At 52.3% G+C, this 57671-nt stretch carries 52 protein-coding genes, 1 tRNA gene and 1 pseudogene (2 of these 54 cut by a window edge); 27 read left to right on the plus strand and 27 right to left on the minus strand.

The window, feature by feature from the left end; genetic code table 11:
• The 10 genes from ACAW75_RS02140 to ACAW75_RS02185 form a co-directional block, all read left to right on the plus strand.
• A protein-coding gene (locus ACAW75_RS02140; RefSeq protein ID WP_370727017.1) for a phytanoyl-CoA dioxygenase family protein crosses the window boundary here: on the plus strand, window positions 1-536 show its 3' portion. The gene continues 508 nt to the left of window position 1, outside the view; the window shows 536 of its 1044 coding nt (coding positions 509-1044); its start codon lies beyond the left edge, outside the window; the stop codon is at window positions 534-536.
• A gap of 20 nt (window positions 537-556) precedes the next feature.
• A complete protein-coding gene (gene nuoF, locus ACAW75_RS02145) occupies window positions 557-1897 on the plus strand; it encodes an NADH-quinone oxidoreductase subunit NuoF (RefSeq protein WP_370727018.1) in 1341 nt (446 codons plus the stop codon).
• 245 nt (window positions 1898-2142) lie between these two features.
• Window positions 2143-3783: a hypothetical protein gene (locus ACAW75_RS02150; protein ID WP_370727019.1), complete on the plus strand. Its 1641-nt coding sequence runs from the start codon at window positions 2143-2145 to the stop codon at window positions 3781-3783.
• Window position 3784: 1 nt separating this feature from the next.
• A complete protein-coding gene (locus ACAW75_RS02155; RefSeq protein WP_370727020.1) occupies window positions 3785-4525 on the plus strand; it encodes a glycosyltransferase in 741 nt (246 codons plus the stop codon).
• 8 nt (window positions 4526-4533) lie between these two features.
• A complete protein-coding gene (locus ACAW75_RS02160) occupies window positions 4534-5538 on the plus strand; it encodes an STELLO glycosyltransferase family protein (RefSeq protein ID WP_370727021.1) in 1005 nt (334 codons plus the stop codon).
• 111 nt (window positions 5539-5649) lie between these two features.
• Entirely contained in the window at window positions 5650-6726 is a 1077-nt protein-coding gene (locus tag ACAW75_RS02165) for an NADH-quinone oxidoreductase subunit G (RefSeq protein ID WP_370727022.1), read from the plus strand.
• 105 nt (window positions 6727-6831) lie between these two features.
• The gene (gene nuoH / locus ACAW75_RS02170; protein WP_370727023.1) at window positions 6832-7995 is read left to right on the plus strand and encodes an NADH-quinone oxidoreductase subunit NuoH; all 1164 of its coding nucleotides are present in this window, start codon (window positions 6832-6834) and stop codon (window positions 7993-7995) included.
• Between the two features lie 96 nt (window positions 7996-8091).
• Complete coding sequence (locus ACAW75_RS02175; RefSeq protein ID WP_370727024.1) at window positions 8092-8652, plus strand: NuoI/complex I 23 kDa subunit family protein; 561 nt, start codon at window positions 8092-8094, stop codon at window positions 8650-8652.
• 19 nt (window positions 8653-8671) lie between these two features.
• The gene (locus ACAW75_RS02180) at window positions 8672-9229 is read left to right on the plus strand and encodes an NADH-quinone oxidoreductase subunit J family protein (protein WP_370727025.1); all 558 of its coding nucleotides are present in this window, start codon (window positions 8672-8674) and stop codon (window positions 9227-9229) included.
• A gap of 195 nt (window positions 9230-9424) precedes the next feature.
• Window positions 9425-10603, plus strand: coding sequence for an acetyl-CoA C-acyltransferase (locus ACAW75_RS02185; protein ID WP_370727026.1), 1179 nt, complete (start codon window positions 9425-9427; stop codon window positions 10601-10603).
• 59 nt (window positions 10604-10662) lie between these two features.
• Here the strand turns inward: ACAW75_RS02185 and ACAW75_RS02190 are convergent, their stop codons facing one another.
• The 6 genes from ACAW75_RS02190 to bshC form a co-directional block, all read right to left on the minus strand.
• A complete protein-coding gene (locus ACAW75_RS02190; protein ID WP_370727027.1) occupies window positions 10663-11676 on the minus strand; it encodes an aspartate-semialdehyde dehydrogenase in 1014 nt (337 codons plus the stop codon).
• Between the two features lie 139 nt (window positions 11677-11815).
• Window positions 11816-12460, minus strand: a complete 645-nt coding sequence (locus ACAW75_RS02195) for a porin family protein (protein WP_370727028.1) — start codon at window positions 12458-12460, stop codon at window positions 11816-11818.
• 114 nt (window positions 12461-12574) lie between these two features.
• Window positions 12575-13318, minus strand: coding sequence for a porin family protein (locus ACAW75_RS02200; RefSeq protein WP_370727029.1), 744 nt, complete (start codon window positions 13316-13318; stop codon window positions 12575-12577).
• Window positions 13319-13488: 170 nt separating this feature from the next.
• A complete protein-coding gene (locus tag ACAW75_RS02205) occupies window positions 13489-13701 on the minus strand; it encodes a hypothetical protein (protein ID WP_370727030.1) in 213 nt (70 codons plus the stop codon).
• On the minus strand, window positions 13683-14273 hold the full coding sequence (locus tag ACAW75_RS02210) for a 5-formyltetrahydrofolate cyclo-ligase (RefSeq protein ID WP_370727031.1): 591 nt from the start codon (window positions 14271-14273) through the stop codon (window positions 13683-13685). The genes ACAW75_RS02205 and ACAW75_RS02210 overlap by 19 nt, the downstream gene beginning before the upstream one ends.
• 178 nt (window positions 14274-14451) lie before the next feature.
• Complete coding sequence (gene bshC, locus ACAW75_RS02215) at window positions 14452-16020, minus strand: bacillithiol biosynthesis cysteine-adding enzyme BshC (protein ID WP_370727032.1); 1569 nt, start codon at window positions 16018-16020, stop codon at window positions 14452-14454.
• Window positions 16021-16260: 240 nt separating this feature from the next.
• Between bshC and gatB the strand changes: the two genes are divergently transcribed.
• The 3 genes from gatB to proC all read left to right on the plus strand — a co-directional run bounded on the left by gatB (window position 16261) and on the right by proC (window position 19912).
• Window positions 16261-17742 carry an Asp-tRNA(Asn)/Glu-tRNA(Gln) amidotransferase subunit GatB gene (gene gatB, locus ACAW75_RS02220; RefSeq protein ID WP_370727033.1) on the plus strand — a complete coding sequence of 494 codons (1482 nt, stop codon included), beginning with the start codon at window positions 16261-16263 and terminating at the stop codon, window positions 17740-17742.
• 62 nt (window positions 17743-17804) lie between these two features.
• Window positions 17805-18938 carry a redoxin domain-containing protein gene (locus tag ACAW75_RS02225; RefSeq protein ID WP_370727034.1) on the plus strand — a complete coding sequence of 378 codons (1134 nt, stop codon included), beginning with the start codon at window positions 17805-17807 and terminating at the stop codon, window positions 18936-18938.
• A gap of 170 nt (window positions 18939-19108) precedes the next feature.
• Entirely contained in the window at window positions 19109-19912 is an 804-nt protein-coding gene (gene proC, locus ACAW75_RS02230; RefSeq protein ID WP_370727035.1) for a pyrroline-5-carboxylate reductase, read from the plus strand.
• Window positions 19913-20137: 225 nt separating this feature from the next.
• On the opposite strand, the gene ACAW75_RS02235 is transcribed toward proC, so the two are convergent.
• Genes ACAW75_RS02235 through ACAW75_RS02245 form a run of 3 tightly spaced genes read right to left on the minus strand, consistent with a single transcriptional unit; the run spans window position 20138 to window position 23297 of the window.
• Entirely contained in the window at window positions 20138-20941 is an 804-nt protein-coding gene (locus ACAW75_RS02235) for a hypothetical protein (RefSeq protein WP_370727036.1), read from the minus strand.
• Window positions 20942-20995: 54 nt separating this feature from the next.
• Window positions 20996-22327: an adenylosuccinate lyase gene (purB, locus tag ACAW75_RS02240; protein WP_370727037.1), complete on the minus strand. Its 1332-nt coding sequence runs from the start codon at window positions 22325-22327 to the stop codon at window positions 20996-20998.
• A 43-nt stretch (window positions 22328-22370) separates the two neighbouring features.
• Window positions 22371-23297 (minus strand): DUF1207 domain-containing protein, encoded by a 927-nt coding sequence (locus ACAW75_RS02245; protein ID WP_370727038.1) that lies wholly within the window; start codon window positions 23295-23297, stop codon window positions 22371-22373.
• 126 nt (window positions 23298-23423) lie between these two features.
• On the opposite strand from ACAW75_RS02245, the gene ACAW75_RS02250 reads away from it, so the two are divergent.
• Complete coding sequence (locus ACAW75_RS02250; RefSeq protein ID WP_370727039.1) at window positions 23424-25568, plus strand: prolyl oligopeptidase family serine peptidase; 2145 nt, start codon at window positions 23424-23426, stop codon at window positions 25566-25568.
• Between the two features lie 82 nt (window positions 25569-25650).
• Here ACAW75_RS02250 and ACAW75_RS02255 read toward each other — a convergent pair whose 3' ends face one another.
• From ACAW75_RS02255 to ACAW75_RS02290, 9 genes and pseudogenes are all read right to left on the minus strand, one after another.
• Window positions 25651-26160: a hypothetical protein gene (locus ACAW75_RS02255; protein ID WP_370727040.1), complete on the minus strand. Its 510-nt coding sequence runs from the start codon at window positions 26158-26160 to the stop codon at window positions 25651-25653.
• A gap of 80 nt (window positions 26161-26240) precedes the next feature.
• A complete protein-coding gene (locus ACAW75_RS02260) occupies window positions 26241-26873 on the minus strand; it encodes a DedA family protein (RefSeq protein WP_370727041.1) in 633 nt (210 codons plus the stop codon).
• A 100-nt stretch (window positions 26874-26973) separates the two neighbouring features.
• Complete coding sequence (locus ACAW75_RS02265; RefSeq protein WP_441656232.1) at window positions 26974-28272, minus strand: ABC-F family ATP-binding cassette domain-containing protein; 1299 nt, start codon at window positions 28270-28272, stop codon at window positions 26974-26976.
• Between the two features lie 78 nt (window positions 28273-28350).
• Window positions 28351-28836, minus strand: a pseudogene (locus tag ACAW75_RS26100) (ATP-binding cassette domain-containing protein); the annotation flags it as partial.
• A gap of 212 nt (window positions 28837-29048) precedes the next feature.
• A tRNA-Gln gene (locus ACAW75_RS02270) sits at window positions 29049-29119 on the minus strand.
• Between the two features lie 70 nt (window positions 29120-29189).
• A complete protein-coding gene (gene gatC / locus ACAW75_RS02275; RefSeq protein ID WP_370727043.1) occupies window positions 29190-29480 on the minus strand; it encodes an Asp-tRNA(Asn)/Glu-tRNA(Gln) amidotransferase subunit GatC in 291 nt (96 codons plus the stop codon).
• A 32-nt stretch (window positions 29481-29512) separates the two neighbouring features.
• Window positions 29513-30277 carry a lysophospholipid acyltransferase family protein gene (locus ACAW75_RS02280; protein ID WP_370727044.1) on the minus strand — a complete coding sequence of 255 codons (765 nt, stop codon included), beginning with the start codon at window positions 30275-30277 and terminating at the stop codon, window positions 29513-29515.
• Window positions 30278-30431: 154 nt separating this feature from the next.
• Complete coding sequence (gene purH, locus ACAW75_RS02285) at window positions 30432-31928, minus strand: bifunctional phosphoribosylaminoimidazolecarboxamide formyltransferase/IMP cyclohydrolase (RefSeq protein WP_370727045.1); 1497 nt, start codon at window positions 31926-31928, stop codon at window positions 30432-30434.
• Window positions 31929-32065: 137 nt separating this feature from the next.
• A complete protein-coding gene (locus ACAW75_RS02290) occupies window positions 32066-32722 on the minus strand; it encodes a hypothetical protein (protein ID WP_370727046.1) in 657 nt (218 codons plus the stop codon).
• A gap of 163 nt (window positions 32723-32885) precedes the next feature.
• Here ACAW75_RS02290 and ACAW75_RS02295 point away from each other — a divergent pair, with 163 nt between their 5' ends.
• Window positions 32886-34412 (plus strand): polysaccharide biosynthesis C-terminal domain-containing protein, encoded by a 1527-nt coding sequence (locus tag ACAW75_RS02295; RefSeq protein ID WP_370727047.1) that lies wholly within the window; start codon window positions 32886-32888, stop codon window positions 34410-34412.
• A 178-nt stretch (window positions 34413-34590) separates the two neighbouring features.
• Here the strand turns inward: ACAW75_RS02295 and ACAW75_RS02300 are convergent, their stop codons facing one another.
• A complete protein-coding gene (locus ACAW75_RS02300) occupies window positions 34591-34983 on the minus strand; it encodes an Hsp20/alpha crystallin family protein (RefSeq protein ID WP_370727048.1) in 393 nt (130 codons plus the stop codon).
• A gap of 263 nt (window positions 34984-35246) precedes the next feature.
• Here ACAW75_RS02300 and hemC point away from each other — a divergent pair, with 263 nt between their 5' ends.
• The 6 genes from hemC (at window position 35247) to fabD (ending at window position 42128) form a co-directional block, all read left to right on the plus strand.
• The gene (gene hemC / locus ACAW75_RS02305) at window positions 35247-36170 is read left to right on the plus strand and encodes a hydroxymethylbilane synthase (protein ID WP_370727049.1); all 924 of its coding nucleotides are present in this window, start codon (window positions 35247-35249) and stop codon (window positions 36168-36170) included.
• A 110-nt stretch (window positions 36171-36280) separates the two neighbouring features.
• Entirely contained in the window at window positions 36281-36718 is a 438-nt protein-coding gene (locus tag ACAW75_RS02310) for a GNAT family N-acetyltransferase (protein ID WP_370727050.1), read from the plus strand.
• Between the two features lie 187 nt (window positions 36719-36905).
• Window positions 36906-38171, plus strand: a complete 1266-nt coding sequence (locus tag ACAW75_RS02315; protein WP_370727051.1) for an ABC transporter permease — start codon at window positions 36906-36908, stop codon at window positions 38169-38171.
• A gap of 108 nt (window positions 38172-38279) precedes the next feature.
• Window positions 38280-39782, plus strand: coding sequence for a UDP-N-acetylmuramoyl-L-alanyl-D-glutamate--2,6-diaminopimelate ligase (locus tag ACAW75_RS02320; RefSeq protein WP_370727052.1), 1503 nt, complete (start codon window positions 38280-38282; stop codon window positions 39780-39782).
• Between the two features lie 142 nt (window positions 39783-39924).
• Window positions 39925-41136 (plus strand): phospho-N-acetylmuramoyl-pentapeptide-transferase, encoded by a 1212-nt coding sequence (gene mraY, locus ACAW75_RS02325; RefSeq protein ID WP_370727053.1) that lies wholly within the window; start codon window positions 39925-39927, stop codon window positions 41134-41136.
• Between the two features lie 107 nt (window positions 41137-41243).
• Complete coding sequence (fabD, locus tag ACAW75_RS02330) at window positions 41244-42128, plus strand: ACP S-malonyltransferase (RefSeq protein ID WP_370727054.1); 885 nt, start codon at window positions 41244-41246, stop codon at window positions 42126-42128.
• Window positions 42129-42453: 325 nt separating this feature from the next.
• Here the strand turns inward: fabD and ACAW75_RS02335 are convergent, their stop codons facing one another.
• From ACAW75_RS02335 to ruvX, 3 genes are all read right to left on the minus strand, one after another.
• Window positions 42454-43239 carry an amidohydrolase gene (locus tag ACAW75_RS02335; RefSeq protein ID WP_370727055.1) on the minus strand — a complete coding sequence of 262 codons (786 nt, stop codon included), beginning with the start codon at window positions 43237-43239 and terminating at the stop codon, window positions 42454-42456.
• A gap of 111 nt (window positions 43240-43350) precedes the next feature.
• Window positions 43351-43923, minus strand: a complete 573-nt coding sequence (gene def, locus ACAW75_RS02340; protein WP_370727056.1) for a peptide deformylase — start codon at window positions 43921-43923, stop codon at window positions 43351-43353.
• A gap of 105 nt (window positions 43924-44028) precedes the next feature.
• A complete protein-coding gene (gene ruvX / locus ACAW75_RS02345) occupies window positions 44029-44442 on the minus strand; it encodes a Holliday junction resolvase RuvX (RefSeq protein ID WP_207329950.1) in 414 nt (137 codons plus the stop codon).
• 305 nt (window positions 44443-44747) lie between these two features.
• Between ruvX and ACAW75_RS02350 the strand changes: the two genes are divergently transcribed.
• Genes ACAW75_RS02350 through ACAW75_RS02365 form a run of 4 tightly spaced genes read left to right on the plus strand, consistent with a single transcriptional unit; the run spans window position 44748 to window position 49507 of the window.
• Window positions 44748-45092, plus strand: a complete 345-nt coding sequence (locus tag ACAW75_RS02350) for a helix-turn-helix domain-containing protein (RefSeq protein WP_370727057.1) — start codon at window positions 44748-44750, stop codon at window positions 45090-45092.
• A 20-nt stretch (window positions 45093-45112) separates the two neighbouring features.
• Window positions 45113-46111 (plus strand): DNA cytosine methyltransferase, encoded by a 999-nt coding sequence (locus ACAW75_RS02355; protein ID WP_370727058.1) that lies wholly within the window; start codon window positions 45113-45115, stop codon window positions 46109-46111.
• A gap of 8 nt (window positions 46112-46119) precedes the next feature.
• Entirely contained in the window at window positions 46120-47859 is a 1740-nt protein-coding gene (locus tag ACAW75_RS02360; RefSeq protein WP_370727059.1) for an McrB family protein, read from the plus strand.
• The gene (locus ACAW75_RS02365) at window positions 47843-49507 is read left to right on the plus strand and encodes an LlaJI family restriction endonuclease (RefSeq protein WP_370727060.1); all 1665 of its coding nucleotides are present in this window, start codon (window positions 47843-47845) and stop codon (window positions 49505-49507) included. The genes ACAW75_RS02360 and ACAW75_RS02365 overlap by 17 nt, the downstream gene beginning before the upstream one ends.
• A gap of 10 nt (window positions 49508-49517) precedes the next feature.
• Here ACAW75_RS02365 and ACAW75_RS02370 read toward each other — a convergent pair whose 3' ends face one another.
• Window positions 49518-49763, minus strand: a complete 246-nt coding sequence (locus ACAW75_RS02370) for a type II toxin-antitoxin system HicB family antitoxin (protein ID WP_370727061.1) — start codon at window positions 49761-49763, stop codon at window positions 49518-49520.
• Window positions 49764-49796: 33 nt separating this feature from the next.
• Complete coding sequence (locus tag ACAW75_RS02375) at window positions 49797-52097, minus strand: ATP-dependent helicase (RefSeq protein WP_370727062.1); 2301 nt, start codon at window positions 52095-52097, stop codon at window positions 49797-49799.
• A 233-nt stretch (window positions 52098-52330) separates the two neighbouring features.
• On the opposite strand from ACAW75_RS02375, the gene ACAW75_RS02380 reads away from it, so the two are divergent.
• Window positions 52331-52576, plus strand: a complete 246-nt coding sequence (locus tag ACAW75_RS02380) for a hypothetical protein (RefSeq protein WP_370727063.1) — start codon at window positions 52331-52333, stop codon at window positions 52574-52576.
• A 258-nt stretch (window positions 52577-52834) separates the two neighbouring features.
• On the opposite strand, the gene ACAW75_RS02385 is transcribed toward ACAW75_RS02380, so the two are convergent.
• On the minus strand, window positions 52835-53239 hold the full coding sequence (locus ACAW75_RS02385) for a Dabb family protein (RefSeq protein ID WP_370727064.1): 405 nt from the start codon (window positions 53237-53239) through the stop codon (window positions 52835-52837).
• A gap of 102 nt (window positions 53240-53341) precedes the next feature.
• Between ACAW75_RS02385 and prfA the strand changes: the two genes are divergently transcribed.
• Window positions 53342-54415, plus strand: a complete 1074-nt coding sequence (gene prfA, locus ACAW75_RS02390) for a peptide chain release factor 1 (RefSeq protein WP_370727065.1) — start codon at window positions 53342-53344, stop codon at window positions 54413-54415.
• Window positions 54416-54510: 95 nt separating this feature from the next.
• Here prfA and ACAW75_RS02395 read toward each other — a convergent pair whose 3' ends face one another.
• On the minus strand, window positions 54511-55701 hold the full coding sequence (locus ACAW75_RS02395; RefSeq protein WP_370727066.1) for an ATP-binding protein: 1191 nt from the start codon (window positions 55699-55701) through the stop codon (window positions 54511-54513).
• Between the two features lie 140 nt (window positions 55702-55841).
• Window positions 55842-57671: the 3' portion of a TonB-dependent receptor gene (locus ACAW75_RS02400; protein WP_370727067.1), read on the minus strand. It continues 1146 nt past the right edge of the window; only the last 1830 of its 2976 coding nucleotides appear in the window; the start codon falls outside the window, past its right edge; its stop codon occupies window positions 55842-55844.

The raw sequence follows: 57671 nt of genomic DNA on the forward strand, positions 1-57671 counted from the left end.
TCTTCAAGTATGGCAGCCAGCAGGACACGCATCAGGACTTCCCCTGGGTACGTTCTGGTATTGCCTCGCATTTAGCTGCCGCCTGGATCCCTCTGGAAGACGTACACATTGATTCAGGCCCCCTTTATTATTATCCTGGTTCGCATCGGATGCCTAAATACAATTTTGGAACGGGCATCTTACACAAACCAGACTCTTTTTTCTCGCCTGATCAGTTTTCTGTTTATCTCGACAAGACGTGCGATAAGCTACGTTTAGAGAAGAAGACATTATTATTGAAGAAGGGAGACCTGTTAGTATGGCATGGTGCGCTGGCTCATGGTGGTAACCGGATTGGCAATGCTAACCTGACCCGAAAGTCGTTCGTCTGCCATTATTCCACAGTGAGGTCGTATCCAAAGCACCGGCTTGAAGTGCCTGGTATCGACACCTCCCCGGTAAATTATTACAATGATATTGCGATCTATGTGAATCCGGAAAACTCTGCTGAGGAAGACAAAATAGATGTAGGGAATACCTTGTATCAACTCTCATAAAGTCTTGTAATTTGTTCGTTATGGGCAAGAAAATATTAACTGAACATATCAACGTACCTGGCATCGAGACGTTCGATGTGTACCGCAAACAAGGTGGTTACTCTGCCGTTGAAAAAGCGCTGAAAACCATGACGCCTGAAAGCGTGGTGGAGGAGGTGAAAAAAGCGGGCGTTCGCGGTCGTGGGGGCGCCGGATTCCCAATGGGTATGAAATGGAGTTTCCTGGCCAAACCTGAAGGTGTACCCCGTTACCTCGTCTGCAACGCCGATGAATCAGAGCCAGGTACGTTCAAAGACCATTACCTAATGAAGAACATTCCTCATCTACTGATAGAAGGAATGATCATTTCATCGTTTGCGCTGGGTGCCAATACATCATTCATCTACGTTCGTGGGGAACTGATGTACGTGATCCGTATTTTGGAAAAAGCCATTGCTGAAGCAAAAGCAGCAGGTTTTCTGGGGAAAAATATACTAGGAAGCGGCTACGATCTGGAATTGGTCGTTCAGCCTGGCGGCGGGGCCTACATTTGTGGCGAAGAAACAGCCCTGCTCGAATCGCTGGAAGGTAAACGCGGTAACCCGCGGAATAAACCACCTTTCCCGGCTGTTAAAGGCCTTTACCAGTGCCCCACGGTTGTGAACAACGTGGAGTCGATTGCCACTACCTCATGGATTGTTACTAATGGTGGCGATGCCTACGCGGGTATCGGTATCGGTCGTAGCACAGGAACAAAACTGATTTCGGCGTCAGGTCATATCAAAAAACCGGGTGTATACGAAATTGAATTAGGTGTTCCCGTCGAAGAGTTTATTTACTCAGATGAATGGTGTGGCGGTATTCGTGATGGGCATCACCTGAAAGCACTGGTTGCCGGAGGGTCATCAGTACCTATTCTTCCTGCCGAACTATCCCTGAAACTAGCGAATGGCGAGCCGCGTCTGATGAGCTATGAATCGCTCTCGGAAGGGGGCTTCCAGACGGGCACCATGCTGGGGTCGGGAGGCTTTATTGTTTTCGACGAAACAGCTTGTATTGTTCGGAACACCTGGAATTTTAGTCGATTCTACCACCATGAATCGTGTGGCCAGTGTAGTCCTTGCCGCGAAGGAACGGGCTGGATGGAAAAGGTGCTTCACCGCATCGAACATGGCCACGGTAGCATGCATGATATTGATCTGCTGGTCGATGTAGCCAGGAAAATTGAAGGCAACACCATTTGTCCGCTTGGCGACGCGGCGGCCTGGCCAGTTGCCAGTGCGATTCGCCATTTCCGGGACGAATTTGAGTGGCATATTACCAACCCCGTTGAGGCCACTCAGCCAGGGGCCGTCTATCAGGGCCATATGGCCTTAGTTTAACGCTCAGTGACTGATCAGGAAACAGGGGCAACTTACAGGCGTAGGTTGCCCCTGTGCTTTTAGGATGCATCACCAGTAGACACGGCCAATCGAGCGGGCTTTTTACGGTAAGCTTTTGATTCTTACCTGTCTGTTTTTCCCTTTGACAGAAACATTTACAGGGCGCGGGTTTCCTCCGAACGATCAGAATTATCTGCCTAATAGCCTGAAAGCATTAACTTGCGCCTCCATTACCACTACCCATTATGCCTACTGGACGAGTGAAGGATTTTGCGGGCATCCTTTTTATACTGCTAAGTAGCTTAGTGTTGACCTATAAAATGGCCTATCGAATCGACGTTGTTGCAACCGATGACGATGTGTATTTCCATAATGGGTTGATCGCTACCTGGCAACACTTACCGCCCATTCAGATGGCTCCGTTGTTTAGTGCCTGGTACCTGCTTATTCATGCGTTTACCGGCGACGTGATCGACACTTACTATGTGAGTTGTACGTTACTCTCCATTCTACCCGGCGTTCTCTTCTATCTACTCTTCCGTAGTTTGGGCATCAACGTGCTGATTAGTACGGCGTTGTCGGTTGGCTTCCTGTTTGCGCAACTCAATCTTCCGCTTCAGCCAAAGGTATCGGTTTTTACCATGCTGTTTTTGATGGGTGGTCTTATTGCCGCTAATTACCAGAAAAAGCCCGTCGGTAAGTTGACAGTTGCGGCATTGAGTGCATTGCTGGCAGCCTATGGCCGTCCTGAATTCTTTCTATCATTCCTGCTTCTTTGCGGTATTGCGCTGGTCTATTATGGCTGGCAACGCAGATCGGTGTGGCAACCACTTCCCTATTCGCTGGTAGGCCTTATGGGGGCCGCCGCCCTGCTGGTGCTTGCCTTCGGCTCACCGCTGGCAGGAGGCCGAAGCGTCATCGCTTTTGGGCAACACTTTGCGTTAAACTATTCGGTCTGGCATCCTGAAATACCAGCCTCACCATGGATGCATTCAGCTACGTTCATCAAGCATGGTTTTGGGCGTGAGGTCACCTCCATGTCAGACGCGTTTTTTCTGAATCCAGGGCTGTTTATGCGCCATGTAGGAGCCAATCTGCTGAACCTAATCAGTAGTACCGGTCGTAACTTGTACGATATACTGATCAACCCCTGGCTGTCTCGTCTGGTATTTCCGGGCCGTCGGTATGTATTACTGGCTCTGGCCCTCGCCTTCATCGGGCTAACCGACTGGCCGCGCACTGTACGCGCAATGTGGCAAGATGCCCGTCGGCACGGCTGGTTCTGGCTATGCCTGGTGGTTATGTTGGTGTCTACCTACATTTCCTGCATCCTGATCTACCCCCGCGAGCATTACATTCTGTTTCAGATTATGCTCTATCTGAGTATGGTTGGCGTTGCTCTGCAGTCAGTTACGTTTCGGGCTTTACCATGGCCAGCCCTACCCTGGGGAGTGCGTTATGCCGTTTTTGGCGCAGCGTTACTGCTTTTCCTGGCTCCTTATTGGCGAGCCGACCAGGAATCGAAACCAACGCCAACGGTTGATCTGCTTCGGTTTTTGCAGCGAATACCCGTACAGGGTGCAGTCAGTATGACCGGTAATGCACCACTGATGTACGACCTGTATCTGGGCGATAACTGGAAATTCTGGTATCTGGAACGATACCATCCTGTAAATATGGAGGGGTTCTTCAAGCAGTTCAATATCAACTGTATCCATGTGCGGCCCGATATGCTGGATATTTATAACAGGGATCCCTTCTTTGCCCGCCTGATTGCCAATCCTGGTGCTTTAGACTTTGTTCGGTACAACACTGACAAGCCCAACCAGTATGTACTTGTCCAAAATCAACTACCATCAGTAGTACACTCCCCCCAATCCCACTGACGTGCTTTTCTACGAAAACAATTTCGCCATTGTTACACCAATGGCGAATGAAGAAAAAGAATTTGCGGAATACACCTCGGCACTCGCCACCGAATTAGACAAGCTACAATGTGGTTGTGTCTACATGGTCATCGATAGCGTAACCAAAGATCGAACCCTCGAACTGGCCAGGGAATTATCGGTACGCGATCAACGCTTTATCACCATCTGGGCGCCCGAAAACCGCAATATTGTTGATGCCTATCTGCGCGGCTATCGTGAGGCGCTTAAAAATGGGCACGATATTATCATTGAAATGGATGCCGGCCTCTCCCACGACCCACGCGCTATTCCAATGTTTCTGCGTGTGCTGAACGAAGGCAATGAGTGCGCATTTGGCAGTCGGTTCATCAATGGAGGGTCAATCTACAAGTCGAATTTCAAGCGCACCTTTCTGTCTAAAATAGGCACGATTTTATCGAACTTGTTGCTAGGCAGTACTATGCACGACATGACGTCTGGTTTTCAGGGGTTTCATGCCAGTACGGTAGCCGAGTTCACCGCTTATCCGCTGAAGTCGACGGCCCACTTTTATCAGACTGAATTACGCTACCTGCTTCGTAAAAAACGATTCGCCGAAATTCCCATTCATTACCGGGCACCATCGCCCAGCGTTTCAGACAACGCCATTAAAAATTCGCTCTCCACGCTCTGGTACTATTTTAAACTGCGCCTGTCAGGAAAACCAGCGCTGATCGAGTAGAAAAACATATGAACGACACTACCTATCTAGTCATTACCTCCATATCGGCTCCCAATGCCGTTCTGAAAGACTGTGCTGATCAATCGACGGCACACGGCGTCAAGTTTGTGGTGATGGGCGATACAAAGTCACCTGCCCAGTTCGACCTCCCTGGCTGCGACTTCTGGGACATCAACCGGCAGCTGGCCCTCCCGTTCGCGCTGGTTAAAGACCTGCCGACCCGGCATTATGGTCGAAAAAACCTTGGCTACCTGGTGGCCATGCAGCAGGGAGCGCAAGTCATTCTGGAAACAGACGACGACAATTACCCCCGGGCCCCTTTCTGGGAAACCCGGCAACGTACCCAGCCGGCACACAACCTGACTGAAACGGGTTGGACAAACGTGTACAAGTACTTTACTGATAAGCACATCTGGCCGCGGGGTTATGCACTGGAGCACCTCCACGATCCACTCCCCCAATTGCCTGGTTTATCTGATGTACTTTGCCCTATTCAGCAGGGATTGGCCGATGAAAACCCGGACGTCGACGCCATTTATCGCCTGACGTTGCCACTGCCTGTTTCATTTGAGCAGCGCGAGAGCATAGCCCTTGGCAATGGCGCCTGGTGTGCCTTCAACAGTCAGAATACAACCTGGTTCCCGGAGGCTTTTCCGCTGCTTTATCTGCCGTCGCATTGCAGTTTCCGGATGACTGATATCTGGCGCAGCTATGTAGCGCAACGAGTAGCCTGGACCTGCGGATGGAGCATACTCTTCCACAACGCAACGGTGTGGCAGGAGCGGAATGAACATAACCTGATGCGCGACTTTGACGACGAAGTCAGTGGGTATACACAGAACCTTCAGATCTGCCGCGATCTTGCCGATTTAGACTTGCCACATGGCACTGCCCACATCCATGCTAATCTACTCCGCTGTTATCGGCTGCTAACCGAAAAAAACTATGTGGGGAAAGCTGAAATGCCGTTGGTCGAAGCCTGGGTCGCCGACATTCAAAAGTTGGGTTTCTGATGGTTGTGTAGTTATTTTACAGTTAAAGAAGGATCGCTTAATAGGCTAATCGACTTCTTTATCGTTATACATAGTAGCGCCCCTTTTGGGCAAGCGAACTGCCTTCAAAACATGGTTGATAATCAAGTTCAGTTAGTCAAAGTAACCGTCGACGGCATCGAGGTCGAAGTTGAGCCGGGGACAACTATTCTTCAGGCAGCCCGTAAAATTGGTCCCGAAGTGGCACCGCCGGCCATGTGTTACTACGAGCCGCTGAAAGGCAGTGGTGGTAAATGCCGGGCCTGTCTGGTTCGGGTGGCTGCCGGGTCAACAAAAGATCCGCGCCCCATGCCGAAACTGGTTGCCTCGTGCATCACGCCGGTTCAGGACGGTATGGTTGTTGAGAATTTCTCGAATCCGGCTGTATTGGAAGCCCGCAAAGGCATTGTTGAATTTCTGCTCATCAACCACCCCCTCGACTGCCCTGTTTGTGACCAGGCTGGCGAGTGCGATCTGCAAAATTTCGCCTTTGAGCATGGTGCCGCGCAGACCCGTTACGAAGAAGAACGCCGTACGTTCGAGAAAACGGATATTGGCCCGTATATCCAACTACACATGACGCGCTGCATTTTGTGCTACCGTTGCGTGTATACGGCCGATCAGATCACCGAAAAACGCGTGCATGGCGTACTGAACCGGGGCGATGCCTCAGAGATAGGTACGTATATCGAAAAGGCCATCGACAACGATTTCTCAGGCAACGTCATTGATGTTTGTCCCGTTGGCGCACTGACCGACAAAACGTACCGCTTCAAAAACCGGGTATGGTTTACCAAACCCGTTGATGCGCACCGCGACTGCCCAACCTGTTCAGGCAAGGTATCGTTATGGTATCGGGGCAGCGATGTTATTCGGGTAACAGCGCGAAAGAATGAATGGGGCGAGGTAAAAGAATTTATCTGTAACACCTGCCGCTTCGACAAAAAAGACACGGCCGACTGGGTGGTAGAAGGGCCAACGAAGATTTCGCGAGCGTCTGTGATTTCGGCCAACAAATACCGTAAAGACCTGACTCTCCCCTCTTTTGGCGCACGCGTGGCCGCTGCTGAGTACAAGCCCATCAACGATGAGCGTGATACCTCGCAACTGGATATTCAACAGCTGCCTCCCGAACGTTTCGCCAAAACATTGCCTTCGGCAAAAGAATAGTTTACTGTCTTCTGTTCCTGTTTTCTGTTGCTCTGCTGATGAGGCACTTCCTGACTTATGGCGAACAACGGAAAACAGAAACTGAAGGCTTTTCAACAGTAATTTATGGATCTTACCGTTCTCATCATCAAATCACTCGTAATCCTGGCCATTTTCGGGATTACCCTGCTGATTGCTACCTACTCGACCTATGCCGAACGGAAAGTAGCAGCGTTCTTACAAGACCGTATTGGTCCTAACCGGGCAGGTCCGCTGGGCCTGCTTCAGCCTATTGCCGATGCCGGTAAAATGTTCTTTAAAGAGGATTTTATTCCGGCTCAGGCCAGCAAGTGGCTATTCATTTTAGGACCCTGCCTGGCCATGCTCACGGCATTGATGTCGAGCGCTGTCGTTCCTTTCGGTGATAGTATCCGTTACGAGAACGTTGACGTACCTGTGCAGGGCCTTGATGTTAACGTGGGGATCCTGTATGTGTTTGGTGTAGTGTCGCTGGGCGTTTACGGGATTATGATTGGTGGCTGGGCCTCGAATAACAAGTTCTCACTGCTTGGGGCGATTCGGGCGGCTTCGCAAAACATCAGCTACGAAGTGGCCCTGGGTCTGTCAATCATTGCTATTCTGATGATGACCGGTTCATTATCACTGCGGCATATTGTCGATGAACAGGCCAATGTTTGGGAATGGAATGTGTTTACACAACCCCTGGGCTTCGTTATCTTCCTGACGTGCGCCTTTGCTGAGTGCAACCGTACTCCATTTGATTTGCCGGAATGCGAAACGGAACTGATTGGTGGCTACCATACAGAATACAGCTCAATGAAATTGGGCTTTTACCTGTTCTCGGAATACATCAATATGTTCACCTCGTCGGCGGTGATTTCGACGCTCTATTTTGGCGGTTTTCACTATCCATTCATGACCCAGGTTCACGATGCGCTAGTTAATTCGCTCGGTACTGTAGCGGGTCACAATGTCGCGACACTGATCGGTACGGTTGTACTCTTTGCCAAGATCTTCTTTTTCATCTTTTTCTTCATGTGGGTACGTTGGACGGTGCCCCGGTTCCGCTACGACCAATTGATGAACCTGGGCTGGAAATCACTTATCCCGCTGTCGATCCTGAACGTTATTCTGACCGGTGCTGGGCTGCTGTATAATATCAAGTATGCGACCTGGCTCATTGTTCTGGGCATGGTCGTTCTGGCAGCTACCAACGCATTCAAATCACCCCGCCGGCGCCCCGTGCCTGCGTCGGTGCCGCAAGTTTAAGTTTAACACGTTTACTGTCTTCTGTTGCTTCGCCCAATTACAGTACTCACCCAAGCAGAGCAACAGAAGACGGCACACAGTAAACTCCCCATTACCATGTTAACGAACCGATCAAAACAGGTCAGTAACAAAGAAATGACGCTGGCCGAACGGATGTACTTGCCTGCCGTTCTTGGCGGCCTGGCCATCACGATTCGGCACTTCTTCATGAAGAAGGCGACGATTCAGTATCCCGAGGTAAAACGCTATTTAGGGCCAATTTTTCGGGGGCATCATGTACTCAAACGCGATGAACAGGGCCGTGAACGCTGTACGGCCTGTGGTCTGTGCGCCGTAGCCTGCCCTGCCGAAGCGATTTCGATGGTGGCCGCTGAACGGAAGAAAGGCGAAGAAGCCTTGTATCGCGAAGAAAAATACGCTGCCGTTTATGAGATCAATATGCTGCGTTGCATATTCTGTGGCCTATGTGAAGAAGCCTGCCCCAAACAGGCCGTTTACCTTCGCCACGATCGAATGGTCCCTGTGGTAACCAGTCGCGATGGTGTTATTTACGGGAAAGACAAACTCGTTGAGAAACTCGACGACAGGTACGTTCGTAACAACCCGGATGTAAAAGCAACACCAACTGAACCTACCCTATCAAGGTCGGTAGCTTAAGCGTTAGCCTTTTAAAAACATGCATCAATTCGACTCTTTTCTGGCTCACCTCAAAACATTGACCGCCGCCGGTTATATGTTCTACGGGCTTGGTTTTATTACACTGATGAGCGCCATAACGGTTGTTACAGCCCGTAACCCAATCCATAGTGTGCTTGCGCTGATCTTTACGTTTTTCTGCCTGACAGGGCATTACATGCTCCTGAACGCACAGTTTCTGGCTATCGTCAACATTATTGTCTATGCAGGCGCTATCATGGTTCTGTTTCTGTTCGCCATCATGTTCCTGAACCTGAAGCAGGATGATGAAGAATCGAAGGTGACGCTGACCAAAACGGCGGGTGTCATTGTGGGCGGTGTATTGATGGTGCTTTTGCTTTCCATCTTCAACGCAGCTCCGGTAGGTACGTATAATCCTGCTTCATTCGATACGCAGACTGGCCTTGTTGAACGGCTCGGTATCGTGCTGTATAGCGACTATATTCTCCCGTTCGAACTGGCCTCGGTCCTGTTCCTGATCGCTATGGTCGGCGCCGTTATGCTAGGGAAACGCGAAGCGGGCGATCCCCATTTCTGATTCCAGCAATCATCTTATTTTAGTGAAGCCGCTCTTCTGGAGCGGCTTTTTTCATACCAGCCAACGAGATAGTATGCACGCATACTATTTTTTCTATCTTTGTACTATTCCGAATCAACTTTTGTTAATAAGGTAAGACGTACCCGAACGAGTAGCCTGGGGCGTCTCTAACTCGAAACATCAAACGCCCTTCTTATGGACGCATATATTGTTGCCGGTTTTCGTAGCCCAGTCGGTAAAGCCCCTCGCGGTGGTTTGCGGCTGACCCGTCCCGACGATCTGGCCGCCGAAGTGATTAAACACTTGCTGGCTCAGGTACCGAACCTCGACCCTGCCCGCGTTGAAGACCTGATCGTAGGTAATGCCGTTCCCGAAGCGGAACAGGGTATGCAGATTTCGCGCTATATCGCCTTATTATCCTTGCCAAGCAGCGTTCCGGGTATGACCATCAACCGTTACTGTGGCTCGGGACTGGAAGCAATTGCGATCGCGTCGGCCAAAATTCACGCGGGCATGGCCGACTGCATCATTGCTGGTGGTACTGAGTCGATGTCGATGGTACCCGTGATGGGTTGGAAAACTGCCTTGAACTACGAAATCGCCAGGTCGCATCCAGATTACTACATTGGTATGGGTCTAACGGCCGAGCAGGTAGCCGATCAGTTCAACATCAGTCGCGATGCACAGGATGAATTTGCGCTGGAGTCGCACAAGAAAGCGCTGGCCGCTCAAGCAGCGGGGAAATTCACCGATGAACTTGTTCCGATTGGCGTGAAGGAAACCTATTTCGATGAAGCAAGCGGCAAGAAGAAAACCCGTGAATGGACAGTTTCGCAAGATGAAGGTCCGCGCAAAGATACCAGCGCAGAAGGCCTGGCTAAACTGCGTCCGGTATTTGCTGCCGGGGGGTCGGTAACAGCGGGCAACTCGTCACAAACGTCGGATGGGGCTGCCTTCGTGCTTGTGATGTCAGAACGGCTGGTGAATGAATTGAATCTTAAACCGGTTGCCCGTATGATGTCCTATGCGTCGGCTGGCGTTGAACCCCGTATTATGGGTATTGGCCCGGTAGCGGCAATCCCCATTGCGCTGCAAAAAGCCGGTCTGAAACAGGATGACATCGACCAGATTGAACTGAATGAAGCCTTTGCGGCCCAGTCATTAGCCGTGATTCAGGAACTGGGCCTCGACAGGAATAAGATCAACCACAATGGCGGTGCCATTGCCTTAGGCCATGCATTAGGCTCTACCGGGGCGCGGCTATCGGTTCAGCTGCTGAACGAGATGCGGCGGCGCGATGAGAAATACGGTATGGTGTCGGCCTGCGTAGGCGGTGGACAAGGCGTAGCCGGCATTTTCGAGCGGTTAAATTAATGATTGTAACGCCGCAACGGTCCGCCGCAGCGGCGGACCGTTGCGGCGTTACTAATAACTTACGCTACAGCTGCGCTTTCGCCAACCAGCTCATGCTTCATCAGGTACTCGGCGATCTGAACGGCGTTGGTAGCTGCCCCTTTGCGAAGGTTATCAGCCACGATCCAAAGGTTCAACGTGTTATCCTGGCTTTCGTCGCGACGGATCCGGCCTACGAACACTTCATCTTTACCGTGAGCCGTTAGTGGCATTGGATAGATCTTGTTGGCAGGATCATCCTGAACAACAACCCCTTCGGCTTCACTCAACAGCTTTGTTACGTCGGCCAGAGCAAAGTCGTTCTCAAATTCGATGTTTACGGCTTCTGAGTGTCCGCCAATAGTTGGAATACGAACCGTAGTGGCGGTAACCCGGATCGAGTCGTCGCCCATGATTTTGGTCGTTTCCTTCACCATCTTCATTTCCTCTTTCGTATAGCCATTGTCGAGGAACACGTCGATATGTGGCAACACGTTTAGATCGATCGGGTGCGGGTACACTTTAGCGACCGACTCATCGCCGGTCCGTTCAGCAAATAACTGATCAACAGCCGCTTTACCCGTTCCGGTTACCGATTGATAGGTCGAAACAACGACCCGTTTGATCTTATATTTCTCGTGCAGCGGCTTCAATACCACCACCATCTGAATGGTTGAACAGTTGGGGTTGGCAATGATCTTATCGTCGGCAGTCAGCGTGTCGGCGTTTACTTCGGGCACCACCAGTTTTTTGGTTGGGTCCATACGCCAGGCCGACGAATTGTCGATTACCGTAATACCCGCTTCGGCAAAGCGCGGAGCCAGTTCAAGCGATGTGCTGCCGCCAGCCGAGAAGATGGCAATCGCGGGTTTGCGGGCGATGGCCTCATCGTAGCCGACCACCGTCACGGGTTTACCCTTGAACATCACCTGTTTACCAACCGACCGCTCTGAAGCGACAGGAATGAGTTCGGTGACCGGGAAGTTCCGTTCGGCCAGTACCTTCAGCATCTCGCCACCGACTAAGCCCGTGGCCCCAACGACTGCGATTTTCATAGAATTTTCGACGTTTTATTGAAAAATTGACCGCAAAAGTACAGCCTTTTTTCGATACTTGGCAGGTAAACCGGGTTAAAAACAACGTACCCAGCTCCGCGAAGAACTGGGTACGTTTATATGCCTCCAGGATGGTGTATCAGTTGTTCGACCCGAAGAAGTAGCTCAGCGAAATGCCGTACGATGTGTTCTTACCCGTTACATCACTACCACTGTTGCTCTTGCTCAAATTGGCCAGGCCAGGGGCATAGTATACAGAAAGCCCCAGACCTGAGTATAACTCGTAACCGCCAGACACGTACAAGCCATAGTCTAACCGTTTTGGGGCGTCTGATGTACTAAAATCGACCGACTCGGTCATTGTCTGGCCGCCAAACGTAGCTGTCGACTTGCCACTAAGCGCATAGGCAACATAAGGGCCAGCCCCAATGACGACGTTTCCTTCGCCCACTTCAAGCGAATAGGCCAGTTGAATTGGTAATTCGAGGTAGTTGAGCGTACCCTTGCTTTCACCGGAGCCACCTAGCAGACTACCCGAAAACTTAGTGCCTTTGGTTGAATAAAGAAGTTGTGGACGAAGTGATAACTGCTCTGTCAGCGGTGCATTGAGTAGTAAACCAGCTTGAAAACCAATGATATTGTCGCCGCTAATGGCTAAACCTGACGATGAATATTTTTGGCTGGCAAACTGCAAGCTTCCTTTTACGCCAACAGATACCTGGCCAAAAGCAGCAGCACTGCCAACTAATGTACACACGCAGACCGTAAGAAATTTACGTAACATAATGAATAGATGTAGTTAAACAAGAGTGAAAACAGGTCGCAAAGTAAACATATATGCTTACTTTATTATACTTATTATTTCGTTAACCACTACTATTTATTAAGTGGAGTATATTTACCGCCCTCCGCCAAAGAAATACCCAATTGTTAGTCCATAGCTCCGGTTACGCAGTGTGCCGCCAAAGGCCGACGGGTCGAGCGATGCCGTTGGGTTGGTTGGGTTAAGTGATGCCAGGTTTGGCGTAGCATTTTTCGAGAAATTGGTCAGGCCGTGGGCGTAATAAGCCGAAAGCGTTAGTCCCATTGGTAGTTCGTACCCAAGCGATGCCGTTACGCCCAGGTCGTGCTTACGAAAGCTGCTGGTATCAAAGTTGATCGGCTCGCCGTTGATGGTACCGCCCACCGCAACGGCCGCATAGGGTCCTGCGCCTACAACGAGTTGCCCCGGACCGGCATCCAGGCTGTAGGTCGCCAGAACGGGCAATTCTATGTAATTGACAACCACCTTCGAGATCGACGTTCCGATGGAAAAGGTGCTGCTGGGCAGACCGAACTTAGCGAGTGCGTTACTCACGAACGTACCTACATCGACGTTGCCACCCTTGACCGAGTACAGCAGTTGCGGCCGGATGGATAGTTGATCAGTAACCGGTATATCGGCCATTAGACCGGCCCGAAAACCAACCCGCTGATTAATAGGAACGGTTAACGTACCCAGCGTTGGCCCAAGCGACGACAGGTCGACCGTTGAGCTTACGTTAGAAGCCTGCACGCTGCCCATGATGCCGTAACGTACCTGGCCAACAACAGCGGACGAACACAGCGACAGGATGAGTACTACTGAACAAAGACGTTTCATAAAGCTTGACAGCGCTGGGTTTTTAACCACAAAAAACGGAAGAAGCGGGCAGATGCCAATCCATCTGCCCGCTTCTTTATGAAATCCTATCGCCGATTCGTCTACCGTGCTAAAGAGAACCTTACCTGAACTCGCTGAAGAACCGATGATATATGTACCGTTGGTCATGCTCACAACGTACCCGTGATGAGAGTATGGAACGGCTGGATGTAGTTTCCTGAAATTGCCACACTACTACCAAAGCTATCATAACTGCTTCCGTCTTGATGGCCGTAAGTTGGTCCTGCTGAGACCAGATCGTACCTGAACGGGTAAACACCTACAGGGCGCCCTGTGAAGCCAGCCACCAACCATACTCTACTGATTAATAAAAGAAGACACACCTATCAGGTGTAATGCACTCATCCAGCTCAATGTCTGTTTTCTCGACGTCACCAATTTGGGTAACGGGCTCGAAAAACGACAAACCGATCTTCAGGCAATCGACCCCGACTTCGCTAAGAAAACGATCATAATAGCCACCGCCATAGCCAACGCGATTGCCCTGTTGGTCAAACGCCAGTAGCGGCACAATCACCAGATCGGGTTGGCCATACACGCGCTCGAACAGACCTGCCGGGACCGGAATGCCCCATTTTGTTTCGGTCAGCGCGGTCTCGGGTGTGAGTTGGAAATGCTGGAGCGTATGGCTTGTCGGCTCTGTTATGGAAGACCAGGTACGTACCTTCGGAAAATCGCGCCAGAGTTGATGGATCAGCGGCCAGGTATCTACTTCGTTTTGCCGAGCGATAGGCAGGTACGTATGCACAACGACATGGGCCCTCACTAAATAGGCCTGAATACGCGCATCGGCAAAAAATCGGGCTGTGATCTGCTGGCTCAATAGCGATGCGTCGTCGAAAGATAAAGCGGCCCGTTTGGCTTTGTATAGGGTACGAAGCTCAGTTTTGGTCATAGAAAACAGGTCTCGGGCTTGACGTGCGAAGGTGTTGCTTCTGTTGTTTGTCCTTCCGACGAAGGAGGGATCTTGCGTTTTACCTATCTGTGTCTTAAGAAAACGCAAGATCCCGCCTTCGTCGGAAGGACAAAAAAGACTCGAAACAGGGCCCTACAGTGGCGACTTTGCAGCTAGATTAGCTTTCCAGACACACCTGCATCTGGTAGTTGAGCGGGTCGAAATTGGCCAATAGCTTTTGCAGGAACTGCGGGTCGTTGAGGTAGAACGTCAGGAAGTTATCCGCACGTTCCTGCGGTGTTCCGTCGGGAAACAGTTCTTCCTTGACCGTTAGCAGTTGCCGGACGCCCGTTTCCTGGTTGTGTTCTTCGGCACGGCGCATTTTCTTCTCCAGGCGAACCACCGCATTGGCAAATCGCTTTGTTTCGGCCAGCACCGCTCTTTCCAACGTCGGGTCAACGAGTTGTGCTTTTTGCAGGATGGTTGCCAGTGCCTTATTCACCACCTTATTCTCGGCGTCGAATTTGAGGCTGTGTTCGGTATGGTGCTCCACGTAGGCTCGTTTGAGCGCTATCACATCCTGGAACATGTCGGTGATCGTCAGACCCAGTTTGTTGATCCGCCGCGCGGCTACCCTGGGTACGTAGAGCGCAAAATTCCGGGGCATCAGCATCGGGAAGGCCAGGGCATAGTGGTCAAATTCGGCCTTCAGCTGCAACCAGTACGGCACTTCCGACGGCCCGCCGATATAGGCCAGATTCGGCAGAATGGCTTCCTGATATAACGGCCGCATCACCACATTGGGGCTGAACCGTTCGGGATTCGATGCCAGCTCGGCCAGTAGTTCGGCTTCGGTAAACCGTAGCTTCGTATTCAGTACCTCGTAGCCATCATCGGTACGGGTGATACGCTCGCGAAGGCCATCGAGCAGGTAGAATAAGTTGATATCACGCGGCGAAATCGGGGTTTTATACCCTAATTCGTTCAGGGCCTCCGTTGTACTGTTCACCAATGCACTTGTGTTCTGCTGAAGCAGTTCGTCGCGCAGGATGGGCGAGAAAATTCGTTTCAGATCGGCATCATCGGCATCCAGACAAATCAACCCTTCAGCACCGAATAGCTCGTGCATGTAGTGCCGAACGGCATCGGCCAGCGTAGTATGGTTCAGATAAGCCCGTTCAAAGAGCGGCAGTTTCTCCGGGATGGTCTTCAACAGATCGGCCAACTCGCGGGGATTCATGCGCCCCACAGCGCCACGTTGCCCGGTTTCCCAACTGTGGGTACGTCCAAACAGGCGAAAATGATTGATTTCAGCAAAGTCATGGTCTTCTGTCGCCATCCAGTACACCGGCACGAAGTTGTAGGCTGGGTACGTCTCCTTCAGCTTTTTCGCCAGATTCAGAATCGTTACGATCTTATAAACCACATACAACGGCCCCGTGAAAATATTTAGCTGATGGCCGGTCGTGACGGTGAAGGTGTTGGGCTGGCGCAGTATATCCAGATCAGGTACTGCCCGCCCCGCCACGGCGGGGTTGCTCAGGTTGGCGTACTGTCGCGTCAGGACATCGACTAAGGTGTTCCGGTTTTCGGCGGAAAACTGCTTTTGCTGAATCTGTCGGGGAAAGGCGTCGAGGGTAGGAAACTCACCGTAGAAGGGCTTAACTGCCTCTTTCTGGGCCAAATAATCGAGGAATAGAGACGAAAACTGGCCAGTGGCCGAGAGGGGCACGTATTGACACTCCATGCAGGCGAAACGAATGACGGGTTTACAGGGGGGTCAACGTGCGTAAGAGGTTTCAGGTTTCAAGTGTCAGGTTTCAAGTTTCAGGTTTCAGGTTTCAAGTTTCAGGTTTTAGGTTTCAAGTTTCGGGTTTCAAGTTTCAAGTGCGCTGCTTATCAACCAATCTACAGATAAGCAGCGCACTTGAAACTTGAAACCCGAAACTTGAAACCCGAAACCCCTTACCACCTTATCTTTGCTGTGATGCAAACCGAATCGACCGTAGTCTACGCGCCCACAACCCAATACGAAGCCGTTATTGGATTGGAAGTGCATTGCCAGTTGCTGACCCAAAGCAAAATGTTTGCCGCCGATGCCAACGCGTTCGGGGCCGATCCTAACACGCAGGTGAGCGTGATCACGCTGGCGCATCCGGGCGCACTGCCCAAAGCCAATCGCGTGGCGGTCGAGTATGCCGTCAGGATGGGCATTGCCTGCGGCAGTGAGATCACCCGCCGGAATGTGTTTGCCCGCAAGAATTATTTCTACCCCGACCTGCCGAAAGGTTATCAGCTCTCGCAAGACAAAGGGCCCATCTGTGTGGGTGGCGGTATTGTGGTGAAAGCCCGTGATTTCGACGGCGTATTACAAGACACCACCATTCAACTGCATCATATTCACCTTGAAGAAGACGCCGGGAAGAGCATCCACGATGCCGACCCCGCGGCCACCTGCCTCGACTACAACCGGGCTGGTACGCCGCTGATCGAGATGGTGACGGAACCGTGTTTGCGCTCGGCCGATGAGGCAGGGCAGTTTTTAACCGAAGTGCGCCGGTTGGTTCGCTACCTCGGCATCTGCGACGGTAACATGGAAGAAGGCTCACTGCGATGCGATGTGAACGTCTCTATCCGGCCACGCGGCGCTACCGAACTGGGCACAAAAGTGGAGGTAAAGAATCTCAACTCGATCCGCAACGTGCAACGGGCCGTCGATAGTGAATTCAGCCGCCAGGTAGCCGTCACCGAAGCAGGTGGACGGCTCATTCAGGAAACCCGCACGTTTGATGCCGCCACGGGCCAGACGATGGGCATGCGCGAGAAGGAAAGCATGAACGATTACCGGTACTTCCCCGATCCAGATTTGATGCCGGTAGTCATTTCTGAGGAATGGATGGCAGAGATACGCACCCAGATGCCCGCTCTCCCCCGCGAACGGTACCTGAACTTCACGAGCCACTACGGCTTGCCCGAATACGACGCGGCCTTGCTGACCGACACCCGCGAACTGGCCGATTTCTACGAAGCAGTTTGCGCCGAAACGCCAAACTTCAAGGCCGCCTCGAATTGGATAATGGGTCCGCTGAAGGCGCAGCTCACCGAACGGATGGCGCGGGAAGGTCAATTTCCGGTGTCGGCAACGGCACTCGCCGCGCTGATTCGTCTCATTGATGATGGCACGGTTAGCCAAACGGCGGCACAAACGATTTTCGGGTTGATGGTAGCCCAGCCAGATGCCAGCCCTGCTGAACTTGCAACGGCTAACGGCTTGTTACAGAACCGTAATACAGACGCCTTACAATCGTTAATAGACCAGACACTCGCTGCCTGGCCCGACAAAGTGGAGCAATACCGAAAGGGAAAGAAGAACCTGCTGGGCCTGTTTGTTGGCGAAGTGATGAAAAAATCGAAAGGGTCTGCCGACCCGAAACTGGTGAATCAATTAGTGGTTAAAACGTTGGGCTGATTTTTGATGCTCATTAAACGACTCCCGGCCAAACCCGTCGAAGGAGTCAACTGAAACCAAACATGAAACAAGTATTCCTTGGCCTGGCCTTCCTGCTGGTTGGCGTGGCCGCTCAGGCACAGAAGCAGGCAACCGTAGCGGGCCTGCTGAAAAATGCCGTTCCGGGCAGCAAAGTGTATTTAGAATCGAACAACGCTCCCACCGTCCGGCTCGACTCGACAGTTGTTGGACCAGACAAGCGGTTTTCGGTAAAGACCAACGTACCTGAGGGCGGCAACATCTACATCGTGAATGTGGGCGGCACAACCAAAATGCCAGTGCTGCTGGAAGGCGGCGAAACCATTGAGGTGCTGGTTGAGCCGGGCCTAAAAGGCAAAGAAAAAAATGCCCCGACGCCGAAACCGAAAGTGACGATGAGCGGTGCCAAAACGAACGATCAGTTCCGGGTGCTGTACCAGATGCAAACCGATTTGCAGGCGAAAGGCCAGGATTTGATGAAATCGTACCAGGAGGCCCAGACCCGCAATGATGCCAAAACGATGAGCCAGATCGAGAAGACGTTTGATGAGGCTTCACGGGAGAACACCCAGAAAGTGAAGGCCATGCTGCCTGAGCTGGGTACGTCGCTGGCAGCCCTGTACGCCACCAATTTCCTGAGCACCGAAACCGACTTTCCGACGCTGGATACACTGGCCCGTCGTTTCGAGAAAGAGAACCCCAACAGTGTTCATGCTAAATCGTTTATAGGCAACATTGCCCGGATTCGCGGGGTAAACATTGGTTCGGAGGCTCCTGAAATTGCGCTGGCCGACACGAACGGCACAACCGTACCGCTTTCATCATTGCGCGGCAAGTACGTGCTGATCGACTTCTGGGCGAGCTGGTGTGGGCCTTGTCGGAACGAGAACCCGAATGTGGTTCGGATGTACGACAAGTTCAAGGACAAAGGTTTTGCCATTTACAGCGTATCGCTCGATAATCCGGGCAAGCGTGAAGCCTGGGTACGTGCCATCCGCAACGATAACCTCACCTGGACGCACGTGTCTGACCTGAAAGGCTGGCAGTCGTTTGCCGCCCAGCAGTACGGTGTTAGCGCCATTCCGGCCACGTTCCTGCTGGACCCAAGCGGCAAAATCATCGCTAAAAACCTGCGCGGCGACGCACTGGAAGCCAAACTGGCTGAAATGTTGAAATAAAAGGAGGAAAGGGAAGAGAGGGAGGAAGGGGAGGAAGGAGGAAAGGGATTATTGACGCAAAACCTGTCACGAGCGTCAGCAATCCCTTTCCTCCTTCCTCCTTTCCTCCCTTTCCTCCTTTCCTCCCCTTCCTCCTTTCCTCCCCTTCCTCCTTTCCTCCCCTTCCTCCTATGAAAATAGCTATCCTTGGCTGTGGTAATATGGGCATGGCCTTTGCCAAGTCCTTTTTGCAGTATGATCTCGTAAAAAAAGAGAACCTGACGCTAATCGAAAAAAGCGCGGAGCGTTCCGCAACCTTACGGGCCGAAAAAGCAGGCGTGGTTGTCGATACGATCGGTCCGCGCGTTGGCGAAAGCGACCTGATTATTTTATCGGTAAAACCGCAGGATTTTGCGTCGGCTCAAGACGAGCTTCGGGCTGTGATTCAGCCCCGACAAGTGGTTCTGTCCATTATGGCTGGTATTCCAATCAGCCTGATCCAGGAAAGACTAAGCCACCGGATGGTGATTCGGGCCATGCCCAACACACCGGCCATGCTGGGTATGGGCATTACCGGCTTTACAGCCTCGCCCGAAGTAGACGCCGCTAGTCTGCGAAAAGTCGAGAATCTGATCAACGCCACGGGCCGGTCGATCTTCCTCGAGAACGAAGCCATGCTCGATGCCGTCACGGCCCTCAGTGGTAGCGGCCCGGCCTATTTTTATTACGTGGTGAAAGCGATGGTAGAAGCTGGCAGGCAAATGGGTTTCGACGAAGGCACGGCGGCACTGCTGGTGAAACAAACCATGCTCGGTTCGTACCACCTCATCAACAACGCCGACAAATCGCTCGACGACCTGATAAAAGCCGTGGCCAGCAAAGGCGGCACCACCGAGGCCGCCCTCCGCACCTTTGAAGCAGGTACGTTGTCAGAAACGCTGCAAGCCGGCATTCACGCCGCGCAGGTACGTGCTACGGAGCTGTCGAAGGGGTAACTTTCAGCGTTAAGTTGTTACCTTGCTAAACAGAATTAATTGCTGTAACAACATCAACAGCCATTCATTCTGCTCGTGCTTTGTTTGTGACAAGTAAACGCAGGAAGCATTGACCGACTAACAACGGAAGAGGCTTCTGCCGCTACCGGGCCGATGGGTCTGTCCAGATTCTCCGATCATTCAACGACTCATTGACTGGCGAAGACGTGTTGCCCGGTTTAACGTTCATCCTGGCCGACCTTCGTTTGTCGTAGGCTGGGTACGTTGCCCGAATAAGGGCTTTCCCTGTAATGCCTGCACAAAGATAGCCGTGGTTAGTAATCCGTATAAAATGCTGATTACGATCACGGCTCTTACGTTTTGCACGACATAAAAAGCCAGCATTGGGATCACCTGAAGGGCATGCATCCCCATAAAATGAGCAATACGCAGGTCGCCGTAGGTGCTGCTCCAGTTCACGATCGGTAGCCCTGCACTGCCGTTGGCGCCGCCGACCGTATGCGTCATACGGGCACCCATGGCCATGCCCTGCATCGAGAAAAGCACGAAGATGACCAGCCCCAGCCGGATTCCCCAGACATAGGCGATGGGCAGATCGGGGAAATCGGTTCGAAAGAAGAGCAGCCCCATGTAGGCGGTCCAGAGCGAGATGCCAACAGCACCAACGGCCATCAGGCCATACAAGCCAGCATAGAGCGGCGAACTCACGTTGAAGTGCGATAACTGCCCTCGTGCCGCCTGAAAAGCGACGTAGCCATCTTCAAAAACAAACAGCGCCACCATTCCCCACGAATACCAAACCACCGCGCCCGACGTACCCAGATAGCCCGTGTACCAGGCCATTGACCAGACGAAAAGGGTAGTCGACAGAAAGAATTTCAATGGTTTGTACCACGCATTGATGCCCAGGACATTGGTGTTGGTCACTCTGATCAGCACAACACACAACAGCGCAGCTACCAGGCAGCCTAGTCCTAAATAATACAACACCTCATTTCGGGCTTTCAGAATGTCGAAGAAATGGTTCATGGTGGGCTTTGTTTGTAGAAGCTGACGCCAGTTGACAGACGCAAGTATGCGTCTCTACACGCCTGTATAGGTAAACGGCGTGATGGTTCGCAACTCGGCTTTGATTGCATCTGACACGTTCAGGCCGTCGATAAACTCGCTGATGGTACTGGCGGTGATCGCTTCGTTTTTGCGGGTCAGGGCTTTCAGGGCTTCGTAGGGCTGGGGGTAGCCTTCGCGGCGCAACACGGTCTGTATTCCCTCGGCAACGACAGCCCAGTTGGCTTCCAGGTCAGCATTAAGCGCCGCCTGGTTCAACTCCAGCTTGTTCAGGCCTTTCAGCGTGGCATTCAGGGCAATCACCGAATGAGCGAAGGGAACACCAATATTCCGCAGCACGGTTGAGTCGGTCAGGTCGCGTTGCAGGCGCGAAACGGGCAATTTGGCCGACAGGTGCTCGAAAATGGCGTTGGCAATCCCCAGGTTTCCTTCCGAATTCTCGAAATCGATCGGATTCACCTTGTGCGGCATGGCCGATGAGCCTACTTCACCTTCTTTGATCTTCTGCTTGAAGTAGTTCATCGACACATACGTCCAGATATCGCGGTCGAGATCGATCAGGATGGTGTTCAGGCGTTTGTAGGTATCGAAGAGGGCCGCCAGCATGTCGTAATGCTCGATCTGCGTGGTAAACTGGCTCCGCACCAGCCCCAGACTCCCCACAAACTCATTGCCAAACGATTGCCAGTCGATGTCGGGGTACGCTACATTGTGCGCGTTGAAATTACCCGTGGCTCCGCCAAATTTGGCGGCCGCAGGTACGTCGCCCAGCATGTGCAGTTGTTTTTCCAATCGTTCGCAGAACACCATCAGTTCTTTACCGAGTCGCGTGGGCGAGGCGGGCTGTCCGTGGGTACGTGCCAGCATAGGTACGTCGGCCCATTGATGGGCCAGCTCCTGCAAGCGCATATAGATTTGCCGGTACGCTGGCTCAATCTGCGCGGCCAGTGCTTCCTGTAGCAACAGCGGAATAGCCGTGTTGTTAACGTCCTGCGAAGTAAGGCCGAAGTGAATAAACTCCAGGAACGGCTCGACCGAGAGGCCTTTCAGCTTTTCCTTGATGAAGTACTCTACCGCTTTTACATCGTGGTTGGTGGTCGCCTCGATCGTTTTTACCCGTTGACCGTCTTCGTCCGAAAACTGCTCGTACAACGCGCGCAAGGCTGGGTACGTTGCCTTATCGACCTCCGCAAGCTGAGGCAACGGCAATTCACAAAGTGCAATGAAATACTCGACTTCAATACGTACCCGGTAGCGAATCAGGCCAAGTTCAGAGAAGTAAGGGGCAAGCGCCGATACCTGTTTAGCGTAGCGGCCATCAATAGGAGAGATTGCTGTGAGGGACATAAACGAAAGATGTTTACTGTTTACAGTTTGCTGTTTACTGTTTTTAAAACGGGTTAAAGTAAAGGCCAATGCCGGCCCATGAAACAGTTTGATACTCGTATTGGCCGTAGGGCCGGTAGCCGTAATACATATCGAGCATGGCCGTCAGGTTCTGGGTAGATCGGCCCAGTTCGTAGCCGATGCCCGCGTGGATGCCGGGTCTGAAATTGGTCTGCTGCCAGAATTTAGCATCGATACCGCCCACCAGGCGCTGGCGCTTATTGCCTGGTTCGCGGTAATAGGCGCCTACTTCCATATTGAACCGCTGGCGCTCTGTTTGGCCACGCAGACAAACGCCTGCATTGCCGTACACGCGTAAACCGATGGGCAAGTCGCGGCTGACGGTGAAATCGAGCAGCTCGTAGTTGACCGAGTTGGGCGTATAAAAGCTTAGCTGGTAGCGGACAATATAATCGTCGCCGAGGTGCGATGAGATGTGGTAGAGCCTGATTCGATAGCTGGTACGGCCTTTCCGGAGGTTATACCAAAAACTAAGCTTGTAATCGTTGTTAATGATCTTATAAACCACCTGCCCCGGCTTTTTGGCAAACTTGGTTGTATCGCTGAAAACCTGAAACTGCGTGAACGAACCAACATCGAGCCCCCACTCGTGCGCCTGCCCAGGGGCAGTCGTTACGCGGTAGAACGGCTTGTGAAAACCAAACGCAAACGGAACAAAGGTGCCCTGGTTCAGGTCTTTGTCACGGGTGTCGGTTTCGGTGAATCCTACTTTGCGCTCACCAGTGGTGTTGAAATACGGCAGTGCACTTCCATATACCTGCGCTTCGAGCGGATCGAGCAGGATAGGAGCGAACAAATGGTTTTTGGGAAACCATTCTTTGCGTGGGTAAGCCGTGGTATCGGTGGCGGATTGTGGCCGGGCCGTGAGGCTAAAAAGGCAAAACGCACTGATGAGTAAACCTAGTCTCATGCGGTTGGGAGAAAACAAATCGCAAAGGTATCGAAAACGGCTGGCGCATTTTAACCTTGATTAACACACATTTTTGGCCTGCATAAGCGAACTTTAGGGATTGTTCTCTTACTAGTCATCACACACATGGACAAGCTATCCTTTATTGGTCTTTCTCTTATGCTTGGCACAACCGCCGCTCTGGCCCAGAATGGTCGATCCGTCGAACCGCCATTAACGTATCCAGTCGCTCGCAAAGTCGATCATGTCGACAACTACCACGGCACCAGCGTAGCCGATCCGTACCGCTGGCTGGAAGATGACCGCTCGGCCGAAACGGCGGCCTGGGTAAAGGCCGAGAACGAAGTCACCAACGCCTTTCTGGAGAAGATTCCCTATCGGAAGCAGTTTCAGGACCGGCTCGAGAAGGTGTACAATTACCCGAAATATTCGGCTCCTTCGCGGAAAGGTGACTATTTCTACTTCTCGAAAAACGACGGCCTGCAAAACCAGTCAGTCTTGTATCGCCAAAAAGGCCTCGACGGTACCCCCGAAGTGGTGATCGACCCCAATAAACTCTCGACCGACGGCACTACCCGGCTTGGTGCTTTCTCGCTCTCGAAAGATGGGAAATATGCGGTCGTAGGTACGTCGAAAGGCGGTTCTGACTGGCAGGAATACCAGGTTATGGACCTGGCCACGAAGCAGTACCTACCCGAAAAGCTGGAATGGGTAAAGGTGTCGGGCGCTGCCTGGCAGGGCAATGGCTTCTATTATAGCCGCTACCCGAAGCCCGAAGGATCGGCGCTGGCGGCCAGGAACGAGAACCACCAGGTATTCTTCCACCAGCTCAACACGCCTCAGTCGGCCGATCGGCTGGTGTTTGAAGACGCCAGAAATCCGCAGCGGTTTCATACGCTGGGTACGTCCGACGACGAGCGGTTTGCGTTCCTGACGGTCAGTGATCGCGGCAAAGGAAAAGATGGTAACGCGCTGTATTACCTGGACGCTACGGCAAAAGAAGCCGGTTTCAAGCCGGTTGTGTCAGAGATTACCAACTCACAATATGGTGTGATCGATAATATTGGCGGCGACTTACTGATTGAAACCAACGCCGATGCTCCCAATAGCAAGGTGATGCGCTTCAGCCCGGCCACCAGGAAATGGACTGTAGTTATTCCCGAGAAGCCCGAACCATTGACCAACAGTGGCAGTGCGGGTGGCAAGCTGTTTGTTCAGTACTCGAAAGACGTAACCTCGCGCGTATATGTGTGCGATATGAACGGTAAGCTGGAAAACGAAATTCAGCTACCAGGCATTGGCTCGGCCAGCGGGTTCGGCGGCGAGCGCGACGACAAATTTGTCTTCTACACCTTCACGTCGTTCACCTTCCCGCCCACTATTTACCGCTACGACATTGCCACGAAGGAAAGCACGGTGTTTCGCCAGCCAGAGGTCGATTTCAAACCAACGGATTACGAGACAAAACAGGCTTTTTATACCAGCAAAGACGGTACGAAAGTCCCGATGTTCATTACCTACCGGAAAGGCGTAAAGCTCGACGGCACGAATCCGACCATCCTGTACGGTTATGGTGGCTTCAATGTCAGCCTGCCCCCTTCTTTCTCCTCGTTACTGATCCCGTTTCTTGAGCAAGGCGGCGTTTACGCGCAGGCCAACCTGCGGGGTGGCAGCGAATACGGCGAAAAGTGGCATGAGCAGGGCATGAAGGCCAAGAAGCAGAACGTATTCGATGATTTCATTGCTGCTGGCGAGTACCTGATCAGGGAGAAATATACGTCGTCGGCTAAGCTGGCGATCCGGGGCGGCTCAAACGGCGGGTTGCTCGTTGGCGCGGTGATGAATCAGCGGCCCGATCTGTTCCGGGTGGCCATTCCGCAGGTGGGTGTGATGGATATGCTCCGGTTCCATAAGTTCACCATCGGCTGGAACTGGATTGCCGACTATGGCAGCGCCGACAACGCCGATGAGTTCAAGTTCCTCTACCCCTACTCACCGATCCATAACATCAAACCCGGCCTGAACTACCCCGCCACGCTCATCACCACCGCCGACCATGACGACCGCGTCGTGCCAGCGCATTCGTTTAAGTATGCGGCCACGCTACAGGAAGCCTACAAAGGGCCAAATCCGATGCTGATCCGCATTGACACCAACTCGGGCCACGGTGCCAGCAACACGAAGAAGAATATTGAGCAGACCGCCGATATCTATTCGTTCATCCTCTGGAATATGGGCGTAGGTACGTTGAAAGAGATGGCTAGTAGGTAAAACCAACTTCGATGGTTATTGGTGTAAACGCAAAAGCGCCCCGGCCAAACGGCCGGGGCGCTTTTGCGTTGTAAAGAACTGCCTACTGACCTAGCTTGAAGGTAATGCCTACTTTAAGCGTTGATACAGCCGATCCTAGTTCAGCAAATACACCGGTTTTCTCAGCAAACATATACCGGCCACCAATATGGATGGGTACGTATATGAACGAGCTACCTACATAACCAGACCCAGAATAGCCAAAGTAGGTAAGGCCCAAACCAGCATATAGATCAACGTTCTCAGGCGTGCTCAACAGTTCATTGAAGTGGTATGAACCACGTGCGCCAATATCAAATGCAGAAAGGCTATAGCCAAAGCTGCTACCATAGCTCCGGTAGCCAACAGAGCCCCCAACGGTGATATTCTTGGCGACGCCAAAATCAGCAGCGGCGTTGAACCCTAAGGCTGTTGTGCCTAGGTATCCGCCGCCACCCAGGCCAATACCAAGGTTAACGAACTTAGTACCTTTATCAATCTCCATCTGAGCGAAGCTCTTCGTCGCTACCAGCGACAGGCTGAATAAAGCGATGATTGCGAAAATTTTTTTCATTGTGGACTTTTCTTTTTCGTGAAACTTGGGACAAATAAAGTCAGCTTTTTGGTATTGCAAAGAACAAAGCGGTGTATCTGTTATTTATCGGTCTTATTTCGAGCGCTGATGTAACCGCGAATAACAGTAAATGTCGTAACAGCCAGGAAGAAGAGTATGATCCAGTGCACGTAGTTTATAATCCACGGGAATTGTACACCAAAGTAGTAACCACCTCCTACCAATACACATGTCCAAAGCGCACCACCGACCACATTGTAAAGCATAAACCGACCGATGTTCATGTGGATAATACCCGCCAGCAGCGGCGCAAACGTGCGGACGACGGGCAAAAACCGGGCAACAATCAGCGCCTGATTCCCATACCGGTCAAAGGTATTCCGGGTGTTGGTGATGTATTCCTGCTTAAAAAACAGCGAATCGGGGCGATTTTGTAGCTTGACGCCGAAAAAATAACCAATTCCATAGCCCAGTAGCGCCCCGGCTACGGCCGCCCCGAAAATGCAGCTGATGAGTAAACCCAATGAAACAAGCAGGACTTTTGTGCCCGCAAAGACACCCGCCAGGAAAAGCAGGTAGTCTCCCGGCAGGAAGAACCCGAAAATGACGCCATTTTCGACAAACACAATCAGCGTCACTACAACCAGCCCTCCAGTCCGAATGATCTCTTCAGAGTTGAGCAGGTAGCGAAAGAAGTCAAGAATAGCGTCCATTTGTCAATGAGCGAACGAGTGAAAGACAGCCCTACTGTTACAGTCAATGTTGGTTGGCAGAGCCACCTTCCACTCTTTCACTCTTTCGTTCATTCACTCTTTACATGTGTTCTGCCAGTTCGAGCCAGCGGTCAGTTTTAGTGGCCACCTGCGCCTCAATTTCCTCGATCTCTTTGGCCCAGGCCGTTAGCTGTTCGTGGTGACCGCCGCCATTCAGCGCGTCAATGACCTCGGCCTTTCGCTGTTCGAGGGCGTCAATTTCGGACTCCAGCGTTTCATATTCACGCTGTTCTTTAAAACTTAACTTCTTTTTCTGTGCGGGCGCTACTGGGTTTGCCGCAGACAAGTCAACCGGGGCCAGTTTGTGGCTGGCTGAAGCCGATTCTTTCGTGGCCGTATTTTTCTTTGGCTGAGCCGAACGCGGCCCGGCATCGCGCCACTCGCGGTAGTCGGTATAGTTACCGGGGTAATCGCGCACCTTGCCCTGTCCTTCCAGCACAAACACATGGTCGACCAGCCGGTCCATGAAGTACCGGTCGTGGGTAACGATGATGACGCAGCCGGGAAAATTGAGCAGAAACTCTTCGAGCACATTCAGCGTCGTGATGTCGAGGTCGTTGGTTGGCTCGTCGAGAATCAGGAAGTTGGGGTTCTGCACCAGCACCAACAGCAGTTGTAACCGCCGCTTTTCGCCGCCGCTCAGTTTAGCCACAAAATCGTACTGCTTTTGCCGGTCGAACAGGAAATGGTGAAGTAGTTGGCTGGCGGTGATCGTCTGTCCATCGGCGAGTTTCATGACCTCGGCCACCTCCTGCACCACGTCGATCACGCGCTGGTTGTCGGCAATATTCAGTTCGCTCTGCGTATAGTAGCCGAAATTCACCGTTCCGCCGGCCGTGATCTTGCCCGAGTCGGGGCGTAATTCGCCGATCAGCATGTTGAGCAACGTCGTCTTGCCCATGCCATTCTTGCCGATCAGCCCCACGCGGTCCTGCCGTTTGAAGGTGTAGGTGAAATGATCGAGCAAAATCTTGTCGCCGAAGCGTTTGCTCAGGTTCTCCACCTCCAGGATCTTACTGCCCAGCCGTGATACCCGCAGGTTCAGGTCGAGTTCACCGTCTGTGCGGCGGCCCTTCACTTTACCTTCCAGGTCGTCAAACGCATCTTCGCGGTATTTGGCCTTGGTCCCCCGCGCTTTCGGCTGGCGGCGCATCCACTCCAGTTCGCGGCGGTAGGTGTTCTTGTTTTTCTCGAATTCGGCGGCGTCGATGGCAATCCGTTCGGCTTTCTTCTCGAGGAAATAGGCGTAGTTGCCTTTATAGCTGTAGAGCTGCCCCGCATCCATCTCCACAATCTGGTTACACACCCGGTCGAGGAAGTACCGGTCGTGCGATACCATCAGCAGCGTGCCGTTGTTGGTATTCAGAAAGCTTTCGAGGTATTCGATCGCCTCCAGATCGAGGTGGTTGGTTGGTTCGTCGAGAATCAGCAGGTCGGGGTTCTGGATAAGTACCCGCGCCAGCGCCACCCGCTTGCGCTGCCCGCCCGACAACGTACCTACACGCTGCTCGACATCCTGAATGCCCAACTCGCCCAGGATCTGCCGAATCTGTGCCTCGTAATCCCATGCCTCCAGTTTTTCCATCTGGTTCATGGCCTTTTCCAGCGCGTCGTGATCGCCTTCGTTGGCAAGGGCTTTCTCGTAAGCGCGTACGGCATCGAGCTGGGCACTTTCGCCGGCCAGCACTTCTTCCAGGATGGTGAGCGCCTCATTCAGGTCGGGCTGCTGGTTCAGGTAACCCACGGTAATGTCTTTCCGAACGCTTACCAGACCGGCGTCGGGCGGCGCGGCGCCGGCCAGAATTTCGAGCAGCGATGTTTTTCCCGACCCGTTGGCACCCACAATGGCAATTTTATCGCCCCGGCTGATACCGAAGTTGATGTTGCGGAACAACGTCCGGTCGCCATAGGCTTTGACCAGGTTTTCGGCTGATAGGTAATTCATATAGTATTTTAACACGGAGGCACAGAGGTTTCACGGAGAACACGGAGAAATTTTATTTAGAGCTAACTACTAACCCTGTGTTCTCCGTGAAACCTCTGTGCCTCCGTGTTGAACCTTTTTTTCGTAGAAACAAAAAAAGCCGACTCGTTGAAGAATCGGCTTTTCGTTAGTAGCTCGACCAGGATTCGAACCTAGACAGACAGAACCAAAATCTGTTGTACTACCCTTATACTATCGAGCTATTTTGCAATTGCGAGTGCAAAGATACGTACCCAGCCGATCTAAAATCAAGTTAAATCGCAAAAAAATTGTCATTCCATCACATTGGGCACCTTGATAAATTGGTCATCATGGTCGGGTGCGTTGGTCAGGGCCTGATCGCGAGGGAGTTGATTGGCCACCACGTCGTCGCGGAGTTTATTAGTAATCTCCTCCGACAGGTGCATAAGCGGCGCTACGCCAGCCGTATCCACTTCGTTGAGTTGCTCCATCCAGTCGAGCACGCTGTTCAGGCTGTTGAGCAGCCCCGCCTCTTCGTCTGCATTGACGTCCAGGCGGGCCAGATGCGCTATTTTGTGTAACGTTTCGGTATCGACTTTCATAAAAAAACAAATTGACGGTTGAGGCAACGCCTTCAAACTACATAGGCCACTTCTTTACTCAATTCATTATCAATCACCTGGTAGGTACGTTCACTGAGCTTGTCGGCGTCAGCCTGGGTAAGCCCGGTGGTATCGATTGGCTCGTGGAATATGATCCTGACCGGCTCCCACTTTACCCGGAACGGACCGGCGTCGGGCAGAATGCGGTAATTATTCACCAGCGTCAACGGAACAATCGGTACCTGCTGCTGAATCGCCATCGTGAAGGCACCATCTTTAAACGGGTACACCATTTTAGGTGGCTGCTGCGCTTTTATCCCTCCTTCCGGGAAAATGATGATGCTTCGTCCCTGCGCCAGGGTACGCATGCACTTGCCCAGCGAATAGGCCCGGCTCTGCGCACTCGACCGATCGACCATGACGTGCAGTTTAGCATACATATAGCCAAACAGGGGTATTTTCCGGACGCTGATCTTCCCGATAAAAGCGTACAGGCCCGGCACTACAACGCCCGTTACGGCAATGTCGAAATACGAAAAGTGATTGGCGCAGTACACGTAGGCTTTCCCCGGCTCGGGCCGAAATCGCCAATCAATCTTTATCGGCATGCCGATGAAGATAAACGCCAATGTCCCCCACGTTCTGACAGCGCCATGCGCCAGTTTCAGCCCAAACTGGCTTTTGCTACTCGCCAGCCAGCTCCCCAACAGGATAAACGGCAGCATCAGCAGAAAGAAGACTACAAACGCCAACACACACCAAACCGTGTAGAGCAAACTAAACCAGGATTTTAGCACGAGTTAGAGGGAGTTAGGGGATGTAACAGACCTAATATTACTAAAATCAGCCTACTAATTACACTATGTCCTTCGAGTGGTATCAAATAAAGGACTGTTAAATAAGCGGCTTCGCGCATAGCGTACATTGCTATGCGCGAAGCAACGACTTGGATTAGTGTTTAAAATGCCGGACGCCGGTGGTAACCATCGCGATGCCGTGCTGGTTGCAGTACTCGATGCTGTCTTTGTCGCGAATGGAGCCGCCAGGTTGCACCACCGCCGTGATCCCCACCTGACCAGCAATTTCTACGCAGTCGGGGAAGGGGAAGAAGGCATCAGACGCCATCACGGCGCCATCGAGGCTAAACCCGAAGGCATGCGCTTTTTCGATAGCCTGTTTCAGCGCATCGACCCGGCTGGTTTGGCCTACGCCGCTGGCCAGCAGCACATCTTCTTTGGCCAGAATGATCGTGTTCGATTTGGTGTGTTTGCACACTTTCAGGGCGAACTCCAGCGCACGTACCTCGCTCTCGGTTGGGGCTTTGTCGGTCACGGTCGTGAACTGATCGGCCGTTTCGGTCACGCTGTCTTTATCCTGCTCCAACACGCCGTTCAGAATGGTTTTCACGAGCGTGGTGGGCAGTTCAACGGGTTTCCGCTTTAGCAGAATCCGGTTTTTCTTCGATTTCAGCAGGTCCAGTGCGTCGGGGGCGTAGTCGGGCGCGATCAGGATTTCCATGAACAGCTTGTTCAGTTCCTCCGCCGTTGCCAGATCGACAGGTACGTTGGTGATCACCACCCCACCAAACGCCGAGATAGGATCACAGGCCAGCGCTTTGGCGTAGGCTTCGGCTGGTGTAGCCGCCGACGCAATACCGCAGGCGTTGGTATGCTTGATGATCGCATACGTAGGTACGTCCGGCGTAAACTCATCGATCAGGCCAACGCAGGCATCCACATCGACCAGGTTATTGAACGACAATTCTTTACCGTGCAGTTTGTCGAAAATAGCGTCGAGATCGCCGTGGAAGGTGGCTTTCTGGTGTGGGTTTTCGCCGTAACGTAGTTCACTTTTTTTCTGAGCCGTTTCACCGGCGAAATACTGATGAATAGCCGTATCGTAATGCGAGGTAGTCGCAAAGGCTTCCATCGCATAGCGGCGACGCGTTTCCAGATCGGGCTGGCCATCGGTTTCGGTCAGCACCTGCAATAGATCGGCGTATTGATCTCGTGACGAAACGATGAGCGCATCCTGGAAATTCTTGGCGCCGGCCCGAATCAGCGATATACCACCAATGTCGATCTTTTCGATGATGTCTTCGGCTGAGGCACCCGACGCTACGGTTTCTTCGAACGGATACAGATCAACCACCGTCAGGTCGATGGCGGGAATGTTGTGCTCCTGCGCCTGCGCTACATCGCCTTCATTGTCGCGGCGATAGAGAATGCCACCGAATACGGCTGGGTGCAGGGTTTTCACCCGACCACCGAAGATCGACGGATAGCCGGTCAGCGACTCAACGGGAATAACGGGAATGCCGAGTTGTTCGATAAACGTTTGGGTACCGCCCGTTGAATAGAGCGTAACGCCCTGTTGGTGCAACAACCGGACAATGGGTTCGAGGCCGTCTTTATAGTAGACCGACAATAACGCAGCAGAAATTTTCATTGATAATGTACGATGTAAAGGCTGCCAAGCGCAGTTACCACTCGGCAATAGTGCCTTCAAAAGTACAATTCAAAATGCGAATGCTGGCAGCAGGGTATAAATCAGACTCGTTCGGAGTAGGCACAAGCAATGACGCTTTATCTCCCGGTCATCTGTTTACTTAGCTTATCAACGGTAGTGGCCAGATCTGTCTCTTTCCCTACACCTTTGGCGACCGAAGCCATCAGGTCTACCATCTTAACTAACCGACCCATTGGTGAGTCTGCTTTGGGTGAGTACGTTTCACCACTTCGAACGTCAGAATCCGGCACTGACGCTACAAAACGATAATGTATTCCGTCAACTCCCATAGGGAAAGCCATCACTGATTTTTGCCCCTGAAAGGTGATATACTCGATGGGCGGGTACCGGGCCTGACTGATCGTTACGAATAAAAACTCGTTTAACCGTTGCCCTAATTCCGGGCTGATTTCTATTTTCTTTTCTATTAACGTCAACGGTTCCGGCATACCGCGAATACTCCAGATACGCTTGTTGCAAGTCCGGAAAATCAGGTAATACTCCAGGTGATCTTTTTCCAGAGCTACCAAATATTCAGGGGAGAAAGAAGGGAAGACAATCACTCTGGTCGTCGGATGGTCAGCTAAGCCGACAAAAAGGTTCTCGCGCACCAGTTTATAGTAATGCTGCTCAGAGCCATTTGCTGAGAAATAGCCTGTACCGGGTTCGAGGTAATCCTGGGCCAGCGCTACGTTGGCGAGCAGGGAACATAGAATCAGTAAGCCGATTTTCATACATGCGGGGTAGGTGAGGAAGAGCTAAAACAAGGTAACCGAAACAGTTGATAACTTAACGCGTAGCATGTTCTTCACCAACAGAAGACCCGCAGGCCGTATCTTCGCAACGTACCTGACGGGACATCTGGCTCCAGGTACGTTGCAGTAACCCACGTACACATTGAGCACCTTTAAAAAATTAGCCAGCGACACCGCCCTGTATGGTATCAGCACGATTGCGGCGCGGTCGGTGAATTTTTTGTTAACCCCCATTCAGAACTACGCCTTCAGGCAGGGCGGTACGCTGGCCTCCAACGTAACGCTCTACGCCTGGATCGGCGTACTACTGACGGTCTACACGCTGGGGCTCGAAACGGCCTTTTTTCGGTTTGCCGCCCGCAACAAAGGGAAGGAAAACGAAGCCGAACGGGTAAAGGTCTTTAGCCGGACGCTCACCATCGTGGCCGCGATCAGCGTAGTCTGTACGGCGTTGATTCTGGTATTGTCAACCCCTATCTCGGTGGCGCTCGGCTACCCCGACGAGGTACTGTTTATTCAGTGGACGGCCCTGCTCGTAGGTATCGACGCCATCATGGCTATTCCGTTTGCGCGGCTGCGGGTTGAGGGGAAAGCGAAGCAGTTTGTGGTGGCCAAGCTCATCAATATTGGGCTCAACGTGCTGCTCAACGTGTTTTTTATCGTCGTTTGCAAAGACATCACCGAGGGCGATTACCTGCCTCGCCTACGCCCGATCGCCGAACTTTTCTACAACCCTTCCATAGGCCCCGGCTATATCCTGCTCGCCAACCTGCTGGCCAACGCCCTGTATTTCCTGATTCTGCGGCAGGCCTTTCGGGGTTTTCGCTTTACGTTTGAGTGGCCCGAAGCCAAAACGCTGGTTGTGTATGCCTTCCCAATTATGCTGACGGGGCTGGCGGCGGTGCTCAACAACCTCACCGACCGGCTATTTCTGGAGGCGTTTTTGCCCAAAAATTTCTATCCGGGCCACTCGTCTAAATGGGCACTCGATGTATACGGACAATGCTTCAAGTTGTCGGTGCTTATCAGCCTGGCTATTCAGTCGTTCAAGTTTGCTGCCGAGCCGTTTTTCTTCGGGCAGGCCAACGACAAGGACGCTCCCGACCTGCTAGCCCGCGTCACGAAGTGGTTCATCATCTTCTGCGTAGCGCTATGGGTAGCCATTGGCCTTAACATGGACCTCATCGGGCTGGTGATCAACCCCGAACGGCGGGCTGGGTTGGTCGTTGTGCCGCTGCTGATGCTGGGCAACCTCTTCTTGGGGATCTATTATAACATCTCGTTCTGGTTCAAGCTGTCGGACAAGACGCAGTTTGGCACCATCATTACAGCCGTGGGGCTGGCAGTTACCTTCGGGCTCAACTGGCTGCTGATTCCGATACTAGGCTTCATGGGTTGCGCCTGGGCATTCCTGATTTCCAGCGTGGTGATGACGGTGATGTGCTACGTGCTGGGCGAGAAGTATTACCCGGTTCCCTACGATCTGCTTGCTGCGGCGGGCTACATCTTCGGCGGTGGGCTACTGATTTATCTGGCGTCGTTTATCCAAATCAGTAACCTCTGGTTATCTGTCCCCTATCACATGGCGCTGTTTGGCCTGTTTCTGGGCTGCATCGTGGCGGTGGAGTGGAAAACGTTCGGGCCGGTGGTACGGGCGCGACTGAAGTAGGCGGCAACGTACCTACAAAATAAGAAACCCGGTCCTTCGTTGTCGCTTGCCTGTGGCGAGTGACAACGAGAGCGACAACGAGGAGCCTAAACACCTATAAAAAAAGAAACCCGGTCTCGTAAGACCGGGCCGCACGCATCTATATGTAACGGAGGCTATTAACTCCGGACAGGAAGCATTAGAATAAATTCTTAATGTCGATGTTGCGATACTCGTGCTCTTCGTCGTTGAAAGGCAGATTCACCGTTACCCGACCATACTCATGCTCCGCCTCAATATGTTCGGCGTCGATAAAATCGGGAATGTCAATCACTTTCAGGAACATAGGCACTGCCAGCCGTTGACCCGCCGATTCGCTATCGTGAACCAGCAGCGTGTACAGAACCAGTTTATTGCCCTCTACCAACACGTTGAATGAGTTGGCGCTAACGCCGGGGGCCAACAAGCGAATGACCAGCCGGTCGTCTTCGCGCTTTACTTTCATTTCCGTCAGGCTCGATCCGCCATACAGCGTATTGAGCAAATCGATTTGTCCGCCTGTTCCTTTAAACACATGATCTACCGTTCTCATAGTACGTGTTGTTTACTGTTCAATGCTATATAGACAAAAGCTGTGCCTGGGGGTTTAAAGCGGCTTTTATGTGCCAGACTGACAGATAAAAACGGCCAAAACATCAGCTATTCAGACGTTTTGGCGCTTAAAAGATCTTGAACGGCCTTCTGGCAAATTTTGGCAGAAGCAGTTGATTTGTAGCAAAAATTACGCACAACGTGCAGAAGCGTGAAACGTGGTCTACACCCACTAAACTGGTCAGCACGTTGTACCTTTGCACTATGCATATTCGAATTGGAACCCGCAGCAGCCGACTGGCCCTATGGCAAGCCGAATATATCCAGCAGTTGCTACAGGCCGGAGACATCACCTCAGAGCTTGTCCTGATTGAGACAAAAGGCGATCAGATTCTTGATCGATCGCTCTCGAAAATTGGCAGCAAGGGCGTCTTCACGCAAGAATTGGAAGATCAGCTTCGGTCAGGCGCGATCGATATTGCCGTTCATTCGGCCAAAGATTTACAGTCGAGCCTGCCCCCGGATCTGAGCATCATTGCTTTCACCGAACGCGAACGCGTGAACGACGTGCTCGTTAGCCGCAACGGATCGCTATCGCTCACATCCGGTCAGGCATTCACGATAGGTACGTCGTCGACGCGGCGCGTGGCGATGCTTCGTCATTATTGCCCGCACATTAACGTGGTGGATATGCGGGGAAACCTGCAAACACGCCTTCGCAAGCTCGACGAGGGCCACTGCGATGCGCTGCTGCTGGCCTACGCCGGTGTTCACCGCATGCAGTACGACGACCTGATTGCCGAGAACCTGCCGATCAATGATTTCACGCCTGCCGTTGGGCAAGGCAGTGTGGCCATCGAAGCTGCCGATACGCTGCCGCTCGATAAACTCGCTCAGGTACGCTCCCTGACAAACCATGAGCCGACGGAAGCCTGCCTGAAAGCCGAACGGGCTTTTCTCCGTCGACTGGAAGGGGGGTGCAGCATTCCTGTGTTCGCATTGGCCACCTGGGCAGGCGATGAAATTAGTCTGACGGGTGGCCTGATTAGTCTTGATGGGGCCACTATGCTCCGCGAGACCTTTTCCGGACCACCCGCTCAGGCTGAACAGCTAGGCCACGACCTCGCCGAAGCCCTGCTTACCCGTGGCGGCGACGAGATCCTGCAAGACATTCGAGCAGCGTTATAACTCAGTTTACTGTTTGCCGTTTACTGTTTTCCGTTGCGCTGCTAACAGGTCATTTACGGGTTAGCAGCGCAACGGAAAACAGTAAACGGCAAACAGTAAACTCCCTCCCCATGACCATCAGACTTGCCCAAACTGACGCCGATCTGCGCCGCTGCCTGCCGGCTTTGCTGACCTTGCGTCCGCATTTAACCGACGAAACCGCGCTGGCTTTACTGCATGAACAACTGGCTAATGACCGGTTCAGCGTTGCTTTTATCGATCTCGGCGATGATGCACCGGCGCCCGCCGTAATCACTTTCCGGCGGATGACGCTGCTGGTTTCGGGGAAGACCATTTATATCGATGATCTCTCGACGATTTCTGAAGGCCGGGGCAAAGGATACGCCGGGGCACTGGTCGATTTTGTGATTGAGCAGGCCCGGCAAATGGGTTACCAGACCGTTTCATTAGATTCGGGACAGAATCCGACCCGCTACGATGCGCACCGGCTTTACCTGAATAAACGATTTAACATCACCAGTCATCATTTTTCGCTCAACCTGACTTAAAGAGTAGATTAGTTTTTTAGATGTAGTGTTGCTTTGGGCTGTAAGTTGCTGACGCTGGGCCCTTCGACCAGGCCGGTTCGCCGCTGCGATCCCCGACAGGCTCAGGGCCTCCCTAGCGACGCCAGACAAGTGCAAAAGCAACACCACGCCAACTAACTGTTAACCCTCTTTCACTCTTTCCACTCCCATGAATCTCGCCAAAATAAGTTGGAGTAACCTGGTCGACAAGCCACTCAGCAGCTTCCTGAGCGGGCTGCTCATGACGCTCGGTATTGCCATCATCTCGCTGTTGCTGCTCCTGAATAAGCAGTTGCAGGATCAGTTCAGCCGTAACATTCGGGGTATCGATATGGTGATCGGCGCCAAAGGGTCACCGCTGCAACTGATTCTGTCGAGTATTTACCAGATCGATTCGCCGGTAGGCAACATTCCGCTCGCCGAGGCTGAACGACTAACGCGTAATCCGATGATCAAAACGGCGATTCCGCTGGCGATGGGCGATAGCTACAAGTCGTTTCGGATCGTAGGCACGAACAAAAAATACCTCGATCATTTCGGGGCCAGTGTGGCGCAGGGACAGCTGTTCAAAGACGACCTCGATGTAGTGATCGGTACCCGCGTGGCGGCGGCGACCGGCCTCAAAGTGGGCGATAGCTTCGCCAGTCAGCACGGGCTGGATGCCAATGGGGAAGAACATGGCGATAAAAAATACAAGGTCGTAGGTACGTTGGCCCCTAGCAACAGCGTCTGCGATCAACTGATTCTGACCAACGTATCGAGCATCTGGGCGGTGCATAACCATGACGAAGGCCATGAAGAAGTAGCTACGGGACCGGGCGGCGCCACAGCAGCAGACGAGCATCACGACGGTGATGAAGCACACGAAGATGAGCACGGACCGGAAGCGGCTGGACCAGAGATTACGAGTATGCTTGTGAAGTTCCGGAATCCGATGGGTATGATGCTCAAGCGCGGTATCGACAACAACTCGAAACTACAGGCCGCACTTCCCGCCATTGAAGTAAACCGGCTGTTCGATCTGCTCGGCGTTGGCGTACAAACCCTACGCGGTCTGGCGCTGGCGATCATCATCGTGGCGGGCATCAGCGTCTTCGTTTCGCTCTATAACTCGCTGAAAGAACGACGCTACGAAATGGCCCTGATGCTCTCGATGGGTGCCACCCGCGCTCAACTCTTCGGCATGCTGTTGCTCGAAGGGCTGGTATTGGCCCTGATCGGTTTTGTGGCGGGTCTGGCCCTAAGTCGCCTTGGACTTTGGTTACTGTCACAATTTGTGGAAGGCAATTACCACTACAGTTTCAGCGATGCTGGTATTCTGCCTGACGAATGGTGGCTCCTGGCTGTTGCCGTTGGCATTGGCCTCGTAGCCGCCGCCCTGCCCGCCATCGGCGTATACCGGATGAATATTTCACGAACATTAGCGGAGGAATAGACATAAAGGAGGAAAGGGAGAAGGGAAGAAAGGAGGAAGGAGGCTAACGCGTCATCCACTTTTTCCTCCCTCCTCCCTTTCCTACCCCTCCTCCCTTTCCTCCCTCTTATGCAACTTTCTAACCTTCTTTATAAAGTCTCGCTTTTTGCCACGGCGGGCGATATGAACGCCGAGGTGACGCACCTGACCATGGATTCGCGTCAGGTACGTTCCGGGAGCCTGTTTATTGCCGTGCGCGGTACCGTTTCTGACGGACATACGTTCATTCCGAAAGCTGTCGATCTGGGTGCCACGGCGATTTTATGCGAAGAGCTCCCCGTCGAACGTGCCGACTCGGTGACGTATGTCCAGGTGGCCAATGCACCGCAGGCAATGGGTATAGCGGCGGCTAATTTCTACGGACATCCGTCGAAGAAGGTGAAGCTGGTGGGCGTAACGGGCACTAATGGCAAAACGTCGGTGGCCACGTTGCTGTTCCGGTTGTTCCGGTCACTGGGATATCGCTGCGGTTTGTTATCGACGGTGCAGAACCAGATCGATGATACGGTTATTCCGGCGACACACACCACGCCCGATTCCATCACCATCAACCAACTGCTGACGCAGATGCTGACGCAGGGATGTACGCATGTGTTCATGGAAGTAAGTTCACACGCGGTAGTGCAGGAACGCATTGCGGGACTGCATTTCGTTGGGGGCATTTTCACCAACATCACCCACGACCACCTCGACTTTCACGGTACGTTTGACAACTACATCAAGGCGAAAAAGGGCTTTTTTGATCAACTGCCCCGCTCGGCCTTCGCGCTGACCAACGCCGACGATAAACGGGGACTGGTGATGCTGCAAAACACACTGGCCCGGAAAGAGAGCTACTCGCTGCAAACGCTGGCAGCATCCACTGTGGGTACGTTCAAAGGCAAGATTTTGGCCGACGGCCTGTTTGGCCTGGAAATGCTGGTCGACGAGCGGCAGGTGTGGTTCAAGCTCATTGGCCGGTTCAACGCTTATAACCTGCTGGCGGTCTACGGCGCAGCCGTGTTGCTGGGCGAAGATGAAGAAGAAGTGCTAACCGAGCTATCAGCGACATTACCACCACAGGGCCGTTTCGAGCAGGTAGTCGCTGATAATCGGATCGTGGGTATCGTCGACTATGCCCATACGCCTGATGCGCTGCAAAATGTACTGGAAACGATCACCAACCTTCGGCAGGACAATGGGCAGGGTATGCTACCAAAAATCATTACCGTAGTTGGTTGCGGCGGCAACCGTGACGCAACCAAGCGGCCCATTATGGCGCAGATTGCGGGCAAGTTCAGCGATCAGGTGATCTTGACGTCCGACAATCCGCGTTTTGAAGACCCGATGGCTATTCTGGAGCAGATGCAGGCGGGCCTGTCACCCGTTGATTACAAGAAAGCGCAAACCATCGAAGACCGGAGGGAGGCTATTCAAACGGCCGTAAAGCTGGCCAAACCCAACGATATTATCCTGGTGGCCGGTAAAGGTCACGAGACCTATCAGGATATTCAGGGCGTAAAACACGATTTTGATGACAGGCAGGTGCTTCGCGAGGCATTTCAAAGTGCTAACTTTAGGGCCAAAGAGTAAAAGAGAGAATGACGGTCCGCCGTTGCGGTGAAAGAGTGAGCACCGCTGCAGAAGATGTCCGTACGTAGCCACACTCGCTCTTTCACCGCAACGGCGGACCGTCATTCTCTCTTTCGCCCTTTCTCTCTTTCACTCTTTCGCTATGCTTTATTACCTCTTCCAGTACCTCGACCGTGCTTTTGATTTCCCCGGCGCGCGGGTATTCCAGTACATTTCGTTTCGCGCACTTGGCACGGTGATCTCGTCGCTGTTGATCGCCGCCATTTTCGGACGGCGGATCATTGATCAACTCAGGAAGTTACAGATTGGCGAGTCGATTCGGGATTTAGGGCTGGAAGGGCAGATGCAAAAGCGCGGTACGCCGACCATGGGTGGTTTCATCATCATGGCCTCGCTGGTTATTCCGGTGCTGCTGTTCGCCAAACTCTCGAACGTCTACATCATCCTGCTGCTGGTGTCGGCCATCTGGACCTGCCTGATCGGCTTCATCGACGACTACATCAAGGTGTTCAAGAAGAACAAAGAAGGACTGGAAGGTAAATTCAAAGTAGTGGGGCAGATTGGCCTGGGCCTGATCGTCGGTCTGACGCTCTCCTTCAACCAATACGTGAAAATCCGGGTTTATGACAAGCCGGCCGCCGGGGCCATTGTTCGACAGCTAACTCGTTATCAGGACATTCACTCAACCGTTTCAACGATTCCGTTCCTAAAAAACAACGAGTTCGACTACAGTTCGTTGCTCTTCGGCATGGTCTCCACCGACTATACATGGATCGTTTACACACTGGTTTGCATCTTCATTATCACGGCCGTATCCAACGGTGCCAACATCACCGACGGCATTGACGGGCTGGCCGCAGGTACGTCGGTTATTATTGGCCTGACCATCGGCGTGCTGGCCTACGTATCGGGTAACGCTCGTTTCGCCGATTACCTGAACATCATGTACATCCCCAACTCGGGTGAACTGGTAATTTTCTGCGCTGCCTTCGTGGGGGCCTGCGTGGGCTTTCTCTGGTACAACTCGTACCCTGCCCAGGTGTTTATGGGCGATACGGGTAGCCTGATGCTCGGCGGTGTTATTGCGGTGCTGGCGCTGACGATCCGAAAAGAACTGCTGATTCCGGTCATGTGCGGCATCTTCCTGGCTGAACTGGTGTCGGTCATTGCGCAGGTGAGCTATTTCAAATACACGAAAAAGAAGTACGGCGAAGGCAGACGAATACTGCTGATGTCGCCGCTCCACCATCATTTCCAGAAGAAAGGCTATCACGAAGCCAAGATCGTTACCCGCTTCTGGATCGTCGGTATCATGCTCGCTGTCATGACTCTGGCGACGTTGAAACTACGCTAAAAACTAAGCCGATAGTCAATAGTCGGTAGGCGCGCTGCTAGTTAACCGGTCCGCTGTTTGGTAGCGCAACCATCGACTGCCGACTATTGACTATTTTTGACTCTTATATGAACGCATACATCTTTCCCGGCCAGGGTTCCCAGTTTACCGGAATGGGCCACGACCTCTATCAACAGTCAGAGCAGGCCAAATCGTTGATGGATCAGGCCGATCAGATCCTGGGCTTCAGCCTGACCAACGTGATGTTTACCGGAACCGACGAGGAGCTGAAGCAAACCAACGTAACGCAGCCAGCCATCTTCCTGCACTCGGTTGTTAAAGCGCTTACCGCCGAAAACTTTGCCCCTGACATGGTAGCGGGTCACTCACTCGGCGAATTCTCGGCCCTGGTTGCGGCCGGCGCCCTTTCATTTGAAGACGGACTCCGGCTGGTAGCGCAACGCGCCGACGCCATGCAACGCGCCTGCGAACTGAACCCATCGACGATGGCCGCCATTCTGGGTCTTCCCGACGCGGTGATCGAGCAGGTTTGTGAAGTAGTGAGTGCTGAAACAGGCGAGATTGTGGTACCAGCCAACTACAATTGCCCTGGTCAGGTGGTTATCTCGGGCAGCAACGAAGGCATTCGCGTGGCCTGCGAACGGCTGAAAGAACTAGGCGCTAAACGGGCATTACCGCTGCCGGTAGGTGGCGCGTTCCACTCCCCGCTAATGGAACCCGCCCGTGCTGACCTGGCGCAGGCGATTGAAAATACACCCTTCCAGACACCGCGTTGCCCGATCTACCAGAACGTGAACGCGCAGCCCTCTACCGACGTACCCACGATCAAGGCCAACCTGATTGCGCAACTCACCGCCCCCGTCCGCTGGACACAGTCGGTCGAAGCCATGACTGCCGATGGTGCTACCCTCTTCACCGAATGCGGCCCCGGCAAAGTGCTGCAAGGCCTGGTGAAGAAAATCGCGCCGAGCGTTGAGGTGGCGGGTATCTAAAAAAGGGAGTTTAACACAGAGGAACAGAGGTTTCACAGAGAAACAGAGTATTTCTTTTGTAGAAAATACCAACTCTGTTTCTCTGTGAAACCTCTGTTCCTCTGTGTTAAAAACCTTCCCCCCGTTATCGCTCGCCTGTGGCGAGTGACGACTATCTACAGGGCCTCCGGCCCGGTGGTAGTAGTGAACCTGATGATTACTTCTAACCAGTAAATAGGAATCATCGGGCCGGAGGCCCTACAGATAGTCGTCACTCGCCACAGGCGAGCGACAACGGCAATCAGCAACCTTTCACCGTGCGGCAGACCGCTCTTTCACTCATTCGCTAAACATCCGCATCCAGATAGGCCGGGAACTTGGCGCGGAAGGCTTGCAGATCGTCGAGCGAGAGGGTTTGCTGGTGGATGGCTTCGGAGTCATAGTGGCGGAAAAGAACGTCGCCTTTAAAGTCGATCAAGGCTGATCCGCCGCGGTATGGGTGCCCATTTCCGTCAGTGCCCACGCGGTTGACACCCGCCACGTAGCTCAGGTTCTCGATGGCACGGGCCTGTAGCAGCGTATCCCACGGTTGTTGCCGGGGAGCGGGCCAATTGGCTACATACAGTAGCAGATCGTAATCGAGCTGGTCGGGGGCGATCTGGCGGTTGCGGCTCCAGACCGGGAAACGCAGGTCGTAGCAGATCAGCGGACAGATACGCCACCCGCGCCACTCGCGCACCAGCCGCAACGTACCTGCCGAATAGGTCTTGTCTTCGCCTGCCATTCTAAAAAGATGCCGCTTATCGTAGGTGGCGAACTGCCCATCGGGCTCCATCCAGATCAGGCGATTGTAAAACGCCCGACCCGTCGGACCGCCGTTTTCCTGCACTACATAGCTGCCCGTTACCACCGCGTTGGTCTGCGCCGCCATCTGTTTCAACCACTTGAACGTGGTCAGGTTCATCGGCTCGGCCACGGCACGAGCATCCATCGTGAAGCCCGTTGTAAACATCTCGGGCAGCACAATCAGATCTGTCGGTTCGGGCAGGGTAAAGAGCTTCTCCTCCAGCATAGCCCGGTTGGCCACGGGGTCTTGCCAATGAAGGTCAGTTTGAAGGAGGGTGATGTTCATAAGGAGGAAAGGGAGGAGGGAGAAAAGGAGGAAGGAAGTCGCTTACGCAGGAGTAGCTACGCGTGCGTGAGCGACTTCCTTCCTCCTTTTCTCCCTCCTCCCTTTCCTCCTTTATTTTGGGAACCGCATTTTATACTCCACATCCACATTACCCCGCGTGATGTCGGCGAGGCGTTTTTTAAGGAGCTGGCGTTTCAGCGGCGACATGTAGTCGGTGAAGAGTTTACCTTCGATGTGGTCGTATTCGTGCTGAATGATCCGGGCGGCGGTGCCTTCGTACTCTTCTTCGTGCTCGTTCCAGTCGACGTCGAAATAGCGGATCACGATGAACTCGGGGCGGTACACGTCGTTGCGGATGCCGGGAATACTCAGGCAGCCTTCTTCAAACGCCCATTCGTCGCCATCTTCTTCCAGTATTTCGGCGTTGATAAACACCTTCTTGAAACCAACGAGCGTCGGGTCGATGTCTTCTTCCGACTCACCTTCGTTGAACGGCTGTCCATCCACGACGAACATCCGTACGCTCTGCCCGATCTGCGGAGCCGCCAGCCCCACACCCGACGCCGCATACATGGTTTCGAACATGTCGTCGCTCAGTTTTTTCACGTCGAGCGTACCTTTTTCAATGTCTTTGGCCTTCTTCCGCAATACCGGATCGCCGTAAGCTACAATTGGGAGAATCATGTTTGTCTAAGTTTCAAGTTTCAGGTTTCAGGTTTCAGGTGCTTCGCTAACTCACCATATCGTTGATCAGCAAAGTACCTGGAACCTGAAACCTGAAACTTGAAACTAATTTTTGCTTTCCATAAATGACTGAAGGATGATCGTGGCGCTCACCATGTCGATGTTGCCTTTCACCCGTCGGTCTTTCTTACTGGTGCCGCCCGCAATCATCGACTGCAAGGCCATGCGCGACGTAAACCGCTCATCGTGCTGGTAAACAGTCTGATCAGGAAACACCGCTTTCAATTTCTTAATCAGGCCGCGAACCGGTGCCGTTGTGTCGGTATCGGTCCCGTCGGTATTCGTTGGCCAGCCCACCACAAAGGCTTCGACAGGTTCGGCCGCTACGTAGGCTTTCAGCCGGTCGAACAGCGTATGGGTCGGCACCGTTTCCAGCGCCGTTGCGATGATCTGCATCGGGTCGGTCACAGCCAGCCCGGTCCGCTTGTTTCCGTAATCAATCGCCACGATTCGCGCCATAGTATCTGCAAAGGTACGAAAACCCGGCGTGTGGTTGGCTTATCGAATAGTACGCGGATTTCGGATTTCATTTGTAGCTAAGAAGTTGAAATGACCCTAACCAACTAAGGAGCAGCAGGAGGTAGCTATTTTTCTTATCTCATAGGTAAGGTAAGAATAACGAGTCCAGTCAGTGACGTACCTGACTAATCTTATTACTCTGTTTGGGTTAACTACGATAATCAATGGCAGTTCAATTCATGCATGTAATTTGGAGTTCAAAATATTATTGACATAATTTGTCCAAAAAAAGGCGTCCAAACAAGATGGACAAGACAATCGTTAGCCATAGCACATTCGGGGAGTGGATGCGACAGTGTCGCGAACAAGCTGGCTGGCCTCAGCGGAAGGTGGCGGCTCAGTTAGACATTGATACGAGCATTGTGGCCAAACTGGAAAAAGGGCAACGCCGGGCCACCCGACAGCAGGCCGAGCAACTAGCTGAATTGTTTGGTGAGCCATCTGAAGATGTACTAGTGCTCTACCTCTCAGACCGTGTAGCTTATGAGCTAGCCGACGAAGCCTGCTCCGACGCCGTCCTGCGGGCGGCTGAGGAAAAAATTAAGTACCTGCGGGCAAAAAACGCTAAGCAGGGCGAGTTGGAGTTTTGAAAAATTAAACCTGAAAACTAATGAACGAAACACTTAGACTTGCCTCTTTTTTCGCTGGAATCGGAGGGTTTGACCTAGGATTTGAGCGAGCAGGTATCGAAACCGTCTATCAGTGCGAGATAGACAAATTCTGTAACAATATCTTACATCACCACTGGCCAAACGTAAAGAAAGGTACAGATATAACCACTATTGACTATGCAGATGTCCCTAGAGCTGAAATATGGTGCGGAGGATTCCCATGCCAAGACTTATCGTTGGCGAGAGCAAGGTCTCGCGATGGGCTTAATGGGAAGCGATCTGGACTCTTTTACCGATTCGCTGACTTACTTAGCCGAGCTGTACCTCCCGTTGTCGTTCTCGAAAACGTACCAGGTCTACTCACTGCAAACGGAGGAAGAGATTTTAGAGTCGTCATTCAAACGTTGGCCGAACTCGGGTATGGTGTGGGATGGCGTGTGCTTAACAGCAGATATTTCGGAGTCCCCCAGTCGCGCCAGCGAGTCTACATTGTTGGATGTCATCGTAATCCAAGACGTACCGCTGAGATACTTTTTGAGCCCGAACGCGGCACGAGGCATCTTGAGAAGAGTCGAAAACCAGGGAAGGAAACTCTTTCCCCCTTTATGGAAAGCGTTGACCTTACTAGCCGAGAGGGAGTAGAATTGTTAACTGACCCACCTATTCCTCCTAAAATGGGATTCTGTCTAGCGGCAACGAGTGGTCGTCACACGGGTACAGATTGGAGCAGAACATATATCCCTTATAGAGATCGTGTACGTCGTCTCACGCCCGAAGAATGTGAAGGACTACAAGGTTTTCCTGTAGGGTGGACAATGCCTGATGGCTTATTTACAACTAAAGATGACATTGACAGTTTGCGATATCATGCTTTGGGAAATGCTGTTTCTGTTCCTGTGACCGAATGGCTCGCTCATAGAATAGTTAACACAATGGATATTGCTCCTATTGAGCATAGTTCAGAACTTAAGCTCGATTCAGATTTAGCATTAGCATAAATAAATCCATGTCCACCAAACTACCTGGCTTTTACATTGTACGGCTAATTCCAAGAAAGCGTGATGGTGCAAACCTCAGAGGCACCTTTATACCACCCACTGTTGATATTAGAGAGTATAATATTTCAGAGAGTCAGAGCCGGTATTACGACGAAACAGTATGGGCTCAGAGCCTGCCGGATGAATTTGTCTTAGACACTGGTCAACCTCCAAGAATACCGTTAGAGGATCTTCTTGAAAATGGCAGGTCTGCTTATGAACTCAAGCCTATTATAGGTGATATTCTTGTACTAGTTCACGGTTCTAGAAGTCCTAGCGGAGATGGCGACAAAGCTCGTAGAGGGCTGATTGGGCTAGCACAAGTTGAAGATGTTCATTTCTATGAGCATAAGCAATTAGATAAAATAGTAAATCCAAGTAGAGTTAGTCATAAGACATGGACAGAAACACGCGTTTCTATTAGAGCCAAAACACTTTTTGTAACGAAAGGCTTTTTAATAACGCCTGATACTTTAAAACAGTCAGTTTACTATGAGAAAAGTGGTTTGAAGTATCAAGAGTCGATGCTAGGAATTAGCTCCACATCTGCGTCAGGCAATATAAGTTCTCTTTTTTCAAACAATGATGAAGAAGAAAATGAGGAGAAGGTGAAAAACCTTCTTTCATTATTTAAACAATTCAATCCTGAATTGAAGGAGAAGCTATCGGGCACTTCAATACAACAATATGTTCCTGATGAACTTATTGAACCAGTACAACAATACAACTTCAATATAAAGACTCACCAAAGTTTAGTCCTCTCGACTATTCCTTCGCAAAAAATATATTTTGGCGCTCCTGGGTCAGGAAAGTCATGGAAGGCAAAGGAAGATACGGCAGGTATGATAGTCTTTCGTACCACGTTTCACCCGGATACCGACTACGGTAGCTTCGTAGGTACGTACAAGCCAACACTCGATCCCAAAGGGCAGATAGCCTACGCTTTTGTACCTCAGATTTTTACCAGAGCATACGTTGAATCTTGGAATCAACCTAACGTACCTGTTTGCCTCATCATCGATGAAATAAACCGGGGTAACTGCGCCCAGATTTTTGGTGATCTGTTTCAATTACTTGATCGTGACAGCACTACGGGCTATTCAACTTACCCACTCACTGCTGATACTGACTTATATGAGCATCTGGCTAAGAAGATTATTAACAAGGAGGCTTACATAGCACAAACGGGGGGGATCGATCAGCTGAAACTCCCCCCTAACATGTTGCTATACGCCACCATGAACACGTCGGATCAATCGCTGTTTCCGATGGACAGTGCCTTTAAACGGCGCTGGGAGTGGGAGTACGTTCCGATCAATTACACAGACGCGGGTAACATCAATATTCAAATTGGTGACAGGAAGTACAATTGGGGTACGTTCCTTGAAACCATTAATCCACTGATATATAAGTTAAAAGGTAGCGAAGACAAGCAACTAGGAAACCGGTTTGTCAACCCCGGCAATGGCATTATTTCGGAGAGTCAGTTCCGGTCAAAAGTGCTATTCTACCTCTGGAACGACGTCTGGCGCGACGAGCACGAGTCGGGCAATACCATCTTTCACGAAATGCTGGAGTCCGGTGATGTCATGCCCATCAACACCTACGGCGCGCTTTTTCAGGGAACAGCTGAAGAGCAAACAGCACGGCTACAACGGTTTATGGCGGCTAATGGCATAGCATTTACTTCAGATGACAATCCTGTTTGAGGAGTACCCCTACGAAACAACGTACCTGGCTACGCTGCTTCCTGAGCGGTACTACTGGCCCATTTCGCCAACCCATAGCAAAATTCCGTTTGTCGGCTACTGCCATGCCCAACAACAGGCAGTTGTCATCTTACCCAAAGTATTTCTCCATCAAGGGCATTTTTTGGGCGATTATTCGCCTGACGATCTGCGTCAGCTACCAGAGCGGCCAGATTTGAGGCAAAAGCTGAAGACCGAACAACGGCTCGACTTTCTGTTTACTATGTCGACATGGTTGTATTTAGCCATTCGTCAGTTTCAGCGGCTACACCCTGACAATGATATTACCGAAGCTACCGGCCTGCCTACCATCGTTGGTACCACCGACCAACAGGCAGCTACTGAACTAGACTGGGTATTGAGTTTGCTCCGGTTTTTCCGGGATAACCAATCGTTGCTTACGTTCCTGAAAAAGCGTAGCATGTCGCAGCGGGGCAAAACCGATTGGAACCGAACCGTGTCGAGGCAGTTACCTATCATCGACGCCAATGGACGACCTGTTTATATACGTACAGATACTAAGCAGCAAGCAGTCAATATTGATGAGGAATTGATTGTGTTGTTTCTAGTCGTACTGGAAGAGCTACAGAAGCGGTATTACCTGCGTATCAATTTACCCGATGTGTACCGGTTACCCACTGGCCCTGAACGCCGTACGTTACTTAACAATGGCTTACGCCGATTGCGTCAAATTAGATACAAATACTTCTCTGACCGGTTGCTTCAACTTTGGAACTTGCTTTGGGGCTACTTTTCGTATCAGGAACACGTAGCAAGTGGTCGGCAGCAGCCAGAGGTGACACTTGCTCGAGACTTCAACCGGGTCTTTGAGGATATGATTGATGGTTTGTTATCGGAGCGGTCAGCCCTCGACCGATTTAAGGTACAGAAAGACGGTAAAGAACTTGACCATATTTACGATTATCAGGATCTTCTGGCAACCGATCACATTTATTATATCGGCGACAGCAAGTATTACAAAGACACTACGAAATTAGGCCGAGAGTCGATTCATAAGCAGTATACCTACGCCAAGAATGTCATTCAGTACAATATCGACTTACTGAATAGAGATCAGCTAGCACATCCATTACGTTACCGCGATGACCTAACAGAAGGATATAACCCGACGCCCAACTTTTTCATAAGCGCCGTAGTCGACGACCAGCTCACATGGACTCAAGCAGGTTTGACCTTCAACGGAAGCATTGAGCCGCCCAACCAACATTTTAGCGATCGACTGTTCGACCGAGACACCCTGCTTTTACAGACTTACAACATTAATTTCTTGTATGTCTTATCGACCTACGTGTCCGATAACCGTACCGAGAAGCAGCAGTTTCAGGAACGTACCCGTCAGCTTTTCAGGACAAAGTTGACAAGCTACTTACAGGAACATTACAAATTTTATAAGGTGAAGCCTCAGACAGGTACATTAGAGGATTTTGTTACGCAGCATTTTAAAACCCTGCTCGGAAAAATGTACCGTCCCTCCGACTTTACAGACGCTCTCCTTATCGCCCTACCAAACAGCTTTTCGGATGCTTGGTTCGATCAGTTTGATACTATCGATGTAAAACGTTGGAACTTGTCAAGTGTAATCATCTGATTAAGGGCTTTCACGCTTTTACCAACTCGGTCGTTAGGTTCAGCGAATATTCCAGCGTGTTGCTATCATCGGCGGGAATTGGCTGACCTTCTTCGGCCAGTACTTCCAGACATCCTTCTATGGCATCTCGTGCCATCGCCATTGCCTCTTCAATGGTTTCACCGTAGGTAATGCAGCCTCGAATGGCGGGTACTTTGGCGGTGTATCCCCCCTCGGGTTCGGGTACCAGAATGACACGATATTGGAGCGTTTTCATAGGAATCGTTTATCTAACCGGTAAGGTCTAAAGCTACACAATCCGCAGCTTGGCGAAACTTAAGAGCAGTGTTTTTTCGCCCACTACGTCGAACTGGATGACGGCTTTGCGTTCGGTGCCGTTCACGTCGAGGGATTTCACGACGCCAAAGCCGAATTTCGAGTGTTCTACTTTCATCCCTTCGGCTAGTTCGGCTGTGTTGCTGGGGGCGAAGTCGGCGGAGGGCGTGTGGGTGACGGTGGGCTGCGGAACCTGCCGTTGCGCCGTTTTCTGGGCCAGCGACCGCACGAAGTTCATCGAACCGGCCGAGGGCATCTCGTCTTTACTACGCGAGGCATACGAATCGTCGCCCTTGAACCGGGGTTTGGGCGGCGTCACGGTCTTGCTCATCGTCAGGTAACCCTGGTCTACCTCCATCAGGAACCGGCTCGGTTCGCAAATCTTCAATCGACCGTAGTGGTAGCGCGATTCGGCGAAGGAGAACGTCAGGCGTTTTTCGGCACGGGTGATGGCTACGTAGAACAGGCGGCGTTCTTCTTCCAGATCGGCCCGGCTTTCGAGCATCATCTGGCTGGGAAACAGGTCTTCTTCCAACCCGACAATGTGTACGTTTTTGAACTCCAGCCCTTTGGCGGCGTGGATGGTCATCATCGTCACCCGGTCATTGTCGCCGTCTTCCTCTTTTTCGTCGGCGGTGGTCAGCAGCGATACCGTTTGCAGGAAGGCGCTGAGGTTCTTCTCCTCGTTGTCGGGATTATCGACATACTCTTTAATGGCGTTCAGCAACTCCTGGACGTTCTCGTAACGGGCCAGCCCTTCCACGGTCTTGTCTTCGTACAGCTCCTTCAGAATCCCCGACGTTTTGGCCACGTGCGCCGCCACTTCGTACGCATCCTTCTTGTCGATCAGCAGCGTATAGCTTTTGATCAGCTCCGCAAAGCCCTCAATGGCAATGGACGCCCGCCCGGTGATGTGGTAGGTAATGTTGCTGACTATCTCCCAGATAGGTACGTTCTTCTCCGAGGCCAGCACCGAAATTTTGGCCAGCGTGGTGTCGCCAATGCCGCGTTTGGGCAGGTTGATGATCCGCTTGAACGCCTCCTCGTCGGCCTGATTGACGGTGAAGCGCAGGTAAGCGATCAGATCCTTGATCTCTTTCCGCTGGTAGAACGAGAGGCCACCGATAATCCGGTACTTGATGCTCAGCTTGCGCAGGGCTTCCTCGAATGCCCGCGACTGGGCGTTGGTGCGGTACAGAATAGCGAAATCGTTGTTCCGCAGGCCGTCGCGCATTTTGGCTTCGAAAATGTTCGTCGCCACCAGCCGACCTTCCTCATTATCCGACGACGCTTTGATGACCTCGATCAGCGGACCGGTTTCGTTGTCGGTGAAGACGCGCTTTTCCAGCTGATTCCGGTTACGGGCAATGACTGAATTGGCCGCCTGCACGATGGTGTTGGTGCTGCGGTAGTTCTGCTCCAGCTTCACGATTTTCACCGTGTCTTTGCCGTAATCCTTCTGGAAGTTCAGGATGTTTTCGATGTTGGCCCCCCGGAACGCGTAGATACTCTGCGCATCATCGCCTACCACGCAGATGTTTTGATGCACCGCTGCCAGCTTGCGCGTGATGAGGTACTGCGACACGTTGGTATCCTGAAACTCATCGACCAGCACGTGCTGAAACTTGTGCTGGTACTTGTGCAGAATGTCCAGATGGTCGCGGAAGAGGACGTTGGTGTTGAACAGCAGATCGTCGAAATCCATGGCGTTGGCCTGGAAACAGCGCGTGCTGTAGACCTTGTAGATCGCCCCTACCTCCGGCATCTTCGCCGAGGCATCATCGGCCTGGATGATGGCGTTGTTCATGTATTCGTCGGCACCAACGAGGCGGTTTTTCGCGCTCGATATGCGGTTGAACACGGCATTGGCGCGGTACTGCTTATCGTCGAGGCCCCGTTCCCGAATAATAGAGCGGAGCAGCGATTTCGAATCGTCGGTGTCGTAGATCGAGAAGTTACTGGTGTAGCCCAGCGCTTTGGCTTCGATGCGCAGGATTTTGGCAAACACGGAGTGGAACGTACCCATCCAGATGTTACGCGCCTCGTTACCAATCACTTTCTCGATCCGGTGACGCATTTCGCCGGCGGCCTTGTTCGTAAAGGTCAGCGACAGAATGCGGAATGGATCAACGCCCTTGTCGATCAGGTGCGCAATGCGGTACGTGAGCACGCGCGTTTTGCCCGAACCGGCGCCGGCGATGATCATCATCGGGCCGTCGCCGTGGGTTACGGCTTCGCGTTGCGGGTCGTTCAGACCAGCTATATAGTCAATCATGAAAAGACGATGGATTGCCATGTTTAGACATGGCTACTTCAACTACACTTCTTTGGCTGAACTGCTTTGTGCTTTAGCGTATTGCTGACGCTGAGCCCTTCGACCGCAATACGCTAAAGCACAAAACCCAGCTATAGATAACAATCAAATTTACGTAAAAATTTGGGGGCGGGCTAACAAAGTGGCCTACGCGGGGTTTAGCCTAGTAAATAACTAGACAACTTAACAGCGTTATGGAAAATCAGGATAAACAGGATGAGATCCGGGCCAAGCAGGCTATCAGTCCCGCCGGTCTGGGCGATCAGTCAGCCGAAGGCAACAGTGGTGTCGGTGCTGAGATAGATGCCCCCGAGCTACCTGCCAACGAGATGGAGGATACGTATATGAACGGTGATGAACCCGCCGAGAACGTACCCATGACACACCCCAACCGCAACGAGGGTGGAAAACCAGATATTGATAAACCAGCGTATAGCTAAACGCAAAAAGGGCCTCTGCAGCAGTGCAGAGGCCCTTTTTGTAGTGCGTTAGGTACGTAGTGCGCATTGCTCCGTTGTCGCTTGCCTGTGGCGAGTGACAACTATCGACAGAGCCTCTGGCCCGGGCGCTCCGTTTTACTGTTGTTTAGCTATACATTGGTTTCATTAGCTACCAACGGGCCAGAGGCCCTATGGCTAGTCGTCACTCGCCACAGGCAAGCGACAACGGGATGGGACGTAGCAACGTACCCAGCTTCCTTACCGTTTCGGGCCGATTGCGTCGTAGATCACGACTTTTTCCCAGAGGTGCGCATAGTTGTTCCGGAAATCGTCGTGGATCGGGTGTTTCTGGTACACTTCCTCGTCGGCGGCGCTGTCGAACAGGCAGAGCCACGAATAGGTATAGCTCCGTTCGATCACGGCCCGGTTGGTGGCGGCGGGCTCACCAATGTGCACCATTTTGATGGTCGGCACCTTAGCCAGCATGTTTAGCCCTTCCAGCAATTTGGCTTTGTCGGCGGCGTTACCGGGGTTTTTCAGGTAGAAAAGTACGTGATGGACGAATGTTTCTTTCGGTGCGCTCATGGGCAGGTTTGCAGCGACGCCCACAGCGACACTGCTTTTTAGCGTGGTTTTAATGAATGTTCTTCGCGATTGACTCATGGTTGATTCTGGATTCGTGTACAAAATAACAAACCTTAATCCGTTTACTGTCACAAGACTCAACCCTTCCGCCCTTCGCCCTGTTTTTTGTACCTTTGCGGTATGCTTGAACAACTTGAATCGATCAGCGAACGCTTTAACGAAGTGGCCCAGCAAATTGTGCAGCCTGAGGTGTCTGCGGACCCCAAGCGCTTCATGAAGCTGAGCAAGGAATATAAGGAGCTTGACAAAATCGTGCAGCAGTACCGGATTTACCAGCAAACGCTGGCCGAGATCGAGAATGCGCGCGAAGTCATTTCTACTGAAAAAGACGAAGAGTTTCGCGATATGGCCAAAGCCGAACTCGACGAACTCGTGCCCCGCCGGGAGGAACTGGAGGAACTACTAAAAGAAATGCTGATTCCGAAAGACCCCAACGACAGCCGGAACATCATTCTGGAGGTACGCGGCGGCACCGGTGGCGACGAAGCGGCCATTTTTGCGGGCGATATCTTCCGTATGTATCAGCGCTTCTGCGAGAAAATGGGCTGGAAAATGACTCTCGTCGACTTCACCGAAGGTTCCTCAGGCGGCTACAAAGAGATTATTACCGAGATTGAAGGGGAAGACGTTTATGGCAAGATGAAGTTCGAGTCGGGCGTTCACCGGGTGCAGCGCGTACCCGCCACCGAAACGCAGGGCCGCATTCACACCTCGGCAGCCAGCGTGGCCGTACTGCCCGAAGCCGAAGAGGTCGACGTGGAGATCAACATGAACGACATTCGGAAAGATACGTTCTGTTCGTCGGGTGCGGGTGGTCAGTCGGTAAACACGACGTATTCGGCCGTGCGGCTGACTCACCTTCCTACGGGCCTCGTGGTGCAGTGCCAGGACGAACGCTCGCAGCTGAAGAACTTCGACAAAGCGCTGACCGTACTGCGTTCACGCCTGTACGAGATCAAACTTCAGGCGCATAACGACGCCATTGCTTCGCAACGTAAAACGATGGTGGGCAGCGGCGACCGGTCGGATAAGATACGTACCTACAACTACCCCCAAAGCCGCGTCACTGATCACCGCATCGGCCTGACGGTCTATAACCTCCCCGCCGTGATGGAAGGCGACATCGGTCAGTTTATCGAGCAGCTCCGCATCGCCGAGAACGCCGAACGATTGAAAGAAGGCACGAGCGCGTAGGGTTTAGTTTACCGTTCAGGGTGTAAAGTCCAAAGGGCTTCGCTTACCCACAAATGGTGGACGAGCGAAGCCCTTTGGACTTTACACCTTGAACGTTACTCCATTTCCATCCAGTCATTCAGCACATTGAAGGGCTTTAGGTGCAGCCATACCGTGGCTAAGCTACAAACCTGAACCTGCTCATCGATCCGAAAATCACCGGCCGAAGGGGTAATAACTAGCAATGGAATGGCGCCCAGATCCCGGCTTGCGATGTAGTTACCACGGCTCAGGGTTGGCGCATTGGTGTACTTGATTTCAAGGCCAACAACCGGTTTGTTACCCCGAAACAGCACTAAATCCAGTTCTGAACCGTCGGCTGTTCGATAAAAGTAAAACTGTGTATCATACCTCAACCCGGCGATCAATTGCTGGATGACGTACCCCTCCCACGAACTACCCAGGTACAGGCTCCCCGTTAATACCTCTGTGGAGCCTATGGCGGCCAGCGCATGAAACATCCCACTATCCCGCAAGTACAGTTTGGGCGATTTTACCAGGCGCTTGCCAATGTTCACGTAGTAAGGAGCCAGTCGCCGAATCAGAAAAGCATCTTCCAGAAAATCAAGATAATGCTGAATGGTTGGCACGCTCAACCCGAGCGAACGGGCCAATTCGGAGGCATTTACCTGATTGGCATGAACACTCACCAGCATCGACATCAGGGTACGTATCCGGGCAGGTTGCGCACCTAAGCCTAAACCGGGCAGGTCTCGCTCCACATAGGTTTGAATAAAATCATTCATCCGCCGATTAGCCTGTCTGTCGCTGCTCGCTAACAGCATATCGGGGTAACCACCACGTAGCCAGTGTTGCTGATAAGGCACTTGCTGATTCACCTCCTGCCAGCTTAATGGCTGAAGTTCCAAATAAGCGACACGGCCAGCCAGCGACTCTGAACTTTGTTGCAGAAGTTTTGGCGAAGCCGAGCCCAGCAACATGAAACGTCCCGGCACCCGATGTCGATCGATCAGCGATCGTAACAACGGGAACAACTCAGGCATTCGCTGAATCTCATCAAGAATGATCAGTTTATCTCGACGTTCAGACAAGTATAGTTCAGGGTCTTGCAGCCGATTAAGGTCCTGATGCGACTCGAGATCTAGATAGATTGGCGGTGCAGGCAGTTGATTCGCCAGTGATTGGACTAATGTTGTTTTACCAACCTGACGCGGACCAACCAGCGCTACCGCTGGCCTATCCTGTATTAGCTCGAGCAATTCAGATGTAATAGAGCGGTTAAACATAATACCGTAAATTTAAATTAAAACTTTAAAATTGCGGTATTTTATCCTAACGCTTAAGTTAAAGGTCCACTCGTTTAAGGTTTCGTTTGCAAAAAAAGCCTCCCGGTAGTCGGAAGGCTTTTGTGCTAGGTACGTTACCCCTACAACGTTGCCGACAGGCGGGCGAAGAGGAAACGGCCGTTATAGCCGCCCTGATTCGATGGGTACAGGAAACGGCCCCGGTTCGAGAGGTCACGACCCGAGTTGTAGTCGAGTGAACCGACCGCGTTGCGGGGGTCGATGTAAATCTGATCGGGGTACACGTCGAATACGTTATTGGCACCCACTTGCAGGTTCAGCAGCTTGGTCAGTTTGTAGCCGATGGTGATGTCGGAAATCCAGATGGGGCTGAACGTTTGGTCGAGCAGGGCGTGACCAGCCGCGTCGCGGGCAAACTGCGTGTTCCAGTACGTACCTGTGGCGGCGTTGATCGTGTACGGATCAGCCGTGGTCAGGTTGGTCACTTCACCGAAGCGAACCGTGCGGAACGAGATGTCGAACTTGTTGATGGTGTAGGCGGCGCTCAGGTTGAACTTGCTGCGGGGCAGACCCGTTTCCAGCAACGCCACCTGCGACCGGTCGAAAAACAGCGTGCGGGGCCAGTTATCGGGGTTACCACCACGGGCTTCGTTATTCGCCGTACTGTTCAAAAACGCCGACGGGTTGATTGACGTCACCTTCGTCTGGTTGAAGTTCACCGCGCCTGATAACGTTAACCGGCCTTTGCCCAGGTTAAGCCGCTCCGTGGCCACAATATCAAGCCCTTTGGTCTGCGTGTTAGCGGCATTGGCGAAGAAGCGAACACCGTTCACGCCCGGATAATCAGTTGTTGCAAACCCCAGTAAGGTGCGGCTAAACTGGCCCGAGTACAGAATGCGATCTTTGATATCGATCAGGTACGCATCAACCGTGATGGTGAAATTACGGCCAATACGGCTTGTAGCCCCTAACGTGTAGTTCACCGACGTTTCGGGCTTCAAGGCGTCGACGCCGATCACGGTCCGGGCAATGGGGCTGTCGTTATTGACCGTCAGCGTATTGTTCGGCAATCCGTTGATAAACTGCGTACTGGTGTTGTTGAAATACCGCTGTTGCAGGCTCGGCGCCCGGAAGCCCGTGCTGATAGCCCCCCGCAGACTGAAGAACTCAGCAAACTGATACCGCGTGGCCAGTTTACCCGTCACCTTCGATCCGAAATCAGAGTAGTTTTCATATCGTCCCGCCAGGTCGACCAACCACTTGCTGGTTATCTCCGATTCCACGTCGGCGTAAAGGCTGATGTTATGTCGCGACTTATCCAGTTCGTTATCAGGCTGGTAACCAGGAAACACCTGCGCACCCGGTGCGGCAGCGGTTGTACCCGATGATGGGCCACCAATGACGATCGGTGCCAGCGGCAGGGCCTTCGATGCGCCTGAATAAGACGTTGCTTCGCCAGCCACAATCTGGTATTCATCGCGGCGGTATTCGGCCCCAAACGCCAGGTTGATGGAGTTGAACCCGAGGGCTTTCGTGAAGAGCTGCGAGAAATCGAGGTTGGTCGTGCTCTGGTTGAATTTCAACGTACCTGCGTAGAAATTGGTCTGCTGCGTTGGGCTACTTGGCAAGGTGGCATTGCCCGAATTCTCGACATCGAACCGGATGGTGTTGCGGCCATACACACTGCTCAAATCCACGTTGAACCCGAGCAGTTTGGTCTTATAGCCAGCCAGCAGCGACTGATCATCCAGCGTCGCTCTGATGGCTGGCAGGAAGCCGTCGGGATACAGGAGCGTGCCATCGTCGGAGGCTAACGGCTGCTGATTCCGCGATACCGGAATCCGGTTGTTGCCGTAGCCTGTTCCCGTCCGGTGTGTCACCCCCGCCGAGAAATACACTTCCGATTTTGTGCTAACCGGTAGTGATCCGTTCAGAAACACGCCGTAGTTCCG

This window comes from Fibrella arboris (assembly GCF_041321095.1).
In the GTDB taxonomy this organism is placed as follows: Bacteria; Bacteroidota; Bacteroidia; order Cytophagales; family Spirosomataceae; genus Fibrella; species Fibrella arboris.

Excerpts from the sequence above, each read along its gene's own strand:
- ACAW75_RS02375 (WP_370727062.1), bottom strand. The coding sequence starts at position 52,097 with ATGATTGACTATATAGCTGGTCTGAACGACCCGCAACGCGAAGCCGTA.
- fabD (WP_370727054.1), top strand. The coding sequence starts at position 41,244 with ATGAACGCATACATCTTTCCCGGCCAGGGTTCCCAGTTTACCGGAATG.
- nuoH (WP_370727023.1), top strand. The coding sequence starts at position 6,832 with ATGGATCTTACCGTTCTCATCATCAAATCACTCGTAATCCTGGCCATT.
- ruvX (WP_207329950.1), bottom strand. The coding sequence starts at position 44,442 with ATGGCGCGAATCGTGGCGATTGATTACGGAAACAAGCGGACCGGGCTG.
- ACAW75_RS02315 (WP_370727051.1), top strand. The coding sequence starts at position 36,906 with ATGAATCTCGCCAAAATAAGTTGGAGTAACCTGGTCGACAAGCCACTC.
- ACAW75_RS02385 (WP_370727064.1), bottom strand. The coding sequence starts at position 53,239 with ATGAGTCAATCGCGAAGAACATTCATTAAAACCACGCTAAAAAGCAGT.
- hemC (WP_370727049.1), top strand. The coding sequence starts at position 35,247 with ATGCATATTCGAATTGGAACCCGCAGCAGCCGACTGGCCCTATGGCAA.
- ACAW75_RS02190 (WP_370727027.1), bottom strand. The coding sequence starts at position 11,676 with ATGAAAATCGCAGTCGTTGGGGCCACGGGCTTAGTCGGTGGCGAGATG.
- purB (WP_370727037.1), bottom strand. The coding sequence starts at position 22,327 with ATGTCCCTCACAGCAATCTCTCCTATTGATGGCCGCTACGCTAAACAG.
- ACAW75_RS02175 (WP_370727024.1), top strand. The coding sequence starts at position 8,092 with ATGTTAACGAACCGATCAAAACAGGTCAGTAACAAAGAAATGACGCTG.
- ACAW75_RS02370 (WP_370727061.1), bottom strand. The coding sequence starts at position 49,763 with ATGAAAACGCTCCAATATCGTGTCATTCTGGTACCCGAACCCGAGGGG.
- ACAW75_RS02310 (WP_370727050.1), top strand. The coding sequence starts at position 36,281 with ATGACCATCAGACTTGCCCAAACTGACGCCGATCTGCGCCGCTGCCTG.
- ACAW75_RS02260 (WP_370727041.1), bottom strand. The coding sequence starts at position 26,873 with ATGGACGCTATTCTTGACTTCTTTCGCTACCTGCTCAACTCTGAAGAG.
- ACAW75_RS02355 (WP_370727058.1), top strand. The coding sequence starts at position 45,113 with ATGAACGAAACACTTAGACTTGCCTCTTTTTTCGCTGGAATCGGAGGG.
- ACAW75_RS02165 (WP_370727022.1), top strand. The coding sequence starts at position 5,650 with ATGGTTGATAATCAAGTTCAGTTAGTCAAAGTAACCGTCGACGGCATC.
- ACAW75_RS02180 (WP_370727025.1), top strand. The coding sequence starts at position 8,672 with ATGCATCAATTCGACTCTTTTCTGGCTCACCTCAAAACATTGACCGCC.
- ACAW75_RS02350 (WP_370727057.1), top strand. The coding sequence starts at position 44,748 with ATGGACAAGACAATCGTTAGCCATAGCACATTCGGGGAGTGGATGCGA.
- ACAW75_RS02160 (WP_370727021.1), top strand. The coding sequence starts at position 4,534 with ATGAACGACACTACCTATCTAGTCATTACCTCCATATCGGCTCCCAAT.
- ACAW75_RS02150 (WP_370727019.1), top strand. The coding sequence starts at position 2,143 with ATGCCTACTGGACGAGTGAAGGATTTTGCGGGCATCCTTTTTATACTG.
- mraY (WP_370727053.1), top strand. The coding sequence starts at position 39,925 with ATGCTTTATTACCTCTTCCAGTACCTCGACCGTGCTTTTGATTTCCCC.
- ACAW75_RS02360 (WP_370727059.1), top strand. The coding sequence starts at position 46,120 with ATGTCCACCAAACTACCTGGCTTTTACATTGTACGGCTAATTCCAAGA.
- ACAW75_RS02225 (WP_370727034.1), top strand. The coding sequence starts at position 17,805 with ATGAAACAAGTATTCCTTGGCCTGGCCTTCCTGCTGGTTGGCGTGGCC.
- ACAW75_RS02320 (WP_370727052.1), top strand. The coding sequence starts at position 38,280 with ATGCAACTTTCTAACCTTCTTTATAAAGTCTCGCTTTTTGCCACGGCG.
- ACAW75_RS02250 (WP_370727039.1), top strand. The coding sequence starts at position 23,424 with ATGGACAAGCTATCCTTTATTGGTCTTTCTCTTATGCTTGGCACAACC.
- ACAW75_RS02380 (WP_370727063.1), top strand. The coding sequence starts at position 52,331 with ATGGAAAATCAGGATAAACAGGATGAGATCCGGGCCAAGCAGGCTATC.
- prfA (WP_370727065.1), top strand. The coding sequence starts at position 53,342 with ATGCTTGAACAACTTGAATCGATCAGCGAACGCTTTAACGAAGTGGCC.
- ACAW75_RS02185 (WP_370727026.1), top strand. The coding sequence starts at position 9,425 with ATGGACGCATATATTGTTGCCGGTTTTCGTAGCCCAGTCGGTAAAGCC.
- bshC (WP_370727032.1), bottom strand. The coding sequence starts at position 16,020 with ATGGAGTGTCAATACGTGCCCCTCTCGGCCACTGGCCAGTTTTCGTCT.
- ACAW75_RS02200 (WP_370727029.1), bottom strand. The coding sequence starts at position 13,318 with ATGAAACGTCTTTGTTCAGTAGTACTCATCCTGTCGCTGTGTTCGTCC.
- ACAW75_RS02335 (WP_370727055.1), bottom strand. The coding sequence starts at position 43,239 with ATGAACATCACCCTCCTTCAAACTGACCTTCATTGGCAAGACCCCGTG.
- def (WP_370727056.1), bottom strand. The coding sequence starts at position 43,923 with ATGATTCTCCCAATTGTAGCTTACGGCGATCCGGTATTGCGGAAGAAG.
- ACAW75_RS02265 (WP_441656232.1), bottom strand. The coding sequence starts at position 28,272 with ATGGTATCGCACGACCGGTACTTCCTCGACCGGGTGTGTAACCAGATT.
- ACAW75_RS02300 (WP_370727048.1), bottom strand. The coding sequence starts at position 34,983 with ATGAGAACGGTAGATCATGTGTTTAAAGGAACAGGCGGACAAATCGAT.
- ACAW75_RS02290 (WP_370727046.1), bottom strand. The coding sequence starts at position 32,722 with ATGAAAATCGGCTTACTGATTCTATGTTCCCTGCTCGCCAACGTAGCG.
- gatC (WP_370727043.1), bottom strand. The coding sequence starts at position 29,480 with ATGAAAGTCGATACCGAAACGTTACACAAAATAGCGCATCTGGCCCGC.
- proC (WP_370727035.1), top strand. The coding sequence starts at position 19,109 with ATGAAAATAGCTATCCTTGGCTGTGGTAATATGGGCATGGCCTTTGCC.
- nuoF (WP_370727018.1), top strand. The coding sequence starts at position 557 with ATGGGCAAGAAAATATTAACTGAACATATCAACGTACCTGGCATCGAG.
- purH (WP_370727045.1), bottom strand. The coding sequence starts at position 31,928 with ATGAAAATTTCTGCTGCGTTATTGTCGGTCTACTATAAAGACGGCCTC.
- ACAW75_RS02245 (WP_370727038.1), bottom strand. The coding sequence starts at position 23,297 with ATGAGACTAGGTTTACTCATCAGTGCGTTTTGCCTTTTTAGCCTCACG.
- ACAW75_RS02195 (WP_370727028.1), bottom strand. The coding sequence starts at position 12,460 with ATGTTACGTAAATTTCTTACGGTCTGCGTGTGTACATTAGTTGGCAGT.
- gatB (WP_370727033.1), top strand. The coding sequence starts at position 16,261 with ATGCAAACCGAATCGACCGTAGTCTACGCGCCCACAACCCAATACGAA.
- ACAW75_RS02255 (WP_370727040.1), bottom strand. The coding sequence starts at position 26,160 with ATGAAAAAAATTTTCGCAATCATCGCTTTATTCAGCCTGTCGCTGGTA.
- ACAW75_RS02395 (WP_370727066.1), bottom strand. The coding sequence starts at position 55,701 with ATGTTTAACCGCTCTATTACATCTGAATTGCTCGAGCTAATACAGGAT.
- ACAW75_RS02210 (WP_370727031.1), bottom strand. The coding sequence starts at position 14,273 with ATGACCAAAACTGAGCTTCGTACCCTATACAAAGCCAAACGGGCCGCT.
- ACAW75_RS02235 (WP_370727036.1), bottom strand. The coding sequence starts at position 20,941 with ATGAACCATTTCTTCGACATTCTGAAAGCCCGAAATGAGGTGTTGTAT.
- ACAW75_RS02365 (WP_370727060.1), top strand. The coding sequence starts at position 47,843 with ATGACAATCCTGTTTGAGGAGTACCCCTACGAAACAACGTACCTGGCT.